A 55,420-nucleotide genomic window follows, 5' to 3' on the forward strand; every position below is an offset into this window, starting at 1 on the left:
CGGCCCTGCTCCAGCGACAGGGGTTCTTCGACCGTCGCGACCACGCGGTTCCGGCCGCCGCGCTTGGCTTGGTACAACGCCGTGTCGGCGGCTGCGAGCAGCACCTCCAGCTCGATATTCGCCGGTCCGCCGGCGATGCCGATGCTGACCGTGGTGGCGATCGGCGCGCCGTCGACTTCGAGGCCACAATTCTCGAATGCCTCGCGGACCCGCTCAGCGGCGGTCATGGCCTCATCGATCGAGCACGGCAACAGCGCCGCGAACTCCTCGCCGCCGATCCGGCCGCACAAATCCGACATGCGCAGCGAGCCCGAAACGATGGCGGCGAACAGCTTGATGACCTCGTCGCCGGCCGGATGTCCGAACCGGTCGTTGATCGACTTGAAGTGATCGAGATCGAAGATCATTACGGTCACGGGGCGCCCCGCCTCGGCCTCGCGCTCGATCATCCGCGCGGTCGCTTCCGAGAAGCCGCGGCGGTTGAACAATCCGGTCAGCGGGTCCAGCGATGCGGCGGTCTTATGGGCGCGGACGGTGCGCTCCGACACCAGCATGAAGATCACGAACACAGTGCCGACGGCGTACAGCACGAGCTCGATCGCGAAGATCAGCACCCAGATGTTGTTGGAGGTGCCGATACCCTGCGTCGGCAGCAGCTCGGCCAGAATGATCGGCAGCATCAGAACGGCGCCGTGCAGCAGCGGCACCAGCATCGCCGGCCATTGCCGCTTCATCGTCTTGCGACGCTCGGCGAACAGCTGGCCCGCCGTAAGCGCCGCGTAGATCGCGACCAGGCCGGCCCCGATTGCAACGCGGAGCGACGATAGCTCTTCCGGCAGGCTGACGACCGCCGCGGCCCAGGCGATCGCGCCGAGCACGAGTCCCGGCCAATTCGGCTTCAGCCCGTGAAAGACCCGCGCGGCATTCCATACCATCCCGCAGGCGATGAAGCCGGCGCTGGCGAGCGACAGCACCACGATCTCCGGGACGTAAGGACTGAGAAACTGCCACTGCGCCACCGCTGCGGCCCCGAGCAGATAGGCACAGCCCCACCAATTCAACGCCCGGATTTTTTCCTGCCGTCCGAAGTACAGCAGCATTCCCCCAAGTAGCGTGCAGATCAGCGTCGCAACCAGGAATAACGTCGAGAAATCAAGCGACATGATGCGAATTTCCAGGCGAGTCGAGTGAGCAGTCTGCAACGCGACGGATGTGCGGAAGTGCCCCGTATCTTTTCCAATGTCGTTGCACCGCGTTGAAATCGCGTGTGTGCAAAGCCTCGCTTTGACGGCGAAATTTCCAAAAATGCAATGTAACGGCGGCTCGCGAAGCGGTCGGCGAGCGTGGCACAAACAAAAAGGGCGTCCCGGAGGACGCCCTTTGCAGAAAGTCGATGACGCGAAAGATCAGCGCTTCGAGAACTGGAAGGAGCGGCGGGCCTTCGCCTTGCCGTACTTCTTACGCTCGACGACGCGGCTGTCGCGGGTCAGGAAGCCGCCCTTCTTGAGAACACCGCGCAGCTCCGGCTCGAAATTGGTGAGCGCCTTGGAGATGCCGTGACGAACCGCACCGGCCTGGCCGGACAGGCCGCCGCCGGCGACGGTGCAGATCACGTCGTACTGACCGGCACGCGCCGCGGCGACCAGCGGCTGCTGGATCATCATGCGCAACACCGGGCGGGCGAAGTAGACCTCGACCTCACGCGAATTGACGGTGACCTTGCCGGCGCCCGGCTTGATCCAGACGCGTGCGACCGCGTCCTTGCGCTTGCCGGTCGCGTAGGCGCGGCCCTGCTTGTCGACCTTCTTGGTGTAGGTCGGCGAGTCCGTGCCGGCGACAGCGGTCTTCAGCGCGCCGAGCTGATCGAGAGACTGAATGGTTTCGGACATCTTATGCAGCCCTCGTGTTCTTGCGGTTCAGCGCGGCGATGTCGACCTTCTCCGGCTGCTGAGCTTCGTGCGGGTGCTCGGCGCCAGGATAGACGCGCAGATTGCCCATCTGGACACGGCCGAGCGGACCACGCGGGATCATACGCTCGATCGCCTTCTCGACGACGCGCTCCGGGAAACGACCCTCGAGGATCGCCTTCGCAGTGCGCTCCTTGATGCCGCCGATGAAGCCGGTGTGGTGGTAATAGACCTTATTGTCGCGCTTGCGACCGGTCAGCACAACCTTGGCGGCGTTGATGATGATGACATTGTCGCCGCAATCGACGTGCGGCGTGTAAGTCGGGAGATGCTTGCCGCGCAGCCGCATCGCGACCAGCGTGGCGAGCCGGCCGACCACGAGACCAGTGGCGTCAATAATGACCCACTTCTTCGTGACTTCGGCGGGCTTGGCCGAAAACGTCTTCATGAGAATTGATCCATGACAGGGGGAAATTCGGCGCGATGCACCGGACTTGGCGCGCTTGTAGATAACCCCCGGGCCGTCGTCAATCCCCGCTGGTCCAGAATAATCTAACCATTTCAGCTAGTTGCAAATATGGTGCTATAATACCCTCAAAAAGATCAAGTCATTGGAATGGAATAGGTCGACGTGACATGGGCAATCGGGTCCGGCGACGTCCCCGACAGCAGCGACACCTCCCCGACGGCCAGCCGCTTGCCGAGCTTCAGCAGCCGCGCCACCGCGACCACGTCCTGCCCGGGTTGGCCCTTGCGGAGGAAATTGATGTTGAGATTGGTGGTGACGGCCAGTGCGACCGGGCCGATGGCCGATAGCAGCACCACGTACATGGCGAAGTCGGCCAGAGCCATCAGCGTCGGCCCTGAGACGGTTCCGCCGGGGCGCAGCATGCGGTCGCTGTAGCGTTGCCGTAACAGAGACGTGCGACCATCCGCGGATTCAATCGCGATGTCGCCATGGCTGAACGCCTGCGGGAACTCGCGATTCAAAAACGTTTCGAGTTCGGCTACGCTCATTCTCGCATGTGTCATGTCGTTCCCGCCCTGCTCTCGCTTCGACGGGTTTGTTACAATAAGGTGACGCTCGTTCCCAGCGCTGGATTCCCCTTCGGATGATTTCATGACAGCCCTGCCCGTCATCGCGGCGACCGCCCCGTCGCCGATCCTGCTGCGCGAAACGATCGACGGTGGTGTCGCGGTGCTGACGCTGAATCGGCCCGCCGCCCGCAACAGCCTGTCGCTCGAACTGATCGCCGATCTGCACGCCGCTCTGGATCTGATCGCGCGAGACGATGGCGTCCGCGCCGTCGTCATCGCCGCCAACGGCCCGGCATTCTGCGCCGGCCACGATCTCAAGGAGCTGACCGCGCATCGCAACGATGCCGATCGCGGCCGCGCCAGCTTCAGCCGGACGATGACCGCCTGCAGCGCGATGATGCAGGCGATCGTGCTGCTGCCGAAGCCGGTAATCGCGGCGGTGCAAGGCATCGCGACCGCGGCCGGTTGTCAGCTGGTCGCGAGCTGCGATCTCGCGATCGCTTCGGAGCAGGCCGGCTTTGCGACGCCGGGCGTCGATATCGGCCTGTTCTGCTCGACCCCGATGGTGGCGCTGTCGCGCAACGTGCCGCGCAAGCAGGCGATGCACATGCTGCTGACCGGCGAGCCGGTCCCCGCCGCCGAGGCGCGTGCGATCGGCCTCATCAACAACGTGGTGCCGCACGGCACCGAACGCGACGCGGCGATCGCGCTCGCGCAGAGAATTGCCCGCAAGTCGTCACACACCATCAAGGTCGGCAAGGAAGCGTTCTACAAGCAGGCCGAATTGAGCCTCACCGACGCCTACCACTACGCCTCGCAGGTCATGACCGACAACATGATGGCCCAGGATGCGGAGGAAGGCATCTGCGCGTTTCTCGAAAAGCGCGAGCCGGAGTGGAAGGACAAGTGAGCAACCAGCACGAGCCTCATCCTGAGGAGCGGCCGCAGGCCGCGTCTCGAAGGATGATAGACCCAAAACTCATGGTTCGAGACGGCGCCTTCGGCGCCTCCTCACCATGAGGACCTCGGATATGTTGAGCAGATGAATCACGACAGCTACCCCGACAACTACATCCGCCAGATCCTCAACGGCGTGAAGACGATCGCGATGGTCGGGGCGTCGCCGCAAAATGTACGGCCGAGTTACTTCGCGTTCAAATATCTCGCGGAGCGCGGCTACGACATGATTCCGATCAACCCTGGCCAGGTCGGCAAGTCACTGCTCGGCAAGCCGTTCGTGGCCAGCTTGCGCGACATCGAGCGTCCGGTCGACATGGTCGATATCTTCCGCGCCTCCGCGCATGTGATGCCGATCGTCGAGGACGCGCTTGCGCTGGTGCCGCAGCCGAAAGTGATCTGGATGCAGCTCGGTGTTCGCAACGACGAGGCCGCGGCGCTTGCCGAAGCCGCGGGGCTCAAGGTCGTGATGAACCGCTGCCCGAAGATCGAATACGGCCGGCTGTCTTCTGAGATCTCGTGGATGGGTGTCAATTCGCGGACGCTCAGCTCCAAGCGTGCCCCCGCTCCGGTCAAGGGCATGCGCCTGTCGCTCGATCGCACCAGCCTCGCGGGAGCCGATACCGTCGCGTCGGATCGCGCCGTGCGCGAACGCGGCGAGAGCAACTAAGGAAGCAATCGCCATCGACCTTGCTTGACCTTCCGCCGGGTTGCGCTCAGATAGCGGGAAACCATCAGCCCAATCGACGGAGGATCGACCATGACCGAACGCAGCCCGGGATTTGCCACGCTTGCGATTCACGCAGGCGCGCAGCCGGATCCCACCACCGGGGCGCGGGCGACGCCGATCTACCAGACCACGTCCTTCGTCTTCAACGATGCCGACCACGCCGCCTCGCTGTTCGGCCTTCAGGCGTTCGGCAATATCTACACCCGCATCACCAATCCGACGACGGCGGTGCTCGAAGAGCGCGTCGCGGCGCTCGAAGGCGGCACCGCCGCGCTCGCGACCGCGTCGGGTCATGCGGCGCAGCTCGTCGCGCTGCAGCAACTGTTGCAGCCCGGCGATGAATTTATCGCCGCGCGAAAACTCTATGGCGGCTCGATCAATCAGTTCACCCACGCCTTCAAGAGCTTCGGCTGGAACGTGGTGTGGGCCGATCCGGACGATTTGCCGAGCTTCCAGCGCGCCGTCAGCCCGAAGACCAAGGCGATCTTCATCGAGTCGATCGCGAATCCGGCCGGCAGCATCACCGACATCGAGGCGATCGCCGAAGTGGCGCGCAACGCCCACGTGCCGCTGATCGTCGACAACACGCTGGCGACGCCCTATCTGATCCGCCCGATCGACCACGGCGCCGACATCGTCGTGCACTCGCTGACCAAGTTTCTCGGCGGCCACGGCAACTCGCTCGGCGGCATCATCGTCGACGCCGGCACCTTCGACTGGTCGAAGGACGGCAAGTATCCGATGCTGAGCGAACCGCGCCCCGAATATCACGGCCTGAAAATCCAGGAGACGTTCGGCAACTTCGCCTTCGCGATCGCCTGCCGCGTGCTCGGCCTGCGCGACCTCGGTCCGGCGCTGTCGCCATTCAACGCCTTCCTGCTACTGACCGGCATCGAGACGCTGCCCCTGCGGATGCAGAAGCATTGCGAGAACGCCAAGGCGATCGCCGAATTCCTGTCGACCCACAAGGCAGTGTCGGCGGTGAATTACTCGGGCCTGGCGTCGAGCAAGTACAACGCCCTCGCCCGCAAATATGCGCCGAAGGGCGCCGGCGCGGTGTTCACCTTCAGCCTCAAGGGCGGCTATCAGGCCGGCGTCGATCTGGTCTCCAACCTCAAGCTGTTCTCGCATCTGGCCAATGTCGGCGACACGCGCTCGCTGATCATTCACCCGGCCTCGACCACGCACAGCCAGCTCGACGATGCGCAGAAGACCGCAGCCGGCGCTGCGCCCGACATGGTCCGCGTCTCGATCGGCATCGAGGACAAGGAAGACCTGATCGCCGATCTCGACGAGGCGCTGGGCGGCTGACGCCGCGGCGTCGCGGGGGATCGGCGATGATCGGCCATTTCGAATCGCGGCGGCTCGAGCAGCTCAGCAACACCATCTTCGGTGTGGCGATGACGCTGCTGGCCTATCAGGCCCCGCGTGAGAAATTCGCCAGCGCCGATCCGCAGTGGCATGAGATCTGGCACCTCTACGGTGCCTTCCTGTCGACGCTGCTGCTCAGCTTCATCGTCGCCGGAATGTTCTGGTACAGTCACCAGCGCAGGCTGACTTATGCGACCGACGCAGGTCGCATCGAAGTGCTGGTGAACCTGTTCTTTCTGCTGTCGATCATCGTGCTCCCGGTGACCTGCGGCCTGTACGGCAACAACTACGACTCGCCCAACATCACCACGCTCTACAGCTTCAATCTGCTTATGATTTCGCTGTTCAACACGGTGCTGTGGGCGATCGCTGTCGCACGCAAGCGCGACTGGCTGACGTTGATCACGCCGGCCTCCGCGCTCGTGGTAATGAGCGCCGCCTTCGTGGGATGCCTGATCGACCCGCATTGGCCGAAATTCATCTGGCCGCTGGCGTTTCTGTCGCCCGCAATCAGCGCATGGATCGAGAGGCGGCGTTAGCTGCCCGAGCAGCGCGACAGGGCAACTTTTAAGGCTCGCCGAACGGCTGCGAAGTCCTCATCTGGGCATGCCGACCTTCGTCAGAGGATCGGGGGCGACAATGGTTTGGCCGCCGCGGTTATCAAACGACAGGCGATGCAGACCCATTCATTGCAGACTGGATCTGCATGCCGAGGAGGAAAAAGCCGGAGCTAAGGCAGTCCCGGGTTGACGAGTAGTTTGATGCATTCATCGGCGTTCGAAAGCGCCGAAAAGGCATCAGCCACGCCCCCGCGGCCGACAGTCCCGGAGATGAGCGGCGCGACGTCGCAGTATCCCTCGGCGATCGCGTGCAGCGTGGCGGCGAATTCACCGGGGCTGTAGCCGAACACGAAGCGCAAGGAGAGCTGTTTGTTGATCGCCAGCGATGGCTCGATCGTATCGCTTTCCATACAGACGCCCACTACGATGATCGTCGCCGTGGGCGGTGATTTCTCGATCAGTTGCTGCAGCATGCCCGGCACGCCGACGCATTCGAACACGACGGCATCGCGGACGGTGCGACCCTGCAGAGTAGCTGCGCCAAAACTCGCCAGTGTTGCAGGAACATCAAGAGACTCCCAGCGGTCATGCGGCGAATGCTCGCGGGGATCGATCACTTCGTCGGCGCCGAGCGCCACGGCGGCGGCACGGCGGTGTGGCGAGAAATCGCTGGCGATCACCGGGCCGATCCCCCGCGCCTTGAGCGCGGCGATCACCGACAGGCCCACCGGGCCGCAGCCGATCACAAGCGCCACGCTGCGCGGTGTCAGCGGTGCACTCGCAACGGCATGAGCTCCAACGGCCATCGGCTCGGTGAGTGCGGCGCGGGCTTCATCGAGCCCATTCGGCACCTCGAGCAACAGGGCCTCTTGGAGCACCATCCTTTCGGCAAAACCGCCCGGGAAGCGGTTCGAGTAACCGACAAGCTCGCTTCCCGCGGGGCCGAATGCGGCCGGTACGGAAACCACCTTGGAGCCTGGAGACAGCGTCTTTTTGCAACCAGGCCCGTAATCGAGGACTTCGGCGCAGAATTCATGGCCGAACACCACGTCCTGAGTGGAGTCGAGGTTGCCTCGTCCGCCCGCGCGGCGGGTGAGCGCAATCATGTGGTCGAGGTGATGGAGCGCGTGAAGGTCCGATCCGCAGATCCCGCACACCAGCGTCTTCACCAACACCTGGCCCTCGCCTGGCGTTACTTCGGCAATGTCCGTATCGACCAACCGGCCGGCGCGCCTGACGACAGCCTTCATTGTGCCTCTCCCGCCAAGGCGGCCATGACACGGGGTAGATTGGGTTGTCCGGTATGCGCGGTCAGTCCGCCATCGACGGGCACTGAGACTCCGGTGACGTAGGACGCGGCATCGGAGGCGAGAAAGACGATGACCTGCGCGATCTCCGCCGCACTTGCGAACCGGCCCAGTGGCACCCGATCTTCCCAGTCGGAGCGGAGTCCCGGAATGCCTTGAATCCCGGCGAGGATCGGCGTGTCGACCGGACCAGGGCAGACCGCATTGACCCTCACCCCATCGCGGGCATGATCAATTGCTGCAGTACGGGTCAGATTGATGACGCCGGCCTTGGCGGCATTGTACGCCGCGAAACCGAAATCACCGGCCATGCCCGAGGCCGAGGCGGTGTTGACGATTGCCCCGGCCCCCTGCGCCACCATCACCGGCAGCACGGCCTTGCACCCGAAAAATACCCCGTCGAGATTGATCGCGAGGACCTTCCTCCATTCCTGCACCGGCAGTGCAGCGATCGATGACAGGCTGCCAATCCCGGCGTTGTTGACCAGCACATCGATCCGCCCGAAGGCCGCCACAGCGCCGTCGATCAGCGCTTTGACCGCGTCGAAATCGGATACATCGGTGGCGATGAACCGTGTGCGTTCGACTCCGAGTTCAGCGACCAAAGCACTGCCCGCGTCCGCGTCGAGATCGCCGATCACCAGACTCGCACCTTCGGCGTGAAGCAATCGTGCGGTTGCCGCGCCGATCCCCGACGCTCCACCTGTGATGACCGCGACTCTGCCACCAAAGCGCGTGCGCTCATTCATCCCTTGTCCTCCCAGTTCGATGCTTATACTTATAGCGCACTATAATAACAGCGCCGCAGACGCTGCAACAGGGAGGACTATGATGGCTGAACACGATCGCCTGGTCGGCGGACAATTGCTGGCAAAGACACTGAAAGCCGCCGGTGTAAGCCAGGCGTTTGCGTTGCACGGCGGACATCTCGAAGCGCTACTGAAAGGCTGCATCGAGGAAGAAATCGCATTGATCGATTTCCGTCACGAATCGTCGGCCGGCCATGCCGCCGATGCGTATGCGCGTGCGACCGGAAAGCTGGGGGTGTGCATCGTCACGGCCGGGCCAGGCTTCACCAACGCGCTCTCGGCGATGACAAATGCGCAGCTCGATGGCTCACCGGTGCTGTTCATCGTCGGCGCCCCGCCGCTGCGCGAGGTCGAAACCAACCCGCTCCAGGGCGGGATCGATCAGGTTGCGATGGCCCGGCCGGCGGTGAAATGGGCGTTCTCGATCCCCAGCACAGAACGCATCGCCGATCTGACCGCGATGGCCATCCGCAAGGCGATGACGTTGCCGCGGGGCGCTGTGCTGCTCGAAGTGCCGATCGACGTGCTGCACATGAGCGTCGCTGCTGAGCGCGCCACTCCTCCAGCCGGCGCCAGCGTCAATCCGCGCCCCGCGCCCGCGCCGGACGAAATCGCGCGCATGGCGGCACTCCTACGGGCGGCAAAGCGCCCTGTGCTCATCGCAGGCAATGGCTCAGCTAATCGCGAGACTGCAGCCGCGCTGTGGGCGCTGTGTGCCAGGGTGCCACTGCCGGTCTTCACCAAGTCGTTGGCGGCTGGGATCCTGCCGCCGGACCACCCTTGCAACGGTGGCGCTGCGGGCAATCTGGCCTTGCTGCCGATGCTGGGAATCGATCAGCCAGATCTGGTCATCCTGTTAGGCGGCAAGCTCGGTCTACTTCTTGGCGGGCGTTCGGGCGCAATCGTGCCGCACCGTGCAACCTTGGTGCAGATCCATGGCGATGCGGCGGAGATTGGCCGAATCCGTGATGTCGATCTGGCAATCCTGGCGGACTGCGCCGAGGCGGCGCGCGCGCTCGACGCCGCTTTGCAAGGCGACCGATTCCAGGAGATGGAGGCTTGGCGTACGCAGGCTGTTTCGGCGACCGGGGTTTTCGCAACCATGTTCCCCGAACTGGAGACCGCGCGAGGCATCCATCCGTACCACGCGGCCTGTGCGGTGGCTGAAGCGGCTGGGCCGGGTGCGACCTATGTGTTCGATGGCGGGGAAGCGGCGTCTTGGGGCGCTGCGGCAGCGGTCGTCGATCGACCGGGAGCGGTGCTCAGTCACGGTTATCTGGGCTGCCTGGGAATCGGGCCGGGTTTCGCGATCGGCGCGCAGCTCGCTTCGCCGGAACGCCGGGTGATCCACCTGACCGGCGATGGGGCGCTGGGATTCCACTTGCAGGAACTCGACACGATGGTGCGCCATCGCTTGCCGATCGTCACCGTGGTTCTCAACAATGAAGTCTGGGGAATGTCGATCCACGGGCAGCAAATCATGTTCGGCAACAACTATCATGTGATCTCGAAGCTTGGCGGAACGCATTTTGCCGACATCGCTGGCGCGTTCGGCTGCCATGCGGAGCGTGTGACCCGGTTTGCCGACCTCGCGCCAGCGCTGGAGCGGGCCTTCGGCAGTGGCGGCCCGGCGTTTATCGAGGTGATGACGGATGCCGACGTGGTCCATCCCGTTACGGTGGCGATGCTTGGCCAGGTTAAGGAAGGCAGCAAAGACGTGTTGATTCCCTATTACGAGAATATCCCGGCAGACATGAAATGACGCTATCGGCGAGCACCCTCGAAACCCGGCGGCGCGTGCTGGTTGCTGCCGCGCACGCGCTGATCCGCGAATCCGGCGGCGCCGGGTTTTCGATGGTTCAACTCGCCAAGCGCGCGGGAGTCAGCCCCGCGACGCCCTACAATCTGATCGGATCAAAGGCGGACTTGTTGCGGCTCGTCGTGCGCGACGAGTTCGCCGCGTTCGAGGCCCGCCTCGCGACCCGCGCTCCGGGATCGCCGCTTGCCCGGCTTGAGGCGGCGATCGATCTGGTGGTGAAGCATTACTGCGCTGAACCCGCATTTTATCGGGGCCTCTACGCAGCGATGCAGGGCGAGCACGCCGCCGAACTACGCGGGATGATGGTCGCCGAGGGGCAGCAATTGTGGTGCGCGATGGTGCGTGGGGCCATCGATGCCGGCGAACTCGAGCGCGTCGTGAATGACGAGGCATTTACCGCGGTCCTGCTGCGCGCGATCGCTGCGACCACGGAGGGCTGGCTGGCGGAGAACTGGAGCATAAAGCAATTCGCGCAACAGATGTATCTCGCCACCCGCCTGCTGCTGCTGGGAGTCGCCGGCATAAGGCTGCGCGATCGGATCATCGCCGAGCTTGCGCCATCGCATCAGCCCGCTAAGCCCAAGAAGCCGACGAAAAAGAGCTCGAAGTCGTAGCCGCCCTCGCGAGCACCCCTGTTCAGACCGGCGTGGTGGAGACTGCAATTTGGTCTGCTCGGCGATCCAGCGTGGCTCGACTCTCACGAGTCGCGGTCAGCCGCTCAGCCTGCAGCACCGCCAGCGTCAGCACCACCAACGCCATTGCCTGATGCGCCAGAGCGAGGTCGATCGGCGCGGCATACAGCACGGTGAAAATGCCGAGCGCGGCCTGAGCGGTCAGCGCCAGGAACAGCAGCACCGCCCCGCGAGCTGCGGCCCCTGCTCCCGTCCGCAGCGCGTCGATCATATGCAGCGCCGCCAGTGTCCACAACGCATAGGCCAGCATGCGGTGATCGAACTGCACGGTGAGGTGATTGTCGAACAGGTTCTTCCACCACGGCGTCTCGAACCACAGTCGCGCGGCATCCGGGATCAGCACGCCATCGATCGTGGGCCAGGTGTTATAGAGCCGGCCTGCGCGGAGGCCGGCGACCAGGGCGCCTGCATAAAGCTGCACGAATGTCAGTCCGAGCAGCGCCACCGCGGTCGCCTTGAGACGCGCCGGCGCGGCGGCGCGTCTCCGGCCCGACAGCCGGCGCAAAGTCCAGACGATCGCGGCGTAAATGATCAGCGCCAGCGACAGGTGGGTGGCGAGCCGCACTTGCGACACTTCGGTCCGCTGCGATAGCCCGGACGCCACCATCCACCAGCCGACCGCGCCCTGCAGCGCGCCGAGGGCAAAAATTCCCCACAACGCCCGCTTCCATTCCGGCCCGATCGCACCACGCCAAAGGAACCACAGGAAGGGCAGCAGATAGGCAATGCCGATGACACGGCCCAGCAGCCGGTGGCTCCACTCCCACCAGAAGATGGTTTTGAACTCGCCGAGCGTCATGCCGGCGTTGAGCTCGCGATATTGCGGGATCTGCTTGTAGCCGTCGAACGCGGCGTGCCATTGCGCATCGGTGAGCGGCGGCAACGTGCCGGTGATCGGCTTCCATTCGACGATCGACAGCCCGGACTCGGTGAGCCGCGTCGCGCCGCCGACGAGCACCATCACGGCGATCAGCGCGGCCACCAGAGTCAGCCAGATCCGGACGGCGCGAACACGGGACGGACGAGGTGCCGCTGCTGCGGTCATAAAGCATACCTTGAACGGATTTTGGCGCTCCTTATAGTCCCGGACGCTTCGGCGCGCAAAGCGCCCGGAGGCCGCATCAAGCGCGTGTGACCTGGACGAAAACGACCGCCATGAACATCCGAACCCGAAAACTGATCGGAACCATCGCGTTGCTGCTGATCGCGATCGTGTGGTCGCTGACCGCGATGGCGATCGCGCAGGCACCGGTGATCGCGGATTCGAAATGGCTGCAAGTGGTCTATTACGTGGTTGCGGGGCTGGGCTGGGTCCTGCCGGCGATGCCGGTCGTCACCTGGATGTCGCGGCCCGATCCTCAATAACGCCGCCCGAGCCGCGCGGCGGCATCCGGCATCAAACCCGATAGCAGCACACGCAGCGCCCGTAATGAACAGCGCCGGCCGTCCCAGGCGATCCGCGGCAGCATCTGCGGCATCGGTGTCGTGCCGGGGCCGATGACGCCCGGAATTGCGCTGACGGCACTGACATAGCCGGCCTGTCCGACGATCCGCACGTCGCGAGCCGTGAAGCTGCCCGGCTCTCCATAAGGATACGCAAAATGCACGGCGTCGCGGCCGAGCGCGGCGCGCAGCACGGCACCGCCCATCGCGATCTCGCGTTGCGCGACCGCATCGCCGACATTGGCAAGCCGCGGATAGTTCACCGTCGCGCTGCCAATCGTCGCCTTGGGATCGGACGCCAGCCGCGCCAGTTCTTCCCAGCTCATCACCGCTTCACGCGTCAGCCGAACGACATCGACGCCGTAGCGCGCGCACAGGTCATGAACCGCGGACGCGAGATCCTGCGGCGGCAAGGAACGCAGCCAGCTTCCGAGAAAACGGAACACCCGATACTTGTCGTCGACCGTCGCGGTGTCGAAATGGCGCTCGGCGTGATCGATCACCAGCCCGACGCGATCATGATCCGCGATCACCTGCTCGAGCGCCATCCACCAGGCTTCGCCCAGTCCGTCCGGAAACGCCGTCGGCAGATACACCGCAAACGGCGCGCTGTGCCGTGCCAGCACCGGATGACCGTAAGTGATCAGATCCCGCGAGCCGCCGTCGAAGGTCAGGCAGACGAACCGTCCCGGTCGCGGCTGGGCGAGACGCGTGAGGACCTCGTCCGGGGAAACAACGTCGCAATTCCAGCGGCGCAGCGCGCGCAGCAGCCGGTCGAGAAATTGCGGCGTGATCTCACGGCTGCGGAGCGGCTGGAACTTTGCCTTGCGGGTCGGCCGCACCCGTTCGAACCGCAGGACGACACCGCAGCCTCGGCCGCCTGCCTGCGCGAGGCGTGCGAGCCCGCTGAAATAGGCGAGTTCGAGCCTTGTCGCCGCCCACAAGCCATCTGCCGACAAGGTTCGTCCCCCGGTCTCACGGCGCCCTCCTGCCCCGTTTCATCTCAGCCCATTACGGTTTGTTGATCTTTATTTGTAAAGGTCCGCGGGTTCTGAAAGCTACAAAGAATTAACTAAGGGAAGCTCGCCGATGGCGACGACGGCCGTGCTGAGCAAAGGCCGATCCACGGACGAGGTCGCAACGTCGGTGCTGCCCGGCCGCATCGCCTCTGTCGACGTCGTCCGCGACATGGCCTCAGCCGAGCCGATCTGGCGCGTGCTGGAGCAGCCGGAACACTTTTCGACGCCCTATCAGCGGTTCGATTTTCTCAACGCATGGCAACGCCATGTCGGCGCCGCCGAAGGGGTCGAACCTTTCATCGTGATTGCGAGCGATGCTGAACGTCGGCCGCTGCTGCTGCTGCCGCTCGGCCTCGAGCGCCGAGCCGGCATCCGCATCGCCAGCTTTCTCGGCGGCAAGCATCCCACCTTCAACATGCCGCTATGGCACCGAGAGGTAGCAAAGACCGCCGACGCAAGCGAGATCGCGGTCCTGCTCGCAGGCCTGCGCGCGCAGTGCGGCGCCGACGTGCTGGCGCTGCGCCAGCAGCCCGTGTGCTGGCGTGATATCGCCAACCCGTTGGCGCTGCTGCCGCATCAGCCCTCGGTCAACGACTGTCCGGTGCTACGGCTCGACCCCGGTACGCCGCCGACCGAACGGATCAGCAACTCGTTCCGCCGTCGCCTCAAGTCCAAAGAAAAGAAGCTGCAGGCGCTTCCCGGCTATCGCTATGCGCACGCAACGAGCGATGACGACATCGAGCGCCTGCTCGCCGCATTCTTCAAAATCAAGCCGATCCGCATGGCGGCGCAGAAGCTGCCCAACGTGTTCGCCGATCCGGGCGTCGAACAATTCGTCCAGCAGGCTTGCCTCACCCGGCTCGCAGCAGGCGGTCGCGCAATCGACATTCACGCGCTCCAGAGCGACGACGAGATGATCGCGATGTTCGCCGGCGTCGCGGATGGCGAACGCTACTCGATGATGTTCAACACCTACACGCTGTCGGATGCGGCGCGCTACAGCCCCGGCCTGATCCTGATGCGCTCGATCATCGATCACTATGCAGAGCAGGGCTATCGCCGGATCGACCTCGGCATCGGTTCGGACGACTACAAGAAGATGTTCTGCAAGGACTGGGAGCCGATCGTCGACAGCTACGTGCCACTGTCGCAGCGCGGCCGGATCGCGGCGCCTGCGCTGGCCGCGATCGCGCGCGCCAAGCGCATGGTCAAGCAGAGCCCTGCCCTGAAGCAGACGGCGCAGAAACTGCGCGGCGCCCTGCGGTTCGAGAGTGGCCGCTCGAGCGGCGAAGCCGCATCGAACTAATCTCGCCTCTTGTACATAACACAATGCCCGGCACGAGGCCGGGCATCACGAGTTCAAGTCATTCGATCGGCGAGAGCCGACATCACGCCGCGGCGGTGTGCTCGCCGGGCGATGTCGCATCGTCCGGCCGCGGAGCCGCGGCGACCATTGTGACTTCCGAGAAGCCGACCGCCTTGAGCTGTTCGGCCATCCGGACGCGTGCGTCCGTCGTCATGGTCGGCGCCGGCACGACCACGGCCTGCGCCTGGGCGGTCAGCAATTCGGCGGGAAGATCAGCCGCCGTGCCCGCATCGAGCAGCACGTGGTCATACACCCGCAGCAACGCGTTCAACGCCAGGACCAGTCGCGGCGATTGCAGGAGCGTACGATCGAAGCCTGGTCGACCGGCCGTCACCAAGTGCAATGCGCTGCTGCGGTCGCGCGTGATCACCTGGCCGAACGAAGCCTCTCCCTGCATCAACTCAGCGAGGCCCGGCGCTGCAGGATCGGCGGACGCCGACTGCAACATTGCCGACGATTCCGACAGGTCGATCAGCACCACCTTGGCGCCCTGCGCGAGCCGCCGCGCGAGAGACAGGGCCGTTGCGGTGACGTTGTCGGTCAGCCCGGTGCCAAGCACAGTGATCTTGTGGGCCGCCCCGCCCGCACCGCGCAGCCGCTGCGCAAGTGTTTCAACGTCTGCGGTCGAAGCCTGGTGGTCGGCGGGACTCTCGTGCTGAGCGGCAACGGGTGCGGCCGCAGGCTGAGTTATTGGGGCTGATGGGGCAACCACTGCAGCCGACCTCGCCGGGACGAACTCCGGCTCAATGGCGGGAGCACGTTCCGCGAGGGTCCGCGGCTGTGTCATCCGCAGCAATTCGCCGGTTGCGATCGTGCCGGCGCTCACCACCAGCGTGGCGAGCGTCGCGATCAGCACGATCGGCAGCTTCTTCGGATAGGCCGGCGTGTTCGACACGATGGCGCGGGAAATGATGCGGCCGTCGGCAGGGGCCTGATCGATAGTTTCGCGGGTGGTCGCTTCGCGATATTTCGCCAGATAGGTTTCCAGCAGATCGCGCTGAGCCTTGGCCTCCCGCTCGAGCGCGCGGAGCTGCACATCCTGGCCGTTGGTCGACGATGCCTGCTTCTTCAACTGATCGAGGCTGGCGGTGAGACTATCGACCCGGTCGCTGGCGATCCGCGCGTCGTTCTCGAAGGAGCGCGACAGCTTCATCGCTTCGTCGCGCAACTGGCGATCGAGATCGGCAAGCTGGGCCTTCAATTCCTTGATCCGCGGATGGTTGTCGAGCAACGTCGACGACTGCTCGGCGAGCTGGGTGCGCAGCATCACGCGCTGCTCGGACAGCCGGCGGATCACATCGGAGTTCAGGACGTCCGAGGCCTCGATCGGTCGGCCGCCCTGGAGCATCTCCTTGATCATCTTGGCTTTCGATTCGGCGTCGGACTTCAACGCGCGCGCGTTGCCGAGCTGGGTATTCAGCTCGCCGAGCTGCTGGTTCGACAGCGTGGTGTTGTTCGTGCCGACGAACAGGCTGGACTTCGATCGAAAATCCTCGGCCTTGGATTCGGCATCGGCGACCTTTTTACGCAGCGACTCGATCTCGCCGGATAGCCATTGACCGGCCGAGCGGGCCTGCGTCTGCCGCGCATTTTGCTGCAGCACCAAGTAACCGTCGGCGATCGAATTGGCGACACGCGCGGCGAGTTCCGGATCGCGGGACTGGAATTCGACCACGATCACCCGCGACTTGTCCACCGCATAGGCGGTCAGCCGTTCGTAGTAAGCGTCAAGCACACGCTCTTCCGGTGTCATCGAGAACGGATCGCGTCCAATCCCGATCAGGGCCAGCAGCGTCTTCAGCGGATTGATCCCCTGCAGCACGGGGTCGAATTCCGGGCGCTCGGCGAGCTTGTTCTTCTTGATGACTTCCATCGCAAGTTCGCGCGACAGCAGCAGTTGCACCTGGCTGGTGACAGCTTCGGGATCCAGCGCATTGCGCTGCTCTTCCCGCTCGCCGTTGGGGCGCAGGAAGATGTTTTCGCGACCGTCGATCAGGATGCGGGCTTCTGACTTGTAGCGCGGCGTGATCAGGTTGACGACGGCGAGCGACAGCACCAGCGCCAGCAGCGTGGGCGCGATAATCAGGTGCTTCTTGCGGGCGAGTGCACGCCCGATCAGCCGGAGATCGATGTCGCCATTCGTCGGAGCGGCGATGGCCGCGGCTGGCTCCGGAGAACGCTTGATGATCGGCTCATGCGGAGTGGAGCGGCTGAACAGCGGTTCGCGGACGGCCGCCTTGATGCGTTCCGCCCTGGACCGCGGCGCTGTCACCGATGTGGCCACTAAAGCGTCGTCACGAACGGCCGACTTGTCTTTCGTTCGACGCCAGAACGCGAAACGCATTGCACACTCCTACTTGACGCGACTGACTCGACCATCGGCCTCGTGATGCTGCGATTACATTCGATTAAGGTTGCCGGGCGGTTAAAATCCCACTCCCGGAGCGCAGAAAACGAGTAGCGCGACACTCTGCAATCATGAATTGTTAACTACGAAAGCCCTTAATATGAATCGAGTTTTTCTCTTCGGATCAGCGTCGTGATGCGTCATTTCCCTTCCGGCCCTCTCCGCCCAGCCGGCGCCCGTCGCGTGCGCTGGACGGCGGTCGCGCGACGCGAAGTCCGCGTCTTGCGTGGTTGAGATGCCCCCTTCGCCGGAGCAGCCATTGCGGATCGTCCACGCGGTGCGCGCGCCCGTTGGCGGAATCATCCGACATATTCTCGATCTCGCCAACGGCCAGGCCGACCGCGGTCATCACGTCGCGCTGATCACCGACAGCCTCACAGGCGGCGAGCGGGCCACAGCGGCGCTCGCCGAGATCGCGCCACGGCTCAAGCTCGGCGTGTATCGGATGCCGATCCGGCGTGAACCGTCGCCAGGCGATCTGTGGATGTGGGGACGTTTCGCGCGGCTCATCGCCGAGCTGAAGCCCGATGTGTTGCACGGCCACGGCGCAAAGGCCGGCGTTTTCATGCGGCTGGTGCCGAAGCCGCCGCATGCGATCCGGGTCTATACGCCGCACGGCGGCTCGCTGCACTACCCGACCTCGACCGTCAAGGGCCAGATCTATAGCCGCATGGAGCGGCTCCTGATGAATCGCACCGAACTGTTTCTGTTCGAGAGCGAATTCGCGCGCGCCACCTACGAACGGATGATCGGCAAACCGGAAGGCCTGGTCCGCTGCGTCTTCAATGGCGTCACCGCCGGTGAATTCGATCCGATCCGACCGGCCGAGGACGCGACGGACGTCGCCTATGTGGGCGAATTCCGCAAGATCAAGGGCGCCGACCTGCTGATCGACGCGATCGCCCGGCTCCGTGAGCAGGGCCGCGCGCTGACCCTCACGCTCGGCGGTGACGGCGAGGAAACCCAGGCGCTGCGCGCGCAGGTCAAGCAGTTGGGCCTGATCGAAGCCGTGCGCTTCAGCGGGCACGTGAAGGCGCGCAGCGGTTTCGCCCGCGGCCAGCTCCTGGTGGTGCCGTCCCGCGGCGACTCGATGCCCTATGTGGTGATCGAGGCCGCCGCCGCCGGCGTACCGATGGTTGCGGCGAATGTCGGCGGAATCCCGGAGATCTTCGGCCCCGAACACGCCGCCGCGCTGTTCGCCCCGAACAAACCCGGCGCAATGGCTGCGGCGATCCGGTCCGCGCTGGACGACTTGCCGGCGGCGCGCGAGCGGGCGCGGCTTCTGCGCGAGCGGATCTTTCTGCACTTCTCCCAGAAGGCGATGGTCGAGGGCGTGCTGGCCGGATACCGGGCTGCCTTCGAACAACCCTGAGTCGGCAGTTGCGCTAACGTTTTCTTGCCATTTTACGTTTAACTGCATGGCGGGGGTGTCTGCGTGCGGCTTTGTCGCGCGCGATGTGACAATGGAATCGCGACGTGGAACCGATCAGCGCACGCGCCATGATCGAAGCCGCCGCAACTGCGGCAGCTCCTGACCCGAACCGCCCGATGGTGGAGCGGCGCAAGCGGCTGTCGCCTGCTGCGCTCGCGGTCGCCAATCAGAAGGTGCCTCCCGCTTACTCGTCGATCGTGATCACCGGTCTGGTCCGGCTGGTCGAATTCGTGTTGATCGCGACCGTCGGCATTGTCCTGTATCTCGGCTATGTCGCCCGGCACGACGGCGTGCATTGGGAATACATCGTGGCCATCCTCGGGATGACGGTGGCCGCGCTGATCGGCTTTCAGGCGGCCGACCTGTATGAAGTCCAGGTGTTTCGCCGTACGCTGAACCAGATGACGCGCATGATCTCAGCGTGGACGTTGGTGTTCCTGCTGTTCATCGGTGCCTCGTTCTTCGCCAAGCTTGGAGGCGAAGTCTCCCGGGTTTGGCTGTCGTCGTTCTTCCTGCTCGGACTTGGCGTGCTCATCGTCGAGCGCCTCATTCTGCGCAACCTGGTGCGGCACTGGGCCCGTCAGGGTCGACTGGACCGCCGCACCATCATCGTCGGCGCCGATGAGAACGGCGAGAAGCTGATCCGCGCACTCAACGCTCAGCAGAACGACGATTCCGACATCCGCGTGCTGGGGGTGTTCGACGATCGCAACGATGGCCGCTCGCTCGACACCTGCGCCGGTAGCCCGAAGCTCGGCAAGATCGACGATATCCTCGAATTTGCCCGCCGCACGCGCGTGGATCTTGTGCTGTTCGCACTGCCGATCTCGGCCGAGACGCGCATCCTGCAGATGCTCAACAAGCTCTGGGTGCTGCCGGTCGACATCCGGCTCTCGGCCCACACCAACAAGCTGCGCTTCCGTCCCCGCGCCTATTCCTACGTCGGCAACGTGCCGACGCTCGACGTGTTCGAGGCGCCGATTACCGACTGGGATCAGGTGATGAAGCAGCTGTTCGACCGCGTGGTCGGCGGACTGATCCTGCTCGCCGCAGCCCCGGTGATGGCGCTGGTGGCGCTGGCGGTGAAGCTCGACAGCCCAGGTCCGGTGTTGTTCCGACAGAAACGGTTCGGCTTCAACAACGAGCGGATCGACGTCTTCAAATTCCGTTCGATGTATCACCATCAGGCAGACCCCACCGCCTCGAAAGTCGTCACCAAGAACGATCCGCGCGTCACCCGCGTCGGCAAGTTCATCCGTCGCACCAGCCTCGACGAACTGCCGCAGCTGTTCAACGTGGTGTTCAAGGGCAATCTGTCGCTGGTCGGGCCGCGCCCGCACGCGGTCCAGATGAAGCTGCAGAGCCGGCTGTTCGACGACGCCGTCGATGGCTACTTCGCCCGTCATCGCGTCAAGCCGGGCATCACCGGCTGGGCCCAGATCAACGGCTGGCGCGGCGAGATCGACAACGAAGAAAAAATTCAGAAGCGCGTCGAATTCGACCTGTACTACATCGAGAACTGGTCGGTGCTGTTCGACCTCTTCATCCTGCTGAAGACGCCGTGGGCGTTGCTCAAGGGCGAGAACGCGTACTGAAACTCTTCTTTTCCGCCGCCCTCTCCGCGAGTCATTCCGGGGCGCGCGTGGCGCGAACCCGGAATCCATACGCTGTAGCGTCAGCTATAGCGCTTGGAGGTCGTTACCCTAGTGCACGATCGCAAACGCGGGGGTTATGGATTCCGGGTTCGCGAGCTGCGCTCGCGCCCCGGAATGACGACCGAGAGGCTGTTACTTCCCATACGATACGTCCATGCCCGCCCGCACGTCCGCCTGGATGCCGTAGGGCGGGATCGGGTAGCGGAGGCCGTTCTTGGCGAGCTGCTTCATCCCGTCGATCGCCTTGGCGAGATGGGCGGGTTTTAGCGCCATCAGCATCTCCTCGTCCGGCACGCCGCCGTAGCGGCGTTCGGCGAAGCAGGGCAGCGACAGGCTCGGCTCGCCGGTGGCGAGCGCCCTACCCCAACTGTCGGCGCAAGCGGTCTCGCCGACCACGCCCCAGTCGAACTTCTTGTAACCGACATACTGCAGGCCGTTGATCAGGATGATCATCTGCCCGGGCGTCGCATAGACGAGGCAGATGTCCGGCGGATCGAGCCGACCGCTCGCGAGCGGCGACACCGCCATCGCCTGATACTGGCCGAAGGGAACGACGTCGAGCGCGTGCTGGCGCTTGGCGGCGTCCTCCGCTGTGCCGTGCCAGACGCCGACATAGGATTGGCCGGACAGCCACTGCTCGTCTTGCGGCGCCAGCCCGATCACTGCGCGGCACTGCGCGCCGACGAGATCGGCGGCGGTGATGCCGACGGTCCAGCCGAGCCGTGACGCCATGCTGACGATCTGGTCCGTGGTGTGAATCGCATTCGGCCGACGGATCTTCGGGATCGCCTCCATCTCGGCGGCAGTGGCGAACATCTTCATGCCGATGACGGTGGTCTTCAGCCGCAGCAGCGCGTTGAGGTCCGCGACCATCGCGGCGTAGTCGATCGACTGCGGCGGCTCCGGCGTCATTCCATCAGACATTGATCTGCATCCCCACTTCGACCGCGCGTCCGGTCGGGATCCGAAAATAGAGGCTCGCATCGTCGGCCCACTTCGCCATGTTGGCAAACAGCAGGCTCTGCCAGCGCGGCATCTCCGACGGCGTCGCCGGCCGGATGACCCGGCGCGACAAGAAGAACGACGTGTTCATGATGTCGAAATTGAAGTCACGCCCCTGGCAGCCGGCGATACCCTTCGGCACGTTGGGGCTTTCCATGTAGCCGAAGCGCAGCGTCATCCGCGAAAACCGGTCATTGACGATTTCGGTGCTGGATCGCTCATGCTCGGGGACGCGCGGCACATCTTCGGTGATCACGCTGAGAATCACATTCTTTTCATGAAGCACTTTGTTGTGCTTGAGATTGTGCATCAGCGAGGTCGGCGTCGAGTTCGGCGAGCCTGTCAGAAACACCGCGACGCCGCGCACGCGACTGATCGACGACGATCCTGAGATCGAGGCGATAAAGTCGTTGAGATTGACTTCCTCACGGACAGTCTTGCGGGCGACGATCTTGCTGCCGCGCCGCCAGGTAATCATCACCGCCATCAGCCCGCCGCCGATCAGCAGCGGAATCCAGCCGCCCTCGAAGATCTTCAGCATGTTGGCCATCAGGAAGATCAGATCGACAGCGATGAACGGCGCGATCACGAGCGCGGCGACGGCGGCAGACCAGTGCCAGCATTTGCGCATCACGAAATACGCCATGATGCTGGTGATCACCATCGTGCCCGTCACCGCGATCCCGTAAGCCGAGGCCAGCGCGCTCGAGGATTTGAATGCGAAGACCAGATACAGCACGGCGATCAGCAGCAGCCAGTTGACGCGTGGAATGTAGATCTGGCCTTTCTCCGTCTCCGAGGTGCGGCGGATATCCATCCGTGGCAGCAGGCCGAGCTGGATCGCCTGCTGGGTCAGCGAATAGGCGCCGGAAATCACCGCCTGGCTGGCGATGATCGTCGCCGCGGTGGCGAGGCCGACCATCGGCAACAGCGCCCACTCGGGAAACAGGAAGAAGAACGGATTTTCCAGCCGCTCGGGATGATGCAGCAACATCGCGCCCTGCCCGAGATAGCAGAGTGCCAACGCCGGAAACACCACGATGAACCACGCCACCCGTATCGGCTTGCGGCCGAAATGCCCCATATCTGCATACAGGGCTTCGGCGCCGGTGACGGTGAGGAACACAGCGCCCAGGGCGATCAGGCCCGCGCGGCCGTGATGCAGCAGGAAGTCGATGCCGTAGAGCGGATTGATCGCGTTCAGCACGCTGAGATCGCTCGCGAGATTCATGACGCCGCCGACCGCCATCACGCCGAACCACAGCAGCATGATTGGACCGAACCACGCCGCGACCGCAGCCGTGCCGCGGAACTGCACGACGAACAGGCCGATGAGGATCGCCATCGCCAGCGGCAGGATGAACGGATCGAACGCCGGCTCGACCAGCTTCAAACCCTCGACCGCCGATAGCACCGAGATCGCCGGGGTGATGATCGCGTCGCCGTAGAACAGCGCCGCACCGGCCATGCCCAGCAGTGAGATCGCCGCGAAGCGCCGGTGCATCACGTGCTGCAGCAGCGCCATCAAGGTCAGCGTGCCGCCTTCGCCGTGGTTGTCGGCCCGCATGATCAGCAGCACGTATTTGAGCGTGACGATGACGATCAGTGTCCACAGAACCAGGGACATCACCCCCAGCACCATCGCAGGGGTCAGCGCTCCGCCGGCCGAGGCCGCCGTCAGGCTCTCCTTCAGCGCATAAAGCGGGCTGGTGCCGATGTCGCCATAAACGATGCCGATGGAACCCAACGATAGCGTCAGGAATGAGCTTGGCCGATGCGTCGGTGTTGCGGTCGGCGGCGCGATGACGGCATCACTCATGGAAAGGGTCCTCGAATAGCAGCATCATTGTTTGCGTCAGCTATATTTCAAGACGATGCTCGTGAGTATCACCTCGCGCTGCTACCTGGCAGAAACGCCTCTGAACCCGTGGAAGATGAATGGATCTTTATGGGTCCCTTATGGCTCGCGCTGCGTGCAGGTCATCGGGCCCCCACAACCAGACTACCCCAGCTTCCAGCCGACCTCCGTCGCGAAACTTTGATAGAAATCGAGTTCATAGGCTCGCTCCGGGGTCGACCGCACGCGCTGATCGAGCAGGTGTGCGTCGTCGCCGACCAGGATGCGCCAGCACTCCGCGCGGACACCGTCCAGAATAACGCGCGCCGCCGCGGCGGCACTGGTCGGCGCGTCCTCGCGGAAACTGCGTGCACGCTCCCGGGCCATCGCGCGGATGTCATCGTCCGACAGTTGCCCTTCAGCGATGCCGCCTGCGCGCATCCGGACGCGTGCAGCCGCAATCTCGTCGGCGCTGAGGTCTTCGCCGGCATCCCCGACCTGGATTTTGCGCGAGTTTGCGACGATCGAGGTGCCGATGTGCCCGGGCATCACAACAGAGCATTTCACGTGCGACGCGTTGAGCCGCAGGTCGGCGATCAGCGCTTCGGAGAAACCCTTTACGGCGAACTTCGCGGCGCTGTAGGCGGTGTGCGGCGTGGTCGGACCGATCGACGCCCAGAAGCCGTTGACGCTCGAGGTGTTGACGATATGCCCCTCGTCGGCCGCGATCAGCATCGGCAGGAAGATCCGCGTGCCGAGATAGACGCCGCCCCAGCAGATGTTGAAGGTGCGCTCCCATTGCTCGCGGCTGTTGGTGATCATGCTGCCGCCGCCACCGATCCCGGCATTATTGAAAAGGAGATGGATGTGTTCGGTGCGGTGCTGCGCCGCGACCTCGTCGCGGAAGCGGCTCATTTGGGATTCGAGCGCGACATCGGCGATGTGGGTCGTGACCCGCAATCCCTGCGGCAGCCCGTCGGCTTCACACAGTTCCCTGGTTTCGGCCATCGCTTCCGCAGAGACGTCGCACAGCGCCACATGACAGCCTTCGGCGACGAGTTGACGGGCGAGCTCACGCCCCATCCCGGTGCCGCCGCCCGTGATCACGGCAATCTTGCTGGCAAAGTCCCTCATTGCCGCGTCTCCCATCGCTGTTTTTGTCGCGCCGCGGTTCGAGCCGCAGCTTGGCATCAGCATAGAGGGCGCAGCGCCGGCAAGTCCATCGCCCGGCTCATGCGATCCCGCCGAGGCGCCGTTCGTCGTCAGGTGCGTTCCTGACAGCTCCGCTGCTTCCGCACCCCGCGGAATCGGCCTAAACTCGTGCTTTCATTGGTGTTCGAGGAGCGTGACCATGCTGGCAGCCACCTTTCAGACCGCGGCTTTCCTGTTCCTGCTGCTGGTCGCGCTTCTGGTCGTTGCAGTCTTCATCGCGTTCACGGCTCCGCCGGTCGGCAAGCTGCCGCGCCCGGGCCTGACCACCGTGCTGCTGTATCTCGCCGCCGAACTTGCCGCATTGGTCGTTGCTGTCTGGCTCGTGGTGCAGGTCAGCGAGCTGGAATTGCTGCCGGTGCTGATCGCGCTGGCGATCGCCGCAGTGGTGTTCGCACCGCAGCTCGTCGCCAGGATCCCGCTGCCCGCGGTGGTGACCGGCTTCCTCGGCAAGAGATAGTCGAAGAGATAGCCAACGCCACAACCCGCTTCAGCCAGTCGATCGGCTGACGGGCACTCCCCGGCTTGGTTCTGACAGCCGCCCTCCTCGCGAGGGCGGTTTGTTGTTCGAGGGCCTTCCGACGCGCTGCAGTCTCTCGGATGTCAGCGACGCACCCGGCCGATCGTGCCGGCGACGATCTGCATCGCGACGCCCGCGAGCCAGCCGGCCAAAATCAGGCCGGTCCATGCCAGATGCGGTTCGAGATGCAGCACCACCATGATGACGGATGTGAACGCGGCCAGCGTCGCGCAGAACGTGCCGACCGCGCTGAGGAATTCAGCGGCGTCGACCTTGCCGCGGTTATGCGGGTCGCCGTTCTCGCCGTGGAATGGCAGCGGCGGAATGTCGATGCCGAGATAAAAACCGATAGTCCCCACGACCATCATCGCCAGCAGGAATGCAACGGTCGTCAGCGCCCCGATGCTGGTGCCGACATGAGCGCCGACGAACAGTCCGCACGCCGCGCCGGCCAGTGCCAGGCCGCAGCGCTCGAGAATGTGGGCCGCCTTACGCACCCGCAGCCGCATCGATCGAACTCTCCTGACGGCGTGAAGGCCGTAACGGCTAAGCTAGTGCACGATCCCCGAACGGAACACCCATTTGGAGATCCCTCCTCTATATGACATTTCGATAAATCGGAAAAGCCGCCGCGCACCCCGGCAAACGCCCAGCCCCCGTCGAATTCGATCGGTGGACCGAGCCCGAGTTCCTCCACCCTCCCTGCCGTGGAGGCGCGCCGAAACCGCGACACGCCCCCGCCAGGTCCTGGTTAGAAGTTGAACGTGCTCGAGACCAGATAGGTGCGCGGCGCGCCGAGACCGATCGCGCTGCCGCTATAAGACGATGCATAGTAAGCCACGTTTTCCACATTCTCGATCGCCGCACGGATGACGATCGGCTTGCCGTTCCATGGCGACAGGAAGGTGTAGCGCGCGCCGAGATCGAACCGTGTCCACGCCGGCAGCACTTGCGTGTTGGCAGCGTTGGCATAGGTCCAGCCAGTGTGGACCACACGGCCCGTCAAGGTGAAGCCATCGACGCCGGGCACGTCGACCTCGGCGCCGAGGTTGACGTTGACCCGCGCCACACCCGGCGCCCGGTTGCCGTCGTTGAGGCCGCTGGCAGTCTTTTCCAGCACGCCGTCGATGAAGGCGCCGCCGCCGAGCAGCCGCAGGCCGGGAGCCAGTTCGCCGAACACGTTGATCTCGGCGCCGCGGTTGCGCTGTTCGCCATCCGCCGACAGCGTCAGCATGCCGTTCGCACTCGACGCGATCGCGCTCGGCTGCTTGATCTCGAACAGGCTGCCGGTGACGCTGATCTTGCCCAAATCCACCTTCACGCCGGTTTCGACCTGCTTGCTCTGGAACGGCGGAAACACCTGGCCGATATTGGCGTAGCCGGCCCCCACGGTCGTGCCCGGCTGCAGCCCTTCGATGTAGTTGGCGTACAGCGTGACGTTCGACATCGGCCGGATCAGCAGCGCATAGGCCGGGCTCCAGGCGGCGCCGTCCTGACCGGTGGTGATGCCGGTGATCAGGTCAGTGGAGCTGTTGCTGACGTGCTGGCGGCGGACACCGACGACGGCCTGCACGCCGCCGTTCAGGATCGACATCGTATCCGCGGCGCCGACGCTCCACTGCTTCAGGCTGACCGAGCTGCGGCTCGGAATCGAAAACACCGGCTCCGGGATCGGCTTGTAATTGTAGATGTTCGAGCCGACGAGACTGCTGGCGCCGAGATAGGAATTCTCGTTGGGACGATCGAACACGCCGTAGTTGACCACGAATTTGTGGTTGATTGGGCCAGTGTCAGTTTCACCGCGGAGGCCAACTTCTCCAGTCTTGGCCGTGAAGGTCTGCTCGCCCCCGAACGGCCGCGAGCCATAATCGCCGGCCTGGTTGATGATTGTCGGCGACAGGAACTTGAAGTCGATCTTGGCCTGGTGATAGCCGGCGGCGCCGTACACCGTCAGCCCCGGCGAGACGTCGGCTTCGGCCCGCACAGTGACGAAGGTGTCCTTCGGCTTCCAATACGCCCAATCCGGAATCGCGTTGGAGTTCGCCGCGGGTGCCGGCGGTAGCGGCACGACGTTGGGCTGGAAACTGAAGAACCGGATCGGCGGATTCAGATTGTTGGCCTGATAACCGACGTCGGCCGAGACGCGGACGTTTTCGCCGCGATAATCGAGGCCGAGCACGGCGTTGCCGAATTCGCTGCTCTGGCGGTCGAACGGCGTCTTGCCGTCGCTATAGCTGCCGTTGAAGCGGATGCCCCACTCCTTGTGCTCGCCATAGCGCCGCGCCACGTCGGCCTGCAGTCCGAACTGCGAGCGCGACGCATAGGTCGCGGTCAGCTGGGTGATGTCGTAGTCCGGCGCCTTCTTGCTGACGAGATTGATGCTGCCGCCCACGGCGCCGAGCGGCGAAATGCCTGTGAGCAGAGCGGTCGGCCCCTTCAGGATTTCGACCCGCTCGACGAAATTGGCACCGACGCTCCAGAACGGCGCCATGCCGTACATGCCGTTCAACGCGAGGTCGCCGACATCGTAGTAGAAGCCGCGAATGAAATAGCCGTCCTGTCCGCCGCCGGCGGACGTCACCGCGCGCACCGATGGATCGTTGGCGACCACGTCGCGGATGGTGCGCGCCTGCTGATCCTGCATCAGCTTCGACGTGTAGCTGGTCTGGCTGAAGGGCGTGTCGAGGATGCTGCGATTGCCGAGAAAGCCGACTTGTCCGCCGCTGGCGACCTGACCGCCCGCATAGCTCGCCGGCAGCACGCCGAGCGTCCCGGTGGACGGTGTCAGATACGGCACGGGAGGCACCGCGGCCGGCGGCCTGCTCTCCCGCCGCGCCACGACGCGCCGCGTCGTGCCCGCGCGGTTGCTGGCGGCCGGCCGCGTCGCACGCGGCCGTTCAGCCCGCGGCGCCTCGACGGTGACGGCGGGTAGCCCGGTTTGCGCGACGGCGGCAGTCGATAGGAAATGCAGCGAGATCGCCGCGAGCAGACCGCTGGCACCGGACCGGCGAAGTGTTCTTGTCATTGTAAGCCCCCGCTATAAACGAGGTTCGCCTACAGCATCACTGATCGCGATTCATCGTGAGCAAGCTTGGAACGTCTCAAAGTCCCGACGCTCGGGTGCGCGGCAGCCGCGCGAGAGCGCTCATGTGCGATGGTATGAGGTGCTTATGCGAATGAGAAGTTTTGTCGATTTTGAGCCTGCTTAGTTCATTCTGTCGCAGCCAACTGCGGCGCGGCTCGGCAGTACTGCATGGCGGTGGACTGCACATGCTGGAATACCTCTAACACCCTGTGCAACGGTCTCCCGCAAACGAGCCCGCGTTGTCGGCCAGCGGCTGCGCGCTGCCGCCATCACGAACGGCTCGCAGCAGGCGAAATTGCACGTTTGTGGAGCAATTGCGCGTCACATCGTGATGAAGATAGTTATACAACGCCTTGAAATTACTCACCATTGTAGGGATTTACCGGATTGCGCTCAATTTGGTTTGCCGACAGGTTGCTGCGGTTTCCTGGTGAGGAGTCGCGCAACGGCCGGACAGACTCTCTTTGTCCGCCGCCGTTGCGGCATCACCTCTGACATTCCTGGAGAGGTCCCGGAGGACAGCGTGTCCGCCCCGACGCATCCTTTGCCTGATGAAAGGACTACCCTTGATGGCTACCCCGACCGCGGAGCTCGAAGCGCTGCTGATGCAGCGATCGATGTCCGACCCCGAGTTGATCGCTGCGACCGAAGCAGCAAGCGACTACCGCATTCTGCCCGACGCCAACGTGATCAAGATCGGCGGTCAGAGCATGATCGATCGCGGCCGCGCCGCCGTGTATCCGCTGGTCGACGAGATCGTCGCGGCGCGCAAGGACCATACCTTGCTGATCGGCACCGGTGCCGGTACCCGCGCGCGGCATCTGTATTCGATCGCCGCCGGCCTGAACCTGCCCGCCGGCGTGCTGTCGCAGCTTGGCGCTTCTGTCGCCAGCCAGAATGCGGAGATGCTCGGCCAGCTCCTGGCCAAATACGGAATCTCGTCGGTTGGCGATGCCGGCCTGTCCTCCGTCCCGCTGTATCTGAAGGAAGTGAATGCGGTGGTGTTCTCGGGCATGCCGCCCTACGGCCTGTGGATGCGTCCGTCCGCCGACGGCGTGATCCCGCCGTACCGCACCGATGCCGGCTGCTATCTCGTCGCCGAGCAGTTCGGCTGCAAGGCCATGATCTACGTGAAGGACGAGAACGGCCTCTACACCGAGAACCCGAAGACCTCGAAGAACGCGACCTTCATTCCGAAGATCTCGGTCGACGAAATGAAGGCCAAGGGCCTGCAGGATTCGATCCTGGAATTCCCGGTGCTCGACCTGTTGAAGGCTGCGCGCCACGTGCGCGAGGTCCAGGTCGTCAACGGCCTTGTGCCGGGCAATCTGACGCGCGCGCTGGCCGGCGAGCATGTCGGCACCATCATCACCGCGAACTGAGGATCGACCATGGCTGATACCAACCACATCAAGCACGTCGCCTCGCCGCTCGCGCGCCAGACGCTGCTCGACAACAACCTTACAAGGCCGGTCGCCGGCAAGAAGCCGATCCGCATCCTGCCGTGGCTACAGGTCGTGAAGATCGGCGGCCGCTCGATCATGGACCGCGGCGCCGAGGCGATCCTGCCGATCGTCGACGAATTGCGTTCGCTGCTGCCCGAACATCGCCTGCTGATCCTGACCGGCGCAGGCATCCGCGCGCGGCATCTCTACAGCGTCGCGCTCGATCTCGGCCTGCCGGTCGGCACGCTCGCGCCGCTCGCCGCCAGCGAGGCCGGCCAGAACGGCCACATCCTGGCAACGCTGCTGGCGCCGGAAGGCATCTCCTATGTCGAGAAGCCGACGGTGGCGAACCAGCTCGCCATCCACCTCAGCGCGGCGCGCGCCGTGGTCGCGAGCGCCTTCCCGCCCTATCACAACCACGAATTCCCGGGCGCGCGGCTGCCGCCACACCGCGCGGATGTCGGCGCTTTTCTGCTCGCCGACGCGCTGGGCGCCGCCGGCCTCACCTTCGTGGAAGACGTCGACGGCGTCTATGACATCGACCCGAATGCGCCCGCCGGCGACAGTGCGCTGATGATGCGCGAGACCAGCTACGCCGATCTCGCCAAGCACGACGGCACGCTGCCGCTCGACCGCGCGCTGTTCGACGTGATGGCCAATGCGCGCCATATCGAACAGGTCCAGCTGGTCAACGGCCTCAAGCCCGGCCGGCTGACAGCGGCGTTGCGCGGCCAGCACGTCGGTACGCTGATCAAGACCGGCGCCCAGCCGGCCTGAGCTCCCGTCCCAGGCAAGCGCGCCGGATCCGTCCGGCGCGCTTTCATCCCGCATTGCATTTGCTATCCTGAGCGCGGCCGGCGCCGAAAGCGCTCGCCACGTCACAGGAACGAGGGTTCCGACCGGATACAATGCGGCACGCTTCGCGCGGCCGCAGGTTGGAGTCGCATCATGTCGATCGCCCTCGCTGGGATCGCCCTCCGGCGAACAGCGCTTGTCTGCATAAGTCTTGCAGTGTGGATGAACTTCGCCATGGCGGCGAAGCCGAGCGGCTGCGCGGCCTTCAAATGGCCGGTCGATCGCGAACGGGCACTCCTCAGCGCCGCCGACCCGACCGAACTCGCTTCAGGCGCCGAACTGCCAGCGCCGCCGGCAACCGCAATCGCATTGTCGCTGCGGCCGGGCGCCGACGCGGCCTTGCCGACCCCGCCCGAGCGTGCCTCCGCCCCGGATCGCTTCGCCGGCTTTGTCCGCATCAGGCAGGTCGAGAAAGCCGGCCTCTACACCATCGCGCTGGCGAGCGGCGGCTGGGTCGATGCCGTGCAGAACGGCCACCTGCTGAAGCCCGCCGAGTTCAGCGGAGCCACCGATTGCGAGGGGCTCCGCAAGCTGGTGCGCTATCGGCTCGCGGCCGGTGACCTAACGCTGCAGTTCAGCGGCGTCGGGGCGAACGCCATCCGGTTTGCGATCGTCCCGGCCGATTGACTGGGCGAACTGTTGCCAAGGTCAGCTTGGTCGTAATTGCCCCTACCAACGATAACGTAGCGTGCCGATGACCGTCCGCCCCTGGCTGAGATAGCAATAGCCGGCGTTGCACACCGCGATCTGCTCGTCGGCAACATTGTTGGCGTTAACTGAGGCCTGGAATCCGGCGAACTGCCGCCCGAGCTTCGCAAGATCGTAGCGCATCGCCAGGTCCACCAGCGTGTAGCCGGCGTTGCGGTCGGTGTTCGCATTGGAGGTCCAGGTCGAGTCGATGTAGCGCACCCCTGCACCGACTCCGAAGCCGTCGAGCGGTCCGTTCAGGAAGGTGTAGTTGAGCCAGGTCGAGGCGGTGTGCCGGGGCGTCACCGCGGGCACCTTGTTGAGTTCGCTCGCAACGGTGGTCTTTGTGATCTCGGCATCCGCGAAGGTGTAAGCCGTCACCGTCTCGAGCTCCGGCGTCAGCCGCGCGCGGGCTTCGAGCTCGACGCCCTGGACGTGGATCTCGCCGACGGAAGCGTAATACGCGACGCCGTTGACATAGCCCGCCAGTTTGGCGGCGTTCTTCTCCCGGAGGTCGTACACGGATGCCGTCAGCAGCACGTCCGGACGCGGCTGATACTTCACGCCTCCCTCGAACTGCTCTCCTTCGGACGGAGCCAACACGCTGCCGTCGATCGCCATCGAGGTCGATGGCTGGAACGAGGTAGCATAGCTGACATACGGCGCGACGCCGTTGTCGAAGTGATACAGCAGCCCGGCGCTATAGGAGAACGCCGCATCATTGCGCTGCCCGGTGACCGCATTGGTGTAGGTGTTGATCCGAGTTTGATCGGCCCAGTCATGGCGCCCCGCGAGCGAGAGATGCCAGCCTCCCATCTGCATCTGGTCCTGCACATAGACGCCGACCTGCTGCTGCGTCGCCCGAGACCCCGAGCTGTAAGCCGGCGTGGTGCCGCCGATGCCGTAGGTCGGGTTTGTGATGTCGAGTGCGTAAGCGGCCAGCGCGCTGCTGTAGCCGAGCTTGAAATCCCAGACGTTGTGGTCGTAATTGACGCCGGTCAGCACCTTGTGCGTCACCGGACCGGTGACGAAATCAGCCTGCAGCGCGTTGTCGGTCTGCCAGCTCGTCTGATCGTCACCGACCGCATAGGCTGCGCGATTGTAGATTGGGGTCGTCGCATTGGCGAAGCTGCCGCTGAGATAGCGCGACTCGGTGTGGAGCGAACCAAACCGGGTATGCTGGCGGAAAGTGAAGACCTCGTCGAAGCGATGCTCGATCTTGTAGCCGAGCTGCGCCTGCGTCAGCCTGAGATAGTCATAGGAGGGATCGCTCGAACGCAGATACTGGCCGTTGACGGTCAGCAGCTTGCCGTTGCGATTGAGCGCGGCGACGCTCGCATCGCTCTCGTCCTTCTGCCCAAGCGCATAGGCGGTGATCTTGGTGTCCACGGTCGGACGCCAGGTGATCGATGGCGCGAGCAAGAGCCGTTGGTCGGCAACGTCGAAATTGGTATTGCCCGTCCGGGCGACGCCGACCAGGCGGTACAGCAGCGACTTGTCGGGATTGGCCGCGCCGCCGATATCGAACGCCGTCTGGAAGCGATCGAACGTGCCGGCCTGCACCGCGATCTCGTTGACCTGATTTTCGACCGGAAGTTTGGAGCGGCGATCCACCAGACCGCCGGGTACAGACTGGCCGTACAGCACCGCGGCTGGTCCCTTGATGATCTCGACGCTGTCGAGCTGATATGGCTCCGTCCGGAAGGTCGAGAAGCCGGCCGGATATTGCTTCAGCCCGTCGCGGAAGTCGCCGAGCGTGGTCGTGGCGAAGCCGCGGATGTAGATCTGGTCGAAGCGCGGATCGTAACCGTAAGCGCCAGTGGTGACGCCGGCCGAATACCGGACCGCCTCGGGGATGCTGGTGACGCCGCGATCGTCGAGCTCCTTGCGATCGATCACGCTGACAGAGCGCGGCGTGTCGATCAGCGGCGTGTCGGTCTTGGAGGCGGAACTCGACGTCCCTGCGACGTAGCTATGACTGCCCGCATAGATCCGCTCGCTGACCGACAGGGTCGGCGTCGGCGCCACTTGCCGGACAGGCGACGACGCGCGGGTTGCTCGTGCCGTCCGCGCCGTCGCCCGCGCGGGCCTCGCCGTCGCGTTCCGCGCCCGTTGCGATGGCTGCGGCGCCTCGACCGTTACGGCGGGCAGATGCGATTGCGCACGTGCGCCGTGCGACAGGTCGGTCGCCAAAGCCAGAAGGCTGACCGTGCAAAGCAGTGTCGCCTGCTTCGTCGCTTTTCTTGATCGTACGTACATGTCCACACCCCGATGATGCTGCTGGCGTTCCAGCGTCATCGGCCGTGTAGCCTCTCACGGATCGTTACGCACGATCGGAAAAGATAGAATACATCAAGAGAAGTGACTGTGGGACAGCAACATTTTGAAATGTCGGCGCGACGATATGTCCCGCAGTCATCGATTAGAATTCCTCCTGAGAGCCGTCGGCGAAACGAGCAACCCTAAAGGCACGGCTTGTTCTCAGTCGTGCGGCATCAGCACGCGCTCCGAGCGAGGTTCCGGCTCGGGCGCGTGCGATGCATGCGGCTGTGTCGGGGCATCGACGACAGTCGCCTCCCCGTGCTGGGTCAGCGGCCGGTTGCCGGCGAGCGCACGAAGCAGCACGTAGAACATCGGGGTGAAGAAGATGCCGAACGCGGTGACGCCGATCATGCCGGCGAACACCGCGACGCCCATGGCGTGGCGCATCTCTGAACCGGCGCCGGTCGAGGTCACCAGCGGCACCACACCCATGATGAACGCCATCGAGGTCATCAGGATCGGCCGCAGTCGCAGCCGGCTGGCCTCGATCGCCGCCTGGATCGGCTTGCGCCCGGCGAATTCGAGTTCGCGAGCGAATTCGACGATCAGGATGGCGTTCTTCGCGGACAGTCCGACCAGGACGATCAGTCCGATCTGCGTGAAGACGTTGTTGTCGCCCTTGCTGATCCAGACGCCGAACATCGCGGCCAGAAGGCCCATCGGCACGATCATGATGATCGAGAGCGGCAGCGTCAGGCTCTCGTATTGAGCGGCCAGCACCAGGAACACCAGTAGCAGCGCGACCGGGAACACGATCAGCGACGAATTGCCGGCGATGATTTCCTGATAGGTCAGCTCGGTCCATTCATAGGACACACCCTTCGGCAGCGTCTCCTTGGCGACGCGCGCGACCGCGTCCTGCGCCTGCCCGGTCGAGAAGCCGGGAGCCGCGCCACCGCTGACGTCCGCGGTAAGGAAGCCGTTGTAGCGCATCGCCCGCTCCGGCCCCGCGCTCTCCTTGACGCGCAGCAGCGTCGACAACGGGATCATCTCGTTGCTGTCCGAGCGGACCTTGAGCTGCCCGACATCGTCGGCACGCGCGCGATACTTGGCGTCCGCCTGCACGCGCACCGAGTAGGTCCGGCCGAACTTGTTGAAGTCGTTGACGTAGAGCGAGCCTAGATAGATCTGCATGGTGTCGAAGATCGATGTCACCGGCACGTTGAGCTGCCGCGCCTTGGTGCGATCAACGTCCGCGTAGAGCTGCGGCACGTTGATCTGATAGCTGGTGAACAGCCCGGCCAATTCCTTCTGCTGCGACGCCTTGCCGACGAACGCCTTGGTGGCCTCGTTCAGCGCTTCGTAGCCGAGGCCGGCGCGATCCTCGATCTGCAGCTTGAAGCCACCGATGGTGCCGAGGCCCGCGACCGGCGGCGGCGGGAACATCGCGATGAAGGCATCCTGAATGCCGGCGAACTTCTTGTTCAACGCCAGCGCGATCGCATTGCCGCTCAGCGCCGGCCCCTTCCGATCGGCGAAGTCCTTCAGGCCGATGAAGACGATGCCGGAGTTCGACGAATTGGTGAAGCCGTTGATCGACAGGCCCGGAAACTGGATCGAGTTCTCGACGCCAGGCTCCTGCTGGGCGATCTCGCCCATGCGGCGGATCACCTCCTCGGTGCGGTCCAGCGTGGCGCCGTCCGGCAATTGCGCGAAGCCGACCAGATACTGCTTGTCCTGACCGGGCACGAAGCCGCCCGGTACGGCGTGGAACAGCCAGCCGGTAACGCCGACCAGCACCAGATACACCGCCATGCCGACCGCCCTGCGCGAGATCACCCGCTTCACGCCGCCGCCATAGGCTTCCGAACTTCGCGCGAAGAACCGATTGAACCGGACGAAGAACCAGCCGAGCGTCTTGTCCATGAACCGCGTCAGCGCATCCTTCGGCGCATCGTGGCCCTTCAGCAGCAACGCCGCCAGCGCCGGCGACAGCGTCAGTGAGTTGAACGCCGAGATCACCGTCGAGATCGCGACCGTCAGAGCGAACTGCTTGTAGAATTGTCCGGTCAGACCGGTGATGAAGGCGAGCGGGACGAACACGGCGACCAGCACCAACGCGATCGCGATGATCGGTCCGGTCACTTCGCGCATCGCTTGATACGCAGCCTCCTTGGGGTCCAATCCCCGCTCGATGTTGCGTTCGACATTCTCGACCACGACGATGGCGTCATCGACCACGATGCCGATCGCCAGCACCAAGCCGAACAACGTCAGCGCGTTGATCGAGAACCCGAACACGTGCATCACCGCGAAGGTGCCGATCACCGACACCGGCACCGCGATCAGCGGAATGATCGAGGCGCGCCAAGTCTGCAAGAACAGGATGACGACGAGAACGACCAGAGCGATCGCCTCGAGCAGCGTGTGAATCACGGCTTCGATCGACGCCCGGACGAACTGTGTCGGGTCGTAGACGATGTCGTAGGACACGCCGTCCGGCATGTTCTCCTTGAGCTCCTTCATCGTCTTGCGGACGTTGTCGGAGATCTGGATCGCATTCGACCCGGGCGACTGGAAGATCGGGATCGCGACGGCGGACTTGTTGTTGAGCAGCGAGCGCAGCGCGTAATCGGCGGCGCCGAGTTCGATCCGCGCGACGTCGCGCAGCCGCACGACCTCGCCGTTGTCGCCATTCTTGACGATGATGTCGCCGAATTCGTCTTCGGTCTGCAGCCGGCCCTGTGCGTTGATCGAGAGTTGCAGATCGAGCCCCGGCTCGCCCGGCGAACTGCCGACCTGCCCGGCCGCCGCCTGGACGTTCTGGGCCCGGATCTCGCGCACCACATCGCTCGGCGACAGGCCGCGCTCGGCGACCTTCTGCGGATCGAGCCACACGCGCATCGAATAGTCGCCCGAGCCAAACAACTGCACCTGGCCGACGCCCTCGATCCGCGCCAGCCGGTCCTTGACGTTAAGCACCGCGTAGTTGCGCAGATACGTCATGTCGTAGCGGTCGTTCGGCGACATCAGATGCACGACCATGGTGAGGTCGGGCGCGCTCTTGATCGTGGTGACGCCCAGCGCGCGCACCTCCGCCGGCAGCCGCGGTTCGGCTTGAGACACGCGGTTCTGCACCAACTGCTGCGCCTTGTCCGGATCGGTACCGAGCCGGAAGGTGACGTTGAGCGTCATCCGGCCATCGGTCGTCGCCTGGCTGCTCATGTAGAGCATGTTCTCAACGCCGTTGATCTGCTCCTCGATCGGCGTCGAAACCGTTTCGGCAATCACCTTCGGATTTGCGCCCGGATAGTTCGCCGTCACCACGATCGTGGGTGGGGCGACTTCGGGATATTCGGAGATCGGCAGCACCGGCAGCGCCAACAAGCCTGACAGGAAAATCACCGCCGACAGCACGCCGGCGAAAATCGGACGATCGATGAAAAACTTGGAAAAATTCATGGCTGTGGTCCGTCTCGATCCGTCTGTGCGCGGGGCGCAAGGGTCCTGGCGCGGCCGAGACGTCGGCCGCGATCCTGTCGATTACCGAGGAAGAGAATCGATCCCGCCTCGTCGGCGGGATCGCCAATGGTTAGTTCTGCGCGACGGCCTTGCCGGTCGTCATGCTCGCGCCATCCATCGCGACAGTCTCAGGCTTGATGGTCGCGCCCGGCCGCACGCGCTGCAGGCCATTGACGACGATGCGCTCGCCTTCCTTGAGGCCCGAGGCGACGACGCGCATGCCGTCGACCGAAGCGCCGAGCGTCACTTCGCGATATTCGGCCTGGTTCTTGGCATCCACCACCATCACGAACTTCTTGTTCTGATCGGTGCCGACGGCGCGTTCGCTGACGAGCAGCGCGGGCTCCGGCTTGGGCTGTCCCATCGACAGCCTGGCGAATTGACCCGGCATCAGCCGTCCGTCGGCATTGTCGAACACTGCGCGCACCCTGACGGTCCCGGAGCGCGGATCGACTTGGTTATCGACGAACTGCATCTTGCCTTTCACCGGCGTGGAGCTGGCACCGGTCGTCATTTGAACCGGGATGCGGTCGATCGCGCCGGGGGTCTTCTCGTCCGCCAGCGTCTTCAACGCGCGGGCAACCACCTGCTCGTCGGCGTTGAAGCTTGCGTAGATCGGATTGACCGAGACCAGCGTGGTGAGCAGCGGCGAGTTCGGCCCGGCAGCGATCAGGTTGCCGACGGTGATCTCGATCTTGCCGACGCGGCCTGAAACGGGGGCGCGAATCTCGGTGTAGCCGAGATTGAGTTCGGCGGTCTTCAACGCCGCCTCGGCCGTTTTCAGGTTTGCCTCCGCCTCCCGATAGGTATTGAGGCGGTTGTCGACCTCGCGTTGGGTGATGGCCGAACTGGACAGTTGCTGACTGCGCTCGAAATCGGCCTTGGTGAAGACCACCCGGGCGCGCGCCGCGGCCAATTGCGCCTGGGCGCGATCCACTTCAGCGGCGTAGAGCGCGGGATCGACCACAACGAGAAGATCGCCCTTGTTGACCAGAGCGCCTTCGCGGAAACGCACCTCCTGGACGGCGCCTGCGACACGCGACCGGATTTCCACCCGCTCGATCGCCTCGAGTCGGCCCGAGAATTCGTCCGACGGCGTCGTGGCTTTTGCTTCGACGAGAGCGACCGACGCCGCCACGGCGGGCGGAACCGGAGATGCCGCCTCCGCCTGAGCCGATCCGGACCGGTCGATCAGAACCGCTCCGCCGGCCAAAGCGGCCGAAATCGCCACAATCCCCGCACCCATCTTGATGTTTCGAGCGAAAGTTTCGACCATCGTCATTCCCCATTCAACCGCAGCGGGCTTGCTAAAAGCCCAGCAAATTCAGTAACTCGTGCGCACAACGACAGCGTAATGAAGGACCAGAATACCACGCTGCGGTGCACATATCCATACCGTCCGGTATAGATGGACTATCGACATCCACTGTCAAGAGACTTATCTACCGTTTGGTAGAAATCTCTGGAGGCGCTTGCAATGGCCATGGGACGACCTCGCGAATTCGACGTCGATGCGGCGCTCGACCTCGCCCTGCACGTCTTCTGGCGCAAGGGCTATGAGGGCACGTCGATGTCCGACCTGACCGAGGCGATGGGGATCACCAAGCCGAGCCTCTACGCCGCGTTCGGCAACAAGGAAGATCTGTTCCGGAAAGCGCTGGATCGCTATGTCGACGGACCTGGCGGCTACTACCAGGCCGGCCTGCAAAAGCAGACTGCGCGCGAAGTGGTGGAGCACATCCTTTTTGGGGCCGTCGATGCCATGAGCGACCCTAGCAATCCGGGCTGCCTCGCGGTGCAAGGCGCACTCTGTTGCGGCGAGACGGCCGAGACCATCAAGCAGGAGTTGGCTGCGCGTCGTGCGAAGATCGAACAGGATCTGCGAGACCGTCTCGCTCGGTCGATCGCCGAAGGCGACTTGCCCGCCGACGCCGATGCCGGCGATCTCGCCCGCTATGTCTCGACGATTCTGCAAGGTATGGCCGTTCAGGCCGCCGGCGGGGCGTCCCGCGATCAGCTCCGCAAGCTCGCCGATATGGCGATGCGCAGCTGGCCGCCGATGTGAGGCACTAATCCGGGATCCGGCCCGGCGATCATGTCGCGTATTTCGCCTCGCTGGCGTCCGTCTCGAACCATGAGACAATCGTGTTGCACAACCGGGCCTTCGCGGCGCCAAACCGCGCGTTTGTGCTCGTCCGACCGGAAGCGAGCCATGCCGATTAAACCAGCACCTGTCGTGGGCCGTTCATTGACCCGCCGTTAACATTGGCGCGACGATATTACCGCGCCGCGTCTTGTTGCCATCGGCTGTTAGGAACTCGCGACGTATGGTGCCGCGGATGATCGCCCCTTTGTTCGCCAGGTTCCTGCACGCCGATCCGCGGATCCGCCGCGAATTGGTGGAGCTGCTGTACACGTCGTTGCCGCAGGTTGTGGCGATCGGCGGCACCTCGGTGACCGGCGCGGTCGCGTTGACGCTGATCGATCGCGATCCGGGCTACGCGATCATTTCAGTTTTCATTCTGATTACGGCGGTTGCCCGCATCGTCTCGCTGCTGCGCTACAAGGCGCGGGCCGCGGAGTTCAGCGAAGCCGACGTCGTGCGCTGGGAGGTGCTTTACTGCGTCGGCGCCTCCGCCTTCAGCCTCGCTCTCGGTGCACTGTCGTTTCGGGCGTTGTGGCTGGGCGATGCGCCCGGCGCCTGGATCGCCTTCGGTCTGTCGATGTCTTACTGCGTCGGCATGGTCTCGCGGGCGGCGATCCGCCCCTGGATCATCTTGACGGCGTCGGCGATGCTGCTGATCCCCACCATGGTCGCCGGCCTGCTCCGACCGGAACTCGCCTACAACATCGGCGCCGCCATGCTGGTGCTGTTCTGGCTCACCCTGCGCGAAGCATCCAAACATCTCAGCGCCGCTTTTACCGAGCGGCTCGAAGCCAAACATCGGCTGTCGCGCCAGGCGACGCATGACTTCCTGACCGGCCTGCCGAATCGCGCCGGTTTCCTGACCGCGCTGGCGGGGATGACCGGAAGCTTCACGCTTATCGCGATTGACCTCGACGGCTTCAAGCCGGTCAACGATCGCCACGGTCACCACACCGGCGATGATCTGCTGCGCCAAGTCGCCGGGCGTTTGCAGGCCTGTGCCGGCCCGACGGGTATGGCGGCGCGTTTCGGCGGCGACGAATTCATGCTGCTGAAGCCGATCGCCGAGGGCGATCCAGGCCGCGACGAAGCGCTGGCGCTCGCACGCTCCGCTGTGTTTGAGCTGTCGAGGCCGTTCCTGCTGTCGGACCTGCCGGTGCTGATCGGCGCCAGCGCCGGGCTGGTGATCAGCGATGGCACCCTCTCCGCCAATCCGGCCGCACAGCTCCTGGAGCGCGTCGATCATGCACTCTATACGGCCAAACGCGCCGGCGGCGGCTGTGCCTGGCTGGATACCGAGGACTGCAACGATGCGGGGGAAAGCACCCCGGACATGACGCGCGCCGGCCTGTCGGCCGCCTAGCTCGCCCCGGGCGGGCGCGCGACATTGCAAGGCGCCGATCGAAACCTGGCTCTTGCAAAGCGCCGTAGCGTCGCCATTGTTTCCCACTCACCCGCAACGACAAGACATCATCCGGAGCTGCCGATGACCGACGCCCCCTACACGCCGCCCAAAGTCTGGACCTGGGACAAGGAGAACGGCGGCAAATTCGCGTCGATCAATCGCCCGATCGCCGGCCACACTCACGACAAGGAACTGCCGGTCGGAAAGCATCCGCTACAGCTCTATTCGCTGGCGACCCCGAACGGCCAGAAGGTCACCATCCTGCTCGAGGAACTGCTGGCACTTGGTCACACTGGGGCCGAATACGACGCGTGGCTGATCAAGATAGGCGACGGCGATCAGTTCTCGTCGGGTTTTGTCGAGGTCAATCCGAACTCCAAGATTCCGGCGCTGCTCGATCGCTCCGCGAATCCGCCGATCCGCGTGTTCGAGTCCGGCTCGATCCTGCTCTACCTTGCGGAAAAGTTCGGCGCATTCCTGCCGACCACGCCTGCCGGACGTACAGAGTGCCTGAACTGGCTGTTCTGGCAGATGGGCAGCGCGCCGTATCTTGGCGGTGGTTTCGGCCACTTCTACGCGTATGCGCCGGAGAAGTGGGAGTATCCGATCAACCGCTTCGCAATGGAAGTGAAACGGCAGATGGACGTGCTGGATCGCCGCCTCGCCGAAACGGCTTATCTCGCGGGCAACGAATACACCATCGCAGACATCGCGGTCTGGCCGTGGTACGGCGGGCTTGCCAGCGGCGCGTTGTACGGTGACAGCGCGACTTTCCTGGATGTCGCCAGCTACACAAACGTGCAACGCTGGACCAAGGCGATCGCGGAACGCCCCGCAGTCAAACGTGGCCGCATGGTCAACCGTGTCTCGGGGGATCCCTCGACCCAACTTCACGAGCGCCACGATGCCGGCGACTTCGACACCAAGACCCAGGACAAGCTGGCCGCGGCGAAGTAATCAGCACGAGGCTGTAGAAACGGGGAGTCGGAAACCGACAAACTGTCCTCCGTTATTCTGGGGCGCCAGCATAGCTCGCGAACCCGGAATTCGGAGGTTGGTGGTTCGTCCCTCTCCGGTCATTCCGGGACGCGCTGCACAGCGGCGCAGGCCCGGAATCCATATCCCCTGGACTCTCGATCGCGCCCTGATGTCCGCCGCGCTACGCCAAAGCGGATGCTGCGGCGTATCGATTCCGGGCTCGCGCTAAGCGCGCCCCCGAATGACGGTGGATGTCCTAAACACTATGCCTCGGCGCGGCGACCTTACCCCGCGTCGTGGCGATTCCCATTTCGAAGCTGTCGGCGATGCGGCGGGCACGGATGATGAAAGCGGCCGCGACGTCGGGCGCGAACAGTTCGGTCGCGGTCGCCTCGAACAATTTCAGCCAACGGTCGAAGTGCGCTGGCTCCAGGCCGAGCATCAGATGCGGCCGCATCGGTCGGCCTTCGTAGCGGCCGGTCTTCAACAGCATCGACGACCAGAAATCGCTGATCTGTGCGATGTGATGGTCCCAATCCGCGACGGCACGATTGAAGATCGGGCCGATCTGCTCATCCTCCCGCGCACGCGCGTAGAAGGTGCGAACAAGCAGGTTGATCTCGGCTTCGGTGATGCTGTGCATGGCCTGGATGTAGGACGCGATAGCGCCTCGCTCAATATGGCGGTTTGACCTTGGCGCGCTGCGCTTTGGCTGCTTCGGCCCACCAGGCCAGATCTTCGGCGAAGCGCGGAAATGCACGCGACAGAGATTTGCCGCCCTCGCCGATCGGCGCGCCGCTGTCGTCCAGCGTCTGCGCGATCGGCCCGACAGCCAGCGAGGATGAAATCACCACCATGCCCATTTCACTCAGCGTGCCGTGCCACGCCGTTGCGGCGCGCACGCCGGAGAACCGTCCGGCCGAGTAGCTGGCAATCGCGGCTGGCCGCCAAAACCACTCCTCGAGGAAATGGTCAGTGAGATTCTTCAGTCCGGGCTGAAAGCCCCAATTATATTCGCCGGTGACAAACACGAAGCCGTCCGCACTGCGGATCTTCTCGGCCAGTGCCTCCATCGTTTCCGGCGCTTCGCCTTCGGGATATTCCTTGTACATCCGGTCGAGCATCGGCAGCCCGATCGCCTTGGCGTCGATGAGTTCGACGTCATGGCCGAGCTGGCTCAGTTCGGTGACCAGATAGTTCGCGAGACGAATCCCCATTCGGTCCGCGCGATAGGATCCGTACAGGACGAGCAGGCGAAGAGACATCGGCGAAGTCCTCATTCAAAACCGCTGCACGCAACGCGCGTCCCACGATGGGTTCTAGATGCGCTCGACGAGGTCGCCGATCCGCACCGTTCCGCTTTCGAGTATCCGCGCGGTGATGCCGCCACGCCCCCGCACCGCGTTATAGCCCCCCGCCCCCAAGGCCTCTTCCATCCGGCTGCACGGCGCGCAATCGCCGGAGCCTTCCAGCAACGCCGTGCCAATCCGGAAGCGCTGGCCCCTGAGCGCGGCGAGATTGATCCCGCGCGTCACGAGATTTCGACGCAGCAGATGCGGCGTCACCGCGTCGCGACCGAGAAACGCCGCGATGGCAACGAGATCCTCTGCTGCGATCAGCGTGACCTGCCGGGGCCCATTGTGGGTGGTCCGATAGCGATCGCCAGTGATACCCGTCTGCGCGATCAGAGCCGCTTCGTCCGGCATCGCCATCTCGGCTTGCCGCGAGGGGCGCAAACCGATCCATTCCAGTCGCCCGGCACGTATCGGTGCGGCGATCAACCGGCCAACCGGCGTATCGGGAGACATCGTCATCATGCGGTCGGCGACAAGACCGCGGACCGGATATCGTTCCCGCTCAGGTCTTCGGCAGTTTCGGAATCGCGTCGGCGAAGCCGTTGTAGCAGGCCAGCCGCTCGTCCTGCTCCTTGGTGAAGCGGCAATCGGCCACTGCCTTGGCGGCCGGCTGCTTGGCGCCAGGCTTCATGGTCTTCGGCTTCGGCGGGTAGATCGCGTCGTAGCAGTCCAGTCGCTCCTTGCTGTCGTCCTCGATCTCGAGACAAGCCTGCAACTGCGCTGCAACTGAAGGTTTGGCGGACTTGGCCTGCTTTGCGGCTCCGTCCGATTTCGCCATCTTGTCGCCGCGTGGCTTGACCTGCACTAGCGGCCGATCGCCGACCATCGGCGGACTGCTCGGCGTGTTCGCGCTCTGCGCCAGCGCCGCGCTCGAAGCCAGCAGCGCGACCATGACAACCATCGTCCTCATCGAGATCCCCATCGAATGCGCTCACCGGCACGTCGCGCCGTGGCGGTTGTTCATCAGCGACGCTACGTCAATCCGAGCGCCGAGGCGGCGTCAAGCGCATTGCCCGGCGCCCGGCTGGAGTTTCCACGGGCACCAAGCTCGACCGCTCGATTGCGGCAGGTTTGCGGCAATGGAACCGTGGCGGTCACCCGCTGGAAAGCGGGCGGCTTCTGCAGTACTCATTCGGCATGAGAACCGTGCTGATTGCCCTCCTGCTCGCCGCCGCGGTGCCGGCCGCCGACGCGGCTGACGACAAGCGGCCTTCGCCCAAGCCGACGCCGCTCCCGAAACAGACGAGCGGCAATCCCTGCGCCGCCTATGGCCCCGGCTTCGTGCAGGTTGAAGGCGGTAGCACCTGCGTCAGGGTCGGCGGTGCCTTGGAGGTCGGGGTCGGCGGCAGCAGCCGGCGCTGACGTCGTCCCCGGGCAATCACTGGCCTCCTCGGGATCACATCAGGGCGAACTGGCGCGGTTGTGACTGGCGTCATTAGGCGGAATGCCGATGATCGCCGGATGACAAATTTACGACAAGCCAAGCCGACTCCCGACGATATCCCCAGCTTCACCACGCATCAGCTGGTCCCGCTGGCGGGTCTGGCGCTCGTGCTGGCTGCGCCAGGGCTGGCGATCCATTTCAGCCTGCTGCCGTTCGCCTACCGGATCCATGCGCTGCTGGTCGTTTCCGGGCTGTGTATCGGGCTGTGCGTCTGGGCCGGAGTGTCGTTTTCAGAGCTCGGCTTCGGTAAGCCGCATCAATGGCGGCACTGGCTCGGCTGCGCAGTTCTGACGCTGGCGATTGCCGCAGTGATGTTGCTGCAGACCCAGTTTTTCACATTCGACGCCAAACCGCCGGCGTGGCTGAGCTTCGCGCCATTCTACGTTCTGGTCTCGAGCCCCTGCCAGGAAGTGGTGTGCCGCTCGATCCCCAAGCTCATCACGGATCGGCTGTCGCGCGGCGGCTGGGCCTATGTGCTGTACTCGGCGGCGATGTTCTCGCTGATCCACCTCTGTTACGGCGATCCGGCGCTGCTCCTCAACACGTTCCTGCTCGGGCTGGTATGGGGTGCGGCCTATCTATGGATGCGCAACATCTGGCCGTTGATCGTGTCCCACGCCGCCATCGGCACGCTGGCTTTCGCGCTGGGGCTGGCCTGAGCGCGAAAGCGATTCGCGCATCACCGGCCGCCGATCGACGCGACGCGGCCGATCTGCACTCGGCAAAGCGCGATCAGATCTCGAGCTGCGTGCCCAGCTCGACCACGCGATCGGTCGGGATCTTGAAGAAGGTCGTCGCCCGCGTCGCATTCAACGTCATGAAGGTAAACAGACGCTCGCGCCACAGCGCCATACCGGGATTGAGGCTCGGCACGAAGGTCTCGCGGCTGAGGAAGAACGAGGTCGACATCATGTTGAACTCGTGCCCGAACTGCTTGCACAGCGCGAGTGCGGCCGGCACGTCGGGCGTCTGCATGAAGCCGTAGCGAATGATCAGACGATGGAAGCCGTCGCCGATATCGGTCATCAGCACGCGCTCGCTGTCCGGAACGTAGGGCGTTTCCGCGGTCATGACCGTCGCCAGCACGACGCGCTGATGGACGGTTTGATTGTGTTTGAGGTTGTGCAGCAGCGCCGGCGGCACGCCGTCGGTCGCAGCGGTCAGGAATACCGCCGTCCCGCGGGCACGTGACACATTTGGCCCAAGCGCGCGCAGCACAACATCAAGCGGCACCGCCTGCTTCTTGAGTTGCTTGCGCACGAGGGCGCGGCCACGCCGCCAGGTCGTCAGCACGGTGAACGAGATGAAGCCGATGAACAGCGGGAACCAGCCGCCCTGCGCGACCTTGATGATATTGGCGGCGAAGAACGCGAAGTCGACCGCCAGTAATGTACCGATCACCGCGATCACCAGCGCCATGTTCCAGCGCCACAGCAGGGCCATCACGAACGACACCAGGATCGTGTCGATCATCATCGTGCCGGTGACGGCGATGCCATAGGCGGCGGCCAGGTTGCTCGATGACTGGAAGCCGATCACCAGCGCCATCACGGCGAGGTACAAGGTCCAGTTGGTGAACGGGACGTAGATCTGCCCCGCCTCCTCGCCCGAAGTGTGCACGATCGTCATGCGCGGTAGTAGGCCGAGTTGGATCGCCTGCCGGGCTACCGAATAAGCGCCTGAGATCACCGCCTGCGACGCGATCACCGCCGCTGCGGTCGCGAGCGCGACCATCGGCATCACCATCCAGTCCGGCCCCATGCGGAAGAATGGATTCTGGATCGCGCTCGGATCTTGGATCAGCAGCGCACCCTGGCCGAAATAGTTCAGCAGCAATGACGGCAGCACAAGACCGAACCAGGCCAGCCGGATCGGAAAGCGACCGAAATGCCCCATGTCGGTGTAGAGCGCTTCGCCGCCGGTGACGGCGAGCACCACCGAGCCGAGCGCATAGAAACTCATCAGCGGATGTCGGAACACGAACTCGAACGCGTAGATCGGACTGATCGCTTCGAGGACGCCCGGCGAGCGGACGATGTTGGCGATGCCGAGCACCGCAAGCGCGACGAACCACAGCGTCATCACCGGACCGAACAGGCGTCCCACGAGCCCTGTTCCGCGCGACTGGATTGCGAATAGTCCCGTCAGCACGACGGCGGTGATCGGCACGACATAGAGCTTGAGATCCGGCGTCACCACCTCGAGGCCTTCGACGGCGCTGAGCACCGAAATCGCCGGGGTGATCATGCTGTCGCCATAGAACAGCGCCGCGGCAATCACGCCAAGCATCATCAGCGGATAGTGCACCCGGCGCCCGCGTGTCAGTTCGGTCACCAAGGCCAGCAACGCCAAGCTGCCGCCCTCGCCGTGGTTGTCGGCACGCATGATGATGATCACGTACTTCACCGTGACCAGCAGCATCACGGTCCAGAACACCAGCGACAGCACGCCGAAGATATTGTCCGGGGTCACCGCGATCGGGTGATGGCCAGCGAAGGTTTCCTTAAGCGCATACAGCGGACTGGTGCCGATGTCGCCGAACACGACGCCGATCGTGCTGATCAGCAGGCCGACGCTGCTTTTGTGCTGGCTCATTGCTCGCCCTCTGGGCCGATCTGCCGGCCGACCCGGACGTCAGGCGCCGGCCGCACGATGTCGACACCGCGATCCGAACAACGCACCGGCCGTCCCTGCCGGCCGGCGTCCGATTCCGATCCCGCGTTTCTATTCATAGGCGCCGTGCTCTGTTGTTGACCTGGATCAGACGCGCCGGAACAGACAGGCGACCACGCCGACTGCACCAAGCCGTCTTCCGAATTCGTTCGCTAGCAGATTTTCAAGTCAGGACGGAGTGCCCCGGAAGCTTCCCGGAAAGACCTTAGAAGCACAGATTGGTCACAAGCTTCCCCTGCTTGTCCTTAATCGAATACGGGCAGTCGGCACGTTTCAAAGCTGCGGCAGCGTCGGCGTTGCCGAGCGCTGCCGCACGTTCGTAGAATCCCTTGGCAGCACCCGAATCCTGCGGACCGCCCCGTCCCGCCTGCGCGAACGCGCCCATGCGCTCCAGCGCTCCGGGATGTCCTTGCGCCGCAGCCTTTTCGAACAGCGCGCGCGCCTGGACGTCATCCTTGGTTCCGCCGACGCCCTCGGCCAGCATCATGCCGAGCTGATACTGCGCCTCGGCGTTGGTCTCGGCCCCCTTGGCGAGCAGCGCGCGAGTTTTCGTCGGATCGGACGAGCCGCCGCCGCCGAGTGCGGCGAGATTGCTGATGCCGCGCGGATTGCCGGCCTCGGCCGCTTTCGCGAACAGCTCCCTCGCCTGAGCCTCATCCTTGGCGACGCCGGCCCCGGTCGCATAGGCGACGCCGAGCTCGACCATCGCCGACGTACTGCCTTTGGCGGCGGCTTTCCGAAAGGCCGCGAGCGCATCCGCCGGCTGGCGGTTGGCCGCGTAGGCTCGACCGAGCGCATACATCGCCCGGCGCGAACCCGCGGCCGCCGTGCGGCAATATTTGATCGCGGTCTCGATGTCGCCGGCTGAGATTTCGGCTACGCCCTTGACGCTCGCCGGCTTGTCCGGATCGGCTGGATCCGCCGCGATCCGATCGCACAGCACCAGGTCGGCGGACTGTGACAAGGCCGCCGAGGTCGGAACCACGACCATCAAGGTCCACAGAGCCAAAGCTCGAGGCAAGGCTCGCGCGATCGAACGCACAATCCCTATCGTCATCGTATGTGGTCCCCTCGGCGCATCGGTTGGCCGGCGGCAATCTAGCCGCATCGTCCCGGCGCTTCAAACCGGCCGGCCGCATCAAAGCCCGTCCGGGCTCGATCATCAGGCGATCTCCACCGCCAAATGCGGAACCTTGGGTGGCGCTCCTCGTTCACGCAGCACGCTTCACGAGGACAATATCGATGACGATTTTGAAATGGGCTCTCATCTTTCTGGTGATCTCGGTGATCGCCGGCATCTTTGGCTTCACTGGAATCTCCGCCGCTTCCGCTGATCTGGCGCGCATCCTGTTCTACATCTTCGCAGTGATTTTCATCGTGCTACTGATTCTCGGATTCACGATCTTTAGAGCCTGAGGTTTCCACGAAGGGCAGCTCCGCGTCGGTCGCTGACGCAGAGCTGCCATGAATGGTTGTTACGTTTGATCTGTCGCAATCGCGGATGGTCCATTTCGACCAAGGTGATACGTCCGCGCGCCGATTTTATATTGCATTGCAACATCGGCTCCACTACGTATCTCCGCAATAAAAAATTGGGGCGGGTCGATGAGCGAAGACTGGAATACGAAGTATGGCACGCGTCGCGTCAGGCGCGATCCGCCGACGCTCGAAGAGGCAATCTTCGCGGCGATGGGCATTACTGACGATGTCGAATCCCAAGCCGAGATCGCTGCATCGCTGATGGGCCTCCCGATCGAGCAGGTGCAGAGCGAAGTACGCAAGGCCGGACGTGCCGCGGCGCGCACCACACGGGTGATCACCGGCGAGCAAGGTAGTCAGCGCTCTGTCGTCGTCGAGCGGCGTGTGTCGCGCCGAATCGTCGGCAACGACAAGCGAATCTGAGCGGCAGAGACAGGAGCCTCGGCACCCTGGATTTCTCAGTCCGAAGAACAAACGCCGCGGGCATCAGCGCGCGGCGTTATCGTTTGTAAGATTGTGTTGTCGAGACGAATGCGCGGCGCCGCTCAGGCAGCGCGTCCGAGCCCCGACATTCTCAGAAACAGATTCCAGCACGCCTGATTGAAATCAATCAGCGCACTCGCAGCGCCGGCCGGGATTTCGATCGTTGGCGCGTCCACGCGCGGCGCTTCCTGATTCAAGTCGATCGTGCCGGTCGATTCGCCCTGACGGAAGGTCAGATGTGCGCCGAACTTGTTGGCGAGTGCCCGCATCGCCTGGTTCTGCGCGCCGGTGGTGATGCGCAGATTTTCGTAGCCAAGCGACCGAGCCACTTCCATCAACTGCTTGAACAGGATGCTGCCGATGCCCTTGCGGCGCAGATGGGCTTCGACGCTGAACGCGATTTCCGGCAGCGAGTCGGTCGACAGGTCCGGCTGATGCAGTTCGGCGGCCGCATGAACCGAGCCGTCCTCACCGAAAAACGCAACGATGATGGTGCCGTCGCCGCCGCATTTCATGGCGTAGCGGTCGATAAAGCCCTCGTCCGCATAGCCGTTGAAACGATCGCGCCGGCTCTCCGCGTCCAGCCGCAGCAGGTGGTCCCGCAGCAGCGGCAGTTCCTGGTTGATCAGCGATCTGATCGTCCCTTTGGACCCGGTGAGGTCGGCGATGAGAGCGTCGTACATAGGTTCATCTCCTTTGGGGGACGACCCTCAAGGAGGCGTTCGATTCCCTAGACCAAAGATATATTGTGCAACGCACAATAATATTCAAGATCAAATGGCTCAACTGCCAGGGAACGACCGGCGTCAAAGCCATCGAACATTGCTAAAACTTCATAAATTCAAGCTGTTTAACAAACCTTGAGCGAGCGCAAACAGACTCACCAAACGGTGCTTTTGCACCGCACTCTAGGGATGATACGGAGGCTGCCCCGCAAGGGTGGCGGTATCAAAGAACCATCTGAGTCTGTGTGACGAGGGCCACCAGCCGCCCCTCCTCGGTTTCAATCCGGGTCTGCCAGACCTGAGTCCGCCTTCCCCGATGCACCGGCGTCGCAATAGCCCGAACGGTGGTGCCGGCTTTCGCCGCGGCCACGAAGTTGGTCTTGCTCTCCAGCGTCGTCGTGCCCTTCGAATCCGGCGGCAGGTTGATGAAGGTCGCCGTCGCACCGACGCTGTCGGCCAGCGCCATCACGGCACCGCCATGGATCGCATCGCCGAGCGTGCACAGATCGGGGCGCACCACCATGGTGGCGACCACCCGCTCAGCTCCCGCCTCAACGAACTCCACGCCCATCAGCGCCGCGAAAGGCAGCGGCCGCGACCTGATCATGTCCAGCGGCGTCATCATCCCTCCTTCGGCCCGCGTCTGATCGCGCGGGCTCATCGTGTTGGCCGGCAGCAAAAGAGCCTAACTCCCGGCGGTTGGTCGGCAATGACCTCCGAGGTTATTGCGCCGGCTCGACCCCGCACCATTCGGCGATGAACAACGCGGTCGCCTTGGTCGACTGCCGCAACGAGTCGAGGTCGACATACTCGTTGAAGCCGTGCATCGCCTCGCCACTGGCGCCGAAGCACAGGCTGGGAATGTCGTAATTCAGCCCGTAGAAGCGGGTGTCGGTCAGTGCCGTGAACACCAAGTCGGGCGTCGCACCACCGTACACGGCGTCGTAGGCCTTGCCGAATGCCGCCTCCGGCTCGGCCGAGTTGGTCAGCTCGTAGCCCTCCGAGAGGAAGCCCGACCACTCCACCTGCGGCGGATTGTTCGACAGGAAGCGATGGTCGCGGGACGCAGCAGCGACGCAGGCGAGGATCTCGGCCTGATGGTCGGCGATCGACCACCCCGGCAGCACCGCGATCCGGCAGTCGACATCGCACCACGCCGGCACGCTCGAAGCCCAGTCGCCACCCTTGATAATGCCAGGGTTGAAATTGATTGGATGCGCCAGCGTCTTGAAATGCGGATCGCTTGCCGCCCGCCGATTCCACTCCTCCTCGAGCTTCTCCAGCGCTGCGATGAGGTGATAGGCCGCAGTGATGGCGTTAGAGCCGGAGCCTGCGGTGGCGACATGCACTGGATAGCCCCGCACCCGGAGCCGGAACCAGATCACGCCGACCTGAGACCGCACCATCTTGGCGCCGGTCGGCTCGGGGATGAAGCAAGCATCGGCCCGGTAGCCGCGCTGAAGAGTCGACAGCGCGCCGACGCCGGTGCTCTCCTCCTCGATCACAGACTGGAAATGGATACGCCCGGTCGGCCGCAGGCCAGCGGCCTTGATCGCGTCCAGCGCATAGAGAGCACCGATGGTGCCCGACTTCATATCGCAGGCGCCGCGACCGTAGAGCCGTCCGTTCTTCACCACAGGATCGAACGGCGGCGTCTCCCACATGTCGATCGGCCCGGCCGGCACGACGTCGCAATGTCCCTGCAGGATCAGCGAACGACCGCTGCCGTTGGTCGGCCGGTAGGTGCCGACGACCGTGCGGGCCTTGGAGAAGTCGTGCTCGATCGGACCATAGCCCCGCAGATCCTTCAGATCGTCGAGATTGATGTGCCAATCGTCCACCTCGTAGCCGCGCTGCCGCAGCAAATCGCCGATCATGTCCTGGCACGGGCCCTCGGCGCCGCGTGTGCTCGGGATCGCGACGAAGTCTCGGGTGGTGGCAAGCTGGGCGTCGAAGCCCGCATCGACAGCGTCAAGGATTCGGCGTTGGGTATCGGTGACGCTCATGCGGCGACTGCTCCGTTTTGTTCTTGCGTGATCCCGGCGTCGCGATCAAACCACAGTTCGCCAGAATTGCCAGACAGTTTGGCGGCGCCGCGAATCAAGCCATCGTTGCACGTGGCGCATGAAGGAGACCCCATGACCGACATCCGTATTGCCGGCCGCCGTCGTGCCACCCTGTTACTGATGGGGACTCTGGCCCTCGCATCGCTGCCAGGCCCGTCGGCTGCGCAGCAGCTGACGGTGTCGCGCGAACAGGACATCACTGAGCTGCGCCTCGGCCAGAAGATATTCGTCGACGACGGCTCCTGTCCGACCGGACAGATCCTGGAGGTGGTCGGAGCCACTCTCACGTCCGAGGGTCTGGCAAGGACCAGAAAATGCGTGCCGCGCGTGCGACGATGACGCATCGGAAAGCGACGAACACCAGCGTGAGCTGAAGACCGGACTGTGCGGCGTCAGCGCTCCAGATCAGTCCGTTCGCCGACCGGCCGATCGGCCGGATCGAACATGCACTGCAAAGCGGGCTTGGCGATCTTGTCGAAGGTTGCGCTGATCTGTGCCTGCTTCGCCGCCGGAATCCAGTCGTTCTCGATCGTCGGCACGCCACGCTCGCGCATGCCTCGGAGCAACGCCTCGCGCAGGTCGATGTCCTGGACAGCCGCCGCCGCGTGATCGTGCAGGCAACCGCAGACCGCGACGGGGTGCGCCCAGCGGCCAGCCATATGAGCAGTACATGCGCGGATGAACTCCATCCGTGCGTCGGGGACGCTCATCAGGGAGCGCGCCTGCGCCTGTGCGCCGCCCCCCGCAGCCAGCAGAGTTCCAAGGACCAGACCCGCCAAGCGGCACATCATCGGCAACCGACCGATCGAGGAATGGCTCACGTCGCTGTGCTCACTTGGTCCACGAGGCAAGCGAGGCCGTTCCGTCTCGTGCGACGTCCAGTCCATCCCACGATGCGTCCAGATAGGCGAACGTGCCGACACCCGGCATGCTGCCTTCCGACGAACCCGCAACCGACGACGCGCTCAAGACGAAGACACCGGCGAGGATCATGCTCATCGTTCGCATTGGCGCGCACTCCAGTCGGCTTCGGCAGCCCCCGCCGCCTCATGCCGCCGACTGATATCCGGAGCGCGTTTCGCCACCGCTGCGTTCCGGCGAAAAATGGTTTCGTCGCTCCCCTCAATTGTTTCGTTCCCGACGGCAGAACGAAACACTGCGGAAACAATCGTGCCTGGGCTATCACCCAGGGTCATATCCGGACGGCCGCAAATCACCTCGCATTTGACATCATGATGTCATCGCTGCGGGTTAGTCAGATCCAACCGTGAGTGAGGGAAGGCCCGCCGGGGTTGTTACTTCCGATCCGTCTCCGCAGACCCTCGGGTCCGCAAGATTGAATTAACTTGTTCTTGTCGAACTGCTGGCGCGTGAAAGCGCCACCTGCTAGAGGAACAAGCGAAGGCGTTTCGGACCGCTCCAACGAGCGTGTGACCGATAGGTACGCGCGGCAGGGCGATGTGGTCCCAGCACGCGGAAGCGAAACGCTTCACCCGGACATCACGGTTTCAAACGTCGCGAAAGCGGCGATGCAACGTTTTTAGGCGTTGAGCGTTATTTATGTGCTTAGTGGAGGAACAACGATGACAAGTCAGGCACAGGTGGCAAATGTAAAGACCGGCCTGCCCGATAACCCGGCACGCGTGCCTTTGACCGTGGCGAAGCTTCGGAGTGTCGGATTTACCGGTGAGATGGCGCTGCAGAACATTTTCGGTCATCCCGGCACGCAATCGATGCAGCAAGGCTTGGTCCGACTGGTCGGACATCGGGATCTGGCGCGGCCTGTGGCCGCCGACCGCACCGCCTAAACGCGGTCCTCGCCCTCACCAAGACCACGAGACAAAAAAGGAGCGACAGGCGGCCGCCTGTCGCTCCCTTCGATTCTGGGCCTGAAGTGTCGGGCTTATCGACCGCGTGAGGTCACTTGAAGTAATCGCCGCATTTCTGCACGGCCTGGTCGGCGGCACCCCAGGGCATGATCGGCACCGACGACGTCGAGTTCTTCGGCGAGCCTTCGATCAGCCTGTCGGAGTACACCATATAGACCAGCACGTTCCGCTTGGCGTCGCAGCCTCGGACGATCTGCATTTTCTTGAAGAACATCGAGCGGCGCTTGCTGAACATATCGTCCGCCTGCGCCAGCTTGTCCTTGAAGCGGATCGGGCCGATCTGCCGGCACGCCAGCGAGATGTCCGAGACTTCTTCCGCAAGTCCCAGCCAGCCCTTGAAGCCGCCCTTTTCCGGCACGGTGAAGTGACAGGCGACGCCCTCGATCTCGGGATCGTCGATGCCGTAGGTCGCGAGCTTGTCGTTGGGGCTGAGCAGCTTGAAAACCGTCGAGCGGCGGAAGATCAGATCCGGATCGTCCGCGGCGGACGCTGATGTCGCAGCAAACCCGGCCAGAACCAGCCCGGCTAGCGCGGCGCATTTCAAGCGGCTGAAAAGCGATGTGGTGTGACGACGTGTCATCCGTGTCTCCGTTGAAGCTGCAGCCCATGTGGGGATCAGGAAACGCTTGAAAAGATGCCGGCGCACTTCGACTCTGGTTTAACGTCCTGTGAAGCTTTTTTGTTAAGCTTTCATCATATGCGCTGGAAGAGAGCGCCGGCGCAGTGAACGCGCTGGGTGCCTGCGGCACTAATCTGAGATTCCGCTCAAGAGATTCGGGGACCAAGCGTGGGTTTGAAACAGTTGTCGTTTTCGCCAGACACCGCGCCGCGCAGCGGTAAAACCGAACTCACCCCCGGGACAATCTCCAGAACGGCGATGCGCGCGGGGCTGCTGACGGCCGCCGGCGTCTTCGCCCTCACCTCCGAAGCCAATGCGACCAGCTGGTGGTGGCCTGACAACGACACCGCAGTTTACGATACGCCAGCACCACCGATGCCGGCGAAACGCGCGCCCCGCAAGCAGCCGCATTTCGACGGCCGACAAGAGAAGCTGCTCGAACAGCAGACCGCGAAACCACGGGGCCCGCTGCTGATCTCGGTCTCGATCGATCAACAGAAGCTGCGCGTCTACGACGCCAACGGCTTCTTCGCCGAGTCGCCGATTTCCACCGGCATGCGCGGCCATGCGACGCCCATGGGCGTGTTCAGCGTCATCCAGAAAAACAAATGGCATCGCTCCAACATCTATAGCGGTGCGCCGATGCCCTACATGCAGCGCATCACGTGGTCGGGCATCGCGTTGCATGCCGGCGTGGTCCCAGGCTACCCGGCGTCGCACGGCTGCATCCGGATGCCGAACGGGTTTGCGATGAAGATGTGGGGGTGGACCCGAATGGGCGCCCGAGTGATCGTCACGCCCGGGGACATCACGCCGACCAACTTCTCTCACGCGCTGCTGACCACCAAGCGTCCCGCTTTGCCCGAGACCGCGCCGATCGCATCCGATCCGCAGAAGCCGACCACGACGTCGAAATCGGACAAGGCGGCTGCGGCCGAGCCAACACATGATTCGCCCCAGCCGGAGCTGCGTGCCAGCATTCTGCACGAAGAGCCACAGGCCATGGTGAGGACCGCCGACGCCAGCGGAGATTCTTCGGCAGGCGCGGTCGTATCGGACTCGTCCCATCAAGCGACGGCTGCAGAGGCCAAGGCGGAAGCCGAGGCGACGATGGCCCCCGCGATGACACCGCAGCCCGATGTGACGGAAGCCGCAGCCTCAGATACCGCCGAGCCCGTGACGACGGCTTCGGTGACGAAGCCGGCAGAGGCCAAGGCTGGCA

53 protein-coding genes and 1 pseudogene (2 of these 54 cut by a window edge) are annotated in these 55,420 nt (G+C 64.1%); 25 read left to right on the top strand and 29 right to left on the bottom strand.

From position 1 onward, the window contains the following. The 4 genes from ACFFJ6_RS21220 to ACFFJ6_RS21235 form a co-directional block, all read right to left on the bottom strand. On the bottom strand, positions 1-1,163 hold the 5' portion of the coding sequence (locus tag ACFFJ6_RS21220; RefSeq protein ID WP_378391558.1) for a GGDEF domain-containing protein. Its footprint begins 73 nt before the window's first position; only the first 1,163 of its 1,236 coding nucleotides appear in the window; it begins with the start codon at positions 1,161-1,163; its stop codon lies beyond the left edge, outside the window. Between the two features lie 243 nt (positions 1,164-1,406). Continuing rightward, positions 1,407-1,889, bottom strand: a complete 483-nt coding sequence (gene rpsI / locus ACFFJ6_RS21225) for a 30S ribosomal protein S9 (RefSeq protein ID WP_378391560.1) — start codon at positions 1,887-1,889, stop codon at positions 1,407-1,409. Position 1,890: 1 nt separating this feature from the next. After that, a complete protein-coding gene (gene rplM, locus ACFFJ6_RS21230; protein ID WP_378391562.1) occupies positions 1,891-2,355 on the bottom strand; it encodes a 50S ribosomal protein L13 in 465 nt (154 codons plus the stop codon). Positions 2,356-2,510: 155 nt separating this feature from the next. Beyond that, entirely contained in the window at positions 2,511-2,939 is a 429-nt protein-coding gene (locus ACFFJ6_RS21235) for a PaaI family thioesterase (RefSeq protein WP_378392249.1), read from the bottom strand. Positions 2,940-3,027: 88 nt separating this feature from the next. Here ACFFJ6_RS21235 and ACFFJ6_RS21240 point away from each other — a divergent pair, with 88 nt between their 5' ends. The 4 genes from ACFFJ6_RS21240 (at position 3,028) to ACFFJ6_RS21255 (ending at position 6,542) form a co-directional block, all read left to right on the top strand. Then, a complete protein-coding gene (locus tag ACFFJ6_RS21240) occupies positions 3,028-3,855 on the top strand; it encodes an enoyl-CoA hydratase (RefSeq protein WP_378391564.1) in 828 nt (275 codons plus the stop codon). Positions 3,856-3,987: 132 nt separating this feature from the next. Next, entirely contained in the window at positions 3,988-4,572 is a 585-nt protein-coding gene (locus ACFFJ6_RS21245; RefSeq protein WP_378391567.1) for a CoA-binding protein, read from the top strand. 90 nt (positions 4,573-4,662) lie between these two features. Next, the gene (locus ACFFJ6_RS21250) at positions 4,663-5,943 is read left to right on the top strand and encodes an O-acetylhomoserine aminocarboxypropyltransferase (protein WP_378391569.1); all 1,281 of its coding nucleotides are present in this window, start codon (positions 4,663-4,665) and stop codon (positions 5,941-5,943) included. A 26-nt stretch (positions 5,944-5,969) separates the two neighbouring features. Next, entirely contained in the window at positions 5,970-6,542 is a 573-nt protein-coding gene (locus ACFFJ6_RS21255; protein ID WP_378391571.1) for a TMEM175 family protein, read from the top strand. 191 nt (positions 6,543-6,733) lie between these two features. Here the strand turns inward: ACFFJ6_RS21255 and ACFFJ6_RS21260 are convergent, their stop codons facing one another. Continuing rightward, the gene (locus tag ACFFJ6_RS21260; protein WP_378391573.1) at positions 6,734-7,813 is read right to left on the bottom strand and encodes a zinc-binding dehydrogenase; all 1,080 of its coding nucleotides are present in this window, start codon (positions 7,811-7,813) and stop codon (positions 6,734-6,736) included. After that, entirely contained in the window at positions 7,810-8,619 is an 810-nt protein-coding gene (gene budC / locus ACFFJ6_RS21265) for a meso-2,3-butanediol dehydrogenase (RefSeq protein ID WP_378391575.1), read from the bottom strand. Before budC ends, ACFFJ6_RS21260 begins: the two co-directional genes overlap by 4 nt. Before the next feature lie 82 nt (positions 8,620-8,701). Between budC and ACFFJ6_RS21270 the strand changes: the two genes are divergently transcribed. The 3 genes and pseudogenes from ACFFJ6_RS21270 to ACFFJ6_RS21280 all read left to right on the top strand — a co-directional run bounded on the left by ACFFJ6_RS21270 (position 8,702) and on the right by ACFFJ6_RS21280 (position 11,112). Continuing rightward, positions 8,702-10,441 (top strand): thiamine pyrophosphate-binding protein, encoded by a 1,740-nt coding sequence (locus ACFFJ6_RS21270; RefSeq protein WP_378391577.1) that lies wholly within the window; start codon positions 8,702-8,704, stop codon positions 10,439-10,441. Beyond that, a pseudogene (locus ACFFJ6_RS21275) lies at positions 10,438-10,602 on the top strand (TetR/AcrR family transcriptional regulator); the annotation flags it as partial. The gene ACFFJ6_RS21270 and the pseudogene ACFFJ6_RS21275, both read left to right, overlap by 4 nt. A 6-nt stretch (positions 10,603-10,608) precedes the next feature. Then, positions 10,609-11,112, top strand: a complete 504-nt coding sequence (locus ACFFJ6_RS21280) for a TetR/AcrR family transcriptional regulator (RefSeq protein WP_378392284.1) — start codon at positions 10,609-10,611, stop codon at positions 11,110-11,112. 22 nt (positions 11,113-11,134) lie between these two features. On the opposite strand, the gene ACFFJ6_RS21285 is transcribed toward ACFFJ6_RS21280, so the two are convergent. After that, positions 11,135-12,235 (bottom strand): COX15/CtaA family protein, encoded by a 1,101-nt coding sequence (locus ACFFJ6_RS21285; RefSeq protein WP_378391579.1) that lies wholly within the window; start codon positions 12,233-12,235, stop codon positions 11,135-11,137. A gap of 110 nt (positions 12,236-12,345) precedes the next feature. Here ACFFJ6_RS21285 and ACFFJ6_RS21290 point away from each other — a divergent pair, with 110 nt between their 5' ends. Next, on the top strand, positions 12,346-12,555 hold the full coding sequence (locus tag ACFFJ6_RS21290; RefSeq protein WP_378391582.1) for a DUF2842 domain-containing protein: 210 nt from the start codon (positions 12,346-12,348) through the stop codon (positions 12,553-12,555). Here ACFFJ6_RS21290 and ACFFJ6_RS21295 read toward each other — a convergent pair. Beyond that, complete coding sequence (locus ACFFJ6_RS21295) at positions 12,549-13,592, bottom strand: polysaccharide deacetylase family protein (RefSeq protein ID WP_378391584.1); 1,044 nt, start codon at positions 13,590-13,592, stop codon at positions 12,549-12,551. The genes ACFFJ6_RS21290 and ACFFJ6_RS21295 overlap by 7 nt on opposite strands. A 130-nt stretch (positions 13,593-13,722) precedes the next feature. On the opposite strand from ACFFJ6_RS21295, the gene ACFFJ6_RS21300 reads away from it, so the two are divergent. Further along, positions 13,723-14,958: a GNAT family N-acetyltransferase gene (locus ACFFJ6_RS21300; RefSeq protein ID WP_378391586.1), complete on the top strand. Its 1,236-nt coding sequence runs from the start codon at positions 13,723-13,725 to the stop codon at positions 14,956-14,958. Positions 14,959-15,040: 82 nt separating this feature from the next. Here the strand turns inward: ACFFJ6_RS21300 and ACFFJ6_RS21305 are convergent, their stop codons facing one another. Next, complete coding sequence (locus tag ACFFJ6_RS21305) at positions 15,041-17,362, bottom strand: GumC family protein (RefSeq protein ID WP_378391588.1); 2,322 nt, start codon at positions 17,360-17,362, stop codon at positions 15,041-15,043. A gap of 298 nt (positions 17,363-17,660) precedes the next feature. On the opposite strand from ACFFJ6_RS21305, the gene ACFFJ6_RS21310 reads away from it, so the two are divergent. Both ACFFJ6_RS21310 and ACFFJ6_RS21315 read left to right on the top strand, forming a co-directional pair. Further along, positions 17,661-18,797, top strand: coding sequence for a glycosyltransferase family 4 protein (locus ACFFJ6_RS21310; RefSeq protein WP_378391590.1), 1,137 nt, complete (start codon positions 17,661-17,663; stop codon positions 18,795-18,797). Between the two features lie 104 nt (positions 18,798-18,901). Next, complete coding sequence (locus ACFFJ6_RS21315; protein WP_378391592.1) at positions 18,902-20,452, top strand: undecaprenyl-phosphate glucose phosphotransferase; 1,551 nt, start codon at positions 18,902-18,904, stop codon at positions 20,450-20,452. Positions 20,453-20,644: 192 nt separating this feature from the next. On the opposite strand, the gene ACFFJ6_RS21320 is transcribed toward ACFFJ6_RS21315, so the two are convergent. The 3 genes from ACFFJ6_RS21320 to ACFFJ6_RS21330 all read right to left on the bottom strand — a co-directional run bounded on the left by ACFFJ6_RS21320 (position 20,645) and on the right by ACFFJ6_RS21330 (position 24,485). After that, complete coding sequence (locus tag ACFFJ6_RS21320; RefSeq protein ID WP_378391594.1) at positions 20,645-21,436, bottom strand: DUF169 domain-containing protein; 792 nt, start codon at positions 21,434-21,436, stop codon at positions 20,645-20,647. Beyond that, on the bottom strand, positions 21,429-23,333 hold the full coding sequence (locus ACFFJ6_RS21325; protein WP_378391596.1) for a potassium transporter Kup: 1,905 nt from the start codon (positions 23,331-23,333) through the stop codon (positions 21,429-21,431). The genes ACFFJ6_RS21320 and ACFFJ6_RS21325 overlap by 8 nt, the downstream gene beginning before the upstream one ends. A 183-nt stretch (positions 23,334-23,516) precedes the next feature. After that, positions 23,517-24,485, bottom strand: a complete 969-nt coding sequence (locus tag ACFFJ6_RS21330; protein ID WP_378392251.1) for an SDR family NAD(P)-dependent oxidoreductase — start codon at positions 24,483-24,485, stop codon at positions 23,517-23,519. Between the two features lie 217 nt (positions 24,486-24,702). On the opposite strand from ACFFJ6_RS21330, the gene ACFFJ6_RS21335 reads away from it, so the two are divergent. Next, positions 24,703-25,020, top strand: coding sequence for a hypothetical protein (locus ACFFJ6_RS21335; RefSeq protein ID WP_378391598.1), 318 nt, complete (start codon positions 24,703-24,705; stop codon positions 25,018-25,020). Positions 25,021-25,163: 143 nt separating this feature from the next. On the opposite strand, the gene ACFFJ6_RS21340 is transcribed toward ACFFJ6_RS21335, so the two are convergent. Further along, on the bottom strand, positions 25,164-25,589 hold the full coding sequence (locus ACFFJ6_RS21340; RefSeq protein WP_378391600.1) for a hypothetical protein: 426 nt from the start codon (positions 25,587-25,589) through the stop codon (positions 25,164-25,166). Positions 25,590-25,831: 242 nt separating this feature from the next. Beyond that, a complete protein-coding gene (locus tag ACFFJ6_RS21345; RefSeq protein WP_378391602.1) occupies positions 25,832-28,105 on the bottom strand; it encodes a TonB-dependent receptor in 2,274 nt (757 codons plus the stop codon). Between the two features lie 629 nt (positions 28,106-28,734). Between ACFFJ6_RS21345 and ACFFJ6_RS21350 the strand changes: the two genes are divergently transcribed. The 3 genes from ACFFJ6_RS21350 to ACFFJ6_RS21360 all read left to right on the top strand — a co-directional run bounded on the left by ACFFJ6_RS21350 (position 28,735) and on the right by ACFFJ6_RS21360 (position 31,092). Continuing rightward, positions 28,735-29,547, top strand: a complete 813-nt coding sequence (locus ACFFJ6_RS21350) for an amino acid kinase family protein (RefSeq protein WP_378391604.1) — start codon at positions 28,735-28,737, stop codon at positions 29,545-29,547. Positions 29,548-29,556: 9 nt separating this feature from the next. Further along, complete coding sequence (locus ACFFJ6_RS21355; protein ID WP_378391606.1) at positions 29,557-30,387, top strand: amino acid kinase family protein; 831 nt, start codon at positions 29,557-29,559, stop codon at positions 30,385-30,387. A gap of 240 nt (positions 30,388-30,627) precedes the next feature. Continuing rightward, positions 30,628-31,092 carry a hypothetical protein gene (locus ACFFJ6_RS21360; RefSeq protein ID WP_378391608.1) on the top strand — a complete coding sequence of 155 codons (465 nt, stop codon included), beginning with the start codon at positions 30,628-30,630 and terminating at the stop codon, positions 31,090-31,092. 42 nt (positions 31,093-31,134) lie between these two features. Here ACFFJ6_RS21360 and ACFFJ6_RS21365 read toward each other — a convergent pair whose 3' ends face one another. The 3 genes from ACFFJ6_RS21365 to ACFFJ6_RS21375 all read right to left on the bottom strand — a co-directional run bounded on the left by ACFFJ6_RS21365 (position 31,135) and on the right by ACFFJ6_RS21375 (position 38,212). Further along, on the bottom strand, positions 31,135-33,180 hold the full coding sequence (locus ACFFJ6_RS21365; RefSeq protein ID WP_378391610.1) for a TonB-dependent siderophore receptor: 2,046 nt from the start codon (positions 33,178-33,180) through the stop codon (positions 31,135-31,137). A gap of 453 nt (positions 33,181-33,633) precedes the next feature. Continuing rightward, a complete protein-coding gene (locus ACFFJ6_RS21370) occupies positions 33,634-36,876 on the bottom strand; it encodes an efflux RND transporter permease subunit (RefSeq protein ID WP_378391612.1) in 3,243 nt (1,080 codons plus the stop codon). 130 nt (positions 36,877-37,006) lie between these two features. Continuing rightward, positions 37,007-38,212, bottom strand: a complete 1,206-nt coding sequence (locus tag ACFFJ6_RS21375; RefSeq protein ID WP_378391614.1) for an efflux RND transporter periplasmic adaptor subunit — start codon at positions 38,210-38,212, stop codon at positions 37,007-37,009. A gap of 201 nt (positions 38,213-38,413) precedes the next feature. Here ACFFJ6_RS21375 and ACFFJ6_RS21380 point away from each other — a divergent pair, with 201 nt between their 5' ends. The 3 genes from ACFFJ6_RS21380 (at position 38,414) to yghU (ending at position 41,444) form a co-directional block, all read left to right on the top strand. Further along, positions 38,414-39,001, top strand: a complete 588-nt coding sequence (locus ACFFJ6_RS21380) for a TetR/AcrR family transcriptional regulator (RefSeq protein ID WP_378391616.1) — start codon at positions 38,414-38,416, stop codon at positions 38,999-39,001. Positions 39,002-39,275: 274 nt separating this feature from the next. Further along, entirely contained in the window at positions 39,276-40,445 is a 1,170-nt protein-coding gene (locus ACFFJ6_RS21385) for a diguanylate cyclase domain-containing protein (RefSeq protein ID WP_378391618.1), read from the top strand. Between the two features lie 123 nt (positions 40,446-40,568). Next, on the top strand, positions 40,569-41,444 hold the full coding sequence (yghU, locus tag ACFFJ6_RS21390) for a glutathione-dependent disulfide-bond oxidoreductase (RefSeq protein WP_378391620.1): 876 nt from the start codon (positions 40,569-40,571) through the stop codon (positions 41,442-41,444). A 277-nt stretch (positions 41,445-41,721) separates the two neighbouring features. Here the strand turns inward: yghU and ACFFJ6_RS21395 are convergent, their stop codons facing one another. From ACFFJ6_RS21395 to ACFFJ6_RS21410, 4 genes are read right to left on the bottom strand one after another with little or no spacing between them, the layout of a single operon-like run. Beyond that, positions 41,722-42,108, bottom strand: a complete 387-nt coding sequence (locus tag ACFFJ6_RS21395) for a group III truncated hemoglobin (RefSeq protein WP_378391622.1) — start codon at positions 42,106-42,108, stop codon at positions 41,722-41,724. Between the two features lie 31 nt (positions 42,109-42,139). Further along, the gene (locus ACFFJ6_RS21400; RefSeq protein WP_378391624.1) at positions 42,140-42,730 is read right to left on the bottom strand and encodes an NADPH-dependent FMN reductase; all 591 of its coding nucleotides are present in this window, start codon (positions 42,728-42,730) and stop codon (positions 42,140-42,142) included. 54 nt (positions 42,731-42,784) lie between these two features. After that, positions 42,785-43,279, bottom strand: coding sequence for an MOSC domain-containing protein (locus ACFFJ6_RS21405; RefSeq protein WP_378391626.1), 495 nt, complete (start codon positions 43,277-43,279; stop codon positions 42,785-42,787). A 43-nt stretch (positions 43,280-43,322) separates the two neighbouring features. After that, on the bottom strand, positions 43,323-43,730 hold the full coding sequence (locus ACFFJ6_RS21410) for a hypothetical protein (protein WP_378391628.1): 408 nt from the start codon (positions 43,728-43,730) through the stop codon (positions 43,323-43,325). A gap of 227 nt (positions 43,731-43,957) precedes the next feature. On the opposite strand from ACFFJ6_RS21410, the gene ACFFJ6_RS21415 reads away from it, so the two are divergent. Then, positions 43,958-44,182: a hypothetical protein gene (locus ACFFJ6_RS21415; RefSeq protein WP_378391630.1), complete on the top strand. Its 225-nt coding sequence runs from the start codon at positions 43,958-43,960 to the stop codon at positions 44,180-44,182. Positions 44,183-44,281: 99 nt separating this feature from the next. Further along, positions 44,282-44,923: a CPBP family glutamic-type intramembrane protease gene (locus tag ACFFJ6_RS21420; RefSeq protein WP_378391632.1), complete on the top strand. Its 642-nt coding sequence runs from the start codon at positions 44,282-44,284 to the stop codon at positions 44,921-44,923. A 73-nt stretch (positions 44,924-44,996) separates the two neighbouring features. Here the strand turns inward: ACFFJ6_RS21420 and ACFFJ6_RS21425 are convergent, their stop codons facing one another. Both ACFFJ6_RS21425 and ACFFJ6_RS21430 read right to left on the bottom strand, forming a co-directional pair. Further along, positions 44,997-46,859, bottom strand: coding sequence for a potassium transporter Kup (locus tag ACFFJ6_RS21425; RefSeq protein ID WP_378391634.1), 1,863 nt, complete (start codon positions 46,857-46,859; stop codon positions 44,997-44,999). A 283-nt stretch (positions 46,860-47,142) separates the two neighbouring features. Beyond that, positions 47,143-47,928: a tetratricopeptide repeat protein gene (locus ACFFJ6_RS21430; protein ID WP_378391636.1), complete on the bottom strand. Its 786-nt coding sequence runs from the start codon at positions 47,926-47,928 to the stop codon at positions 47,143-47,145. A 251-nt stretch (positions 47,929-48,179) separates the two neighbouring features. Between ACFFJ6_RS21430 and ACFFJ6_RS21435 the strand changes: the two genes are divergently transcribed. Next, positions 48,180-48,353, top strand: coding sequence for a DUF1328 domain-containing protein (locus tag ACFFJ6_RS21435; protein WP_082364236.1), 174 nt, complete (start codon positions 48,180-48,182; stop codon positions 48,351-48,353). Positions 48,354-48,542: 189 nt separating this feature from the next. Next, complete coding sequence (locus ACFFJ6_RS21440) at positions 48,543-48,839, top strand: hypothetical protein (RefSeq protein WP_054164949.1); 297 nt, start codon at positions 48,543-48,545, stop codon at positions 48,837-48,839. A 122-nt stretch (positions 48,840-48,961) separates the two neighbouring features. Here the strand turns inward: ACFFJ6_RS21440 and ACFFJ6_RS21445 are convergent, their stop codons facing one another. The 3 genes from ACFFJ6_RS21445 to ACFFJ6_RS21455 form a co-directional block, all read right to left on the bottom strand. Continuing rightward, positions 48,962-49,582: a GNAT family N-acetyltransferase gene (locus tag ACFFJ6_RS21445; protein ID WP_378391639.1), complete on the bottom strand. Its 621-nt coding sequence runs from the start codon at positions 49,580-49,582 to the stop codon at positions 48,962-48,964. Between the two features lie 265 nt (positions 49,583-49,847). After that, on the bottom strand, positions 49,848-50,246 hold the full coding sequence (locus ACFFJ6_RS21450) for a PaaI family thioesterase (protein WP_378391641.1): 399 nt from the start codon (positions 50,244-50,246) through the stop codon (positions 49,848-49,850). A 100-nt stretch (positions 50,247-50,346) separates the two neighbouring features. After that, on the bottom strand, positions 50,347-51,630 hold the full coding sequence (locus tag ACFFJ6_RS21455; protein WP_378391643.1) for an ArgE/DapE family deacylase: 1,284 nt from the start codon (positions 51,628-51,630) through the stop codon (positions 50,347-50,349). Between the two features lie 132 nt (positions 51,631-51,762). Between ACFFJ6_RS21455 and ACFFJ6_RS21460 the strand changes: the two genes are divergently transcribed. Continuing rightward, positions 51,763-52,029, top strand: coding sequence for a DUF6719 family protein (locus ACFFJ6_RS21460; protein ID WP_378391645.1), 267 nt, complete (start codon positions 51,763-51,765; stop codon positions 52,027-52,029). A gap of 53 nt (positions 52,030-52,082) precedes the next feature. On the opposite strand, the gene ACFFJ6_RS21465 is transcribed toward ACFFJ6_RS21460, so the two are convergent. Further along, on the bottom strand, positions 52,083-52,481 hold the full coding sequence (locus ACFFJ6_RS21465) for a hypothetical protein (protein WP_378392253.1): 399 nt from the start codon (positions 52,479-52,481) through the stop codon (positions 52,083-52,085). A gap of 40 nt (positions 52,482-52,521) precedes the next feature. Beyond that, positions 52,522-52,689 (bottom strand): hypothetical protein, encoded by a 168-nt coding sequence (locus ACFFJ6_RS21470; protein WP_378391647.1) that lies wholly within the window; start codon positions 52,687-52,689, stop codon positions 52,522-52,524. Between the two features lie 584 nt (positions 52,690-53,273). Here ACFFJ6_RS21470 and ACFFJ6_RS21475 point away from each other — a divergent pair. Continuing rightward, on the top strand, positions 53,274-53,498 hold the full coding sequence (locus ACFFJ6_RS21475) for a hypothetical protein (RefSeq protein WP_378391649.1): 225 nt from the start codon (positions 53,274-53,276) through the stop codon (positions 53,496-53,498). 112 nt (positions 53,499-53,610) lie between these two features. On the opposite strand, the gene ACFFJ6_RS21480 is transcribed toward ACFFJ6_RS21475, so the two are convergent. Further along, positions 53,611-54,159, bottom strand: a complete 549-nt coding sequence (locus tag ACFFJ6_RS21480) for a CreA family protein (RefSeq protein ID WP_378391651.1) — start codon at positions 54,157-54,159, stop codon at positions 53,611-53,613. A gap of 207 nt (positions 54,160-54,366) precedes the next feature. Between ACFFJ6_RS21480 and ACFFJ6_RS21485 the strand changes: the two genes are divergently transcribed. After that, positions 54,367-55,420: the 5' portion of a L,D-transpeptidase gene (locus ACFFJ6_RS21485; protein ID WP_378391653.1), read on the top strand. Its footprint extends 599 nt past the window's final position; the window shows 1,054 of its 1,653 coding nt (coding positions 1-1,054); the start codon lies at positions 54,367-54,369; the stop codon falls past the right edge of the window.

This window comes from Rhodopseudomonas telluris (assembly GCF_042432815.1).
GTDB lineage: Bacteria > Pseudomonadota > Alphaproteobacteria > Rhizobiales > Xanthobacteraceae > Rhodopseudomonas > Rhodopseudomonas telluris.

What these genes read in the sequence shown, in the direction of transcription:
- ACFFJ6_RS21460 (WP_378391645.1), top strand. Translation starts at nt 51,763, where the DNA reads ATGACCGACATCCGTATTGCCGGCCGCCGTCGTGCCACCCTGTTACTG.
- ACFFJ6_RS21325 (WP_378391596.1), bottom strand. Translation starts at nt 23,333, where the DNA reads ATGAGTGATGCCGTCATCGCGCCGCCGACCGCAACACCGACGCATCGG.
- ACFFJ6_RS21480 (WP_378391651.1), bottom strand. Translation starts at nt 54,159, where the DNA reads ATGACACGTCGTCACACCACATCGCTTTTCAGCCGCTTGAAATGCGCC.
- ACFFJ6_RS21345 (WP_378391602.1), bottom strand. Translation starts at nt 28,105, where the DNA reads ATGACAAGAACACTTCGCCGGTCCGGTGCCAGCGGTCTGCTCGCGGCG.
- ACFFJ6_RS21385 (WP_378391618.1), top strand. Translation starts at nt 39,276, where the DNA reads ATGATCGCCCCTTTGTTCGCCAGGTTCCTGCACGCCGATCCGCGGATC.
- ACFFJ6_RS21450 (WP_378391641.1), bottom strand. Translation starts at nt 50,246, where the DNA reads ATGACGCCGCTGGACATGATCAGGTCGCGGCCGCTGCCTTTCGCGGCG.
- ACFFJ6_RS21285 (WP_378391579.1), bottom strand. Translation starts at nt 12,235, where the DNA reads ATGACCGCAGCAGCGGCACCTCGTCCGTCCCGTGTTCGCGCCGTCCGG.
- ACFFJ6_RS21380 (WP_378391616.1), top strand. Translation starts at nt 38,414, where the DNA reads ATGGCCATGGGACGACCTCGCGAATTCGACGTCGATGCGGCGCTCGAC.
- ACFFJ6_RS21425 (WP_378391634.1), bottom strand. Translation starts at nt 46,859, where the DNA reads ATGAGCCAGCACAAAAGCAGCGTCGGCCTGCTGATCAGCACGATCGGC.
- ACFFJ6_RS21245 (WP_378391567.1), top strand. Translation starts at nt 3,988, where the DNA reads ATGAATCACGACAGCTACCCCGACAACTACATCCGCCAGATCCTCAAC.
- ACFFJ6_RS21310 (WP_378391590.1), top strand. Translation starts at nt 17,661, where the DNA reads ATGCCCCCTTCGCCGGAGCAGCCATTGCGGATCGTCCACGCGGTGCGC.
- ACFFJ6_RS21290 (WP_378391582.1), top strand. Translation starts at nt 12,346, where the DNA reads ATGAACATCCGAACCCGAAAACTGATCGGAACCATCGCGTTGCTGCTG.
- ACFFJ6_RS21395 (WP_378391622.1), bottom strand. Translation starts at nt 42,108, where the DNA reads ATGCACAGCATCACCGAAGCCGAGATCAACCTGCTTGTTCGCACCTTC.
- ACFFJ6_RS21465 (WP_378392253.1), bottom strand. Translation starts at nt 52,481, where the DNA reads ATGATGTGCCGCTTGGCGGGTCTGGTCCTTGGAACTCTGCTGGCTGCG.
- ACFFJ6_RS21370 (WP_378391612.1), bottom strand. Translation starts at nt 36,876, where the DNA reads ATGAATTTTTCCAAGTTTTTCATCGATCGTCCGATTTTCGCCGGCGTG.
- ACFFJ6_RS21415 (WP_378391630.1), top strand. Translation starts at nt 43,958, where the DNA reads ATGAGAACCGTGCTGATTGCCCTCCTGCTCGCCGCCGCGGTGCCGGCC.
- ACFFJ6_RS21360 (WP_378391608.1), top strand. Translation starts at nt 30,628, where the DNA reads ATGAACTTCGCCATGGCGGCGAAGCCGAGCGGCTGCGCGGCCTTCAAA.
- budC (WP_378391575.1), bottom strand. Translation starts at nt 8,619, where the DNA reads ATGAATGAGCGCACGCGCTTTGGTGGCAGAGTCGCGGTCATCACAGGT.
- yghU (WP_378391620.1), top strand. Translation starts at nt 40,569, where the DNA reads ATGACCGACGCCCCCTACACGCCGCCCAAAGTCTGGACCTGGGACAAG.
- ACFFJ6_RS21320 (WP_378391594.1), bottom strand. Translation starts at nt 21,436, where the DNA reads ATGTCTGATGGAATGACGCCGGAGCCGCCGCAGTCGATCGACTACGCC.
- ACFFJ6_RS21240 (WP_378391564.1), top strand. Translation starts at nt 3,028, where the DNA reads ATGACAGCCCTGCCCGTCATCGCGGCGACCGCCCCGTCGCCGATCCTG.
- ACFFJ6_RS21235 (WP_378392249.1), bottom strand. Translation starts at nt 2,939, where the DNA reads ATGACACATGCGAGAATGAGCGTAGCCGAACTCGAAACGTTTTTGAAT.
- ACFFJ6_RS21335 (WP_378391598.1), top strand. Translation starts at nt 24,703, where the DNA reads ATGCTGGCAGCCACCTTTCAGACCGCGGCTTTCCTGTTCCTGCTGCTG.
- ACFFJ6_RS21410 (WP_378391628.1), bottom strand. Translation starts at nt 43,730, where the DNA reads ATGAGGACGATGGTTGTCATGGTCGCGCTGCTGGCTTCGAGCGCGGCG.
- ACFFJ6_RS21470 (WP_378391647.1), bottom strand. Translation starts at nt 52,689, where the DNA reads ATGAGCATGATCCTCGCCGGTGTCTTCGTCTTGAGCGCGTCGTCGGTT.
- ACFFJ6_RS21305 (WP_378391588.1), bottom strand. Translation starts at nt 17,362, where the DNA reads ATGCGTTTCGCGTTCTGGCGTCGAACGAAAGACAAGTCGGCCGTTCGT.
- ACFFJ6_RS21455 (WP_378391643.1), bottom strand. Translation starts at nt 51,630, where the DNA reads ATGAGCGTCACCGATACCCAACGCCGAATCCTTGACGCTGTCGATGCG.
- ACFFJ6_RS21420 (WP_378391632.1), top strand. Translation starts at nt 44,282, where the DNA reads ATGACAAATTTACGACAAGCCAAGCCGACTCCCGACGATATCCCCAGC.
- ACFFJ6_RS21435 (WP_082364236.1), top strand. Translation starts at nt 48,180, where the DNA reads ATGACGATTTTGAAATGGGCTCTCATCTTTCTGGTGATCTCGGTGATC.
- ACFFJ6_RS21375 (WP_378391614.1), bottom strand. Translation starts at nt 38,212, where the DNA reads ATGGTCGAAACTTTCGCTCGAAACATCAAGATGGGTGCGGGGATTGTG.
- ACFFJ6_RS21440 (WP_054164949.1), top strand. Translation starts at nt 48,543, where the DNA reads ATGAGCGAAGACTGGAATACGAAGTATGGCACGCGTCGCGTCAGGCGC.
- rplM (WP_378391562.1), bottom strand. Translation starts at nt 2,355, where the DNA reads ATGAAGACGTTTTCGGCCAAGCCCGCCGAAGTCACGAAGAAGTGGGTC.
- ACFFJ6_RS21340 (WP_378391600.1), bottom strand. Translation starts at nt 25,589, where the DNA reads ATGCGGCTGCGGGTGCGTAAGGCGGCCCACATTCTCGAGCGCTGCGGC.
- ACFFJ6_RS21475 (WP_378391649.1), top strand. Translation starts at nt 53,274, where the DNA reads ATGACAAGTCAGGCACAGGTGGCAAATGTAAAGACCGGCCTGCCCGAT.
- ACFFJ6_RS21355 (WP_378391606.1), top strand. Translation starts at nt 29,557, where the DNA reads ATGGCTGATACCAACCACATCAAGCACGTCGCCTCGCCGCTCGCGCGC.
- ACFFJ6_RS21250 (WP_378391569.1), top strand. Translation starts at nt 4,663, where the DNA reads ATGACCGAACGCAGCCCGGGATTTGCCACGCTTGCGATTCACGCAGGC.
- ACFFJ6_RS21400 (WP_378391624.1), bottom strand. Translation starts at nt 42,730, where the DNA reads ATGTCTCTTCGCCTGCTCGTCCTGTACGGATCCTATCGCGCGGACCGA.
- ACFFJ6_RS21330 (WP_378392251.1), bottom strand. Translation starts at nt 24,485, where the DNA reads ATGAGGGACTTTGCCAGCAAGATTGCCGTGATCACGGGCGGCGGCACC.
- ACFFJ6_RS21445 (WP_378391639.1), bottom strand. Translation starts at nt 49,582, where the DNA reads ATGTACGACGCTCTCATCGCCGACCTCACCGGGTCCAAAGGGACGATC.
- ACFFJ6_RS21260 (WP_378391573.1), bottom strand. Translation starts at nt 7,813, where the DNA reads ATGAAGGCTGTCGTCAGGCGCGCCGGCCGGTTGGTCGATACGGACATT.
- ACFFJ6_RS21405 (WP_378391626.1), bottom strand. Translation starts at nt 43,279, where the DNA reads ATGACGATGTCTCCCGATACGCCGGTTGGCCGGTTGATCGCCGCACCG.
- ACFFJ6_RS21255 (WP_378391571.1), top strand. Translation starts at nt 5,970, where the DNA reads ATGATCGGCCATTTCGAATCGCGGCGGCTCGAGCAGCTCAGCAACACC.
- ACFFJ6_RS21270 (WP_378391577.1), top strand. Translation starts at nt 8,702, where the DNA reads ATGGCTGAACACGATCGCCTGGTCGGCGGACAATTGCTGGCAAAGACA.
- ACFFJ6_RS21300 (WP_378391586.1), top strand. Translation starts at nt 13,723, where the DNA reads ATGGCGACGACGGCCGTGCTGAGCAAAGGCCGATCCACGGACGAGGTC.
- ACFFJ6_RS21430 (WP_378391636.1), bottom strand. Translation starts at nt 47,928, where the DNA reads ATGGTCGTGGTTCCGACCTCGGCGGCCTTGTCACAGTCCGCCGACCTG.
- ACFFJ6_RS21350 (WP_378391604.1), top strand. Translation starts at nt 28,735, where the DNA reads ATGGCTACCCCGACCGCGGAGCTCGAAGCGCTGCTGATGCAGCGATCG.
- rpsI (WP_378391560.1), bottom strand. Translation starts at nt 1,889, where the DNA reads ATGTCCGAAACCATTCAGTCTCTCGATCAGCTCGGCGCGCTGAAGACC.